This window comes from Rhizobium sp. Nf11,1, assembly GCF_050587665.1.
In the GTDB taxonomy this organism is placed as follows: Bacteria; Pseudomonadota; Alphaproteobacteria; order Rhizobiales; family Rhizobiaceae; genus Rhizobium.
This window is the reverse complement of record NZ_JBOBHU010000032.1, coordinates 1-47,409: the sequence shown is the minus strand read 5'-3', so window position 1 is coordinate 47,409 and position 47,409 is coordinate 1. Positions and strand designations below refer to the sequence as shown.

Sequence of the window (47,409 nt, the reverse complement as noted above, 5' to 3'; positions counted from 1 at the left end):
AATGCAGACCAACTCCTTGACGCCCTACGGAGAATGGCGCCCTTCGCGATCCTCATCACATGGCTCATGGCAACCCGGCTGATCTCGCCCCTGAGCGAATTCCTGCTGCAAACTGGGCGGCTCGAGCCGTTCGTCGGAGCCCCGGCCTGGTCGCCGCTGTTTCATGCGGGCACGTGGTTGGCTTTAGGCGCTGTCATCTGCGCATTCGTCTATGGTCATGTTTCCAGCTTGGGATCGCAAGTCCTCACAGCCTGGAAAACCGGACGGCTCGCAATTCTTGCCATCATCATCTTCTCGATGATGGCAGAGCTGCTATCCAGCTCCGGGATTGCCGCGGCATTGGGAGAGGGGATACATTCCGCAGCCGGCGGAGGCGCGTTGACATGGCTTGCTCTTGTCTCGGCAGTGTTCGGAGCGCTTGCAAACAGTGGTAACGCCGCAAACGGCCTGTTCATGAGTTCGCAGGTCAGTCTTGCGAAGGAAGCGGGCCTCAATGTCGCGGCCGTGATTGCCCTGCAACATACCGCCGCCCTGGCGCTCAACCTGATTTCACCAGTTCGCATGTCTATTGTTTGCAATATGGCAGGTTGTCGTGGACAAGAGCCCACAGTCTACCGGGCCATGTTGCCGTTTGCCGCCGCGATCATAGCCGTTTTGCTGACGGGCTCGCTGATGATCACGTATCGTGTGCTTTAGCCGAACCGGTCCTTGTTGTGGATCAATCCAGCCTCTGTGGAACAAGGCCAGTCAATTTCTCAGTTTCTGAATGAGCCCCATTAAAGGGAGATCGAGCATGTCCGAATTCAAACTGCATTGCTTTGCAATGTCAGGCAACTCCTACAAGGTGGCATTGTTTCTCGCCTTGGCGGAAATGGATTGGACGCCGGTATTCGTCGACTATTTCGGTGGGGAAACGCACCGAGAGCAATGGCGACAGGAGGTTAATGAACAGGGCGAGGTTCCGGTTCTCGAGCACAAGGGGGCAAGGCTCAGCCAGTCGGCGCTCATTCTCGACTATCTGGCTGAGGCGACTGGACAATTCGGTCCCGAAAACGTCCGGGAGAAACAGGAAATCTGGCGGTGGATGTTGTTCGATAATCACAAATTCACCAGCTACTATGCCACCTTGCGCTTCCTGTATGGCATCAAGAAAACCGGCGAGACGGCGGTGACGCAATTCTTGAGGGAACGTGCAATTGCGGCCCACCGCATCGTGGATGATCACCTGCAGCAAACACCATTCCTTGTGGCTGCTCGGCCCACCATCGCGGACCTGTCTCTTGCAGGCTACGTCTACATGCCCGAAGATACGGGCCTGCCTCAGGAGGAGTTTCCTCACATCGCCAAGTGGAAGGACAGGATCCGGAATCTGCCAGGATGGCGACATCCTTACGATCTGATGCCTGGTCCGACATCGCTATAGTGTGATCGCAAACCAGCTTTGAATTTTCTGCTGTCGGCGGGCTTATACGCCGTCCTTTGACCAAGCTAAGGCCCTGCCGATTGTACCTTAGGGTCTATCAGGCTTTTCGAACGACGGAGGAGAGCGCGAATGCCGTGAGAGTGTCGCGTACCCCGGGGAGTTCGGATATTTGCTGCCAGATCTGGCGAATACGATCGGCTTGCGAAGACTCGACCCTCACCACCAGGTCGAAATCGCCGGTCATGACGTCACAGGCGACAACCTCCGGAATTTTGCGTAGGACGTTGATGACGTCACCGCCTCTCATGCGGTCATGGCGATAGACGAACATGAGTGCGGTGGTCACCTGGCGGTCGTTTCCGCCCTCGCCAGTGACGATCGTGTACCCTTTGATGAAACCTTCTCGTTCGAGCCGCTCGATGCGCACCCGCACGGCGTTTCGGGACAGGTTCACCTTTGCCGACAATTCCGCGTGCGAAATGCGGGCATTGTTCTTGAGTTCGGCAAGTACCAGTTCATCTATTCGGTCCAGAAGATATTTCATCCCGTTGCCGCCTCTATTGGTCGAACATATCTGGCGTGACCGAATGATAGGCAACAAGGGCGCACTCAGGGGTTGACGTCCTTCTCGCGCCCAGGGCGGCGCGCTTGGCTGTTGAGGCAAGAACGAACGCAGGCAAAGCTGTTTTTTCTGCTGCCGAGAGCTTTCTGATGGCTTGATATCCGCTCAAGAGCGCATGGGCTTTGCGCCGGTCCAAACCGCCGTCGGGCACGCCTGTCCAGTCAACGAGAACGTCGGCGATCTCAGCGATAAGGGCGTCATCATGGCGAAGCCTGAAGTTGATGACGCCGCTGACTTTATCGCCAAGAAAAAAGACATTCGCGAAGACCAATGCACCATGTACGGGCCCCGATGGTAAGTCAGGCTGGCGGTTGAGCCCACTCTGCAAGCTCATGTGTATCTGGCCCATAACGCGACCCACACTCCCACATTTGGCTGGCGAAGGGTCACTTGTCGATGACCCGGACACGAAGCTTACGATGGCTACAAGCCGACCCGCAGCCTGAAACGTGGCATTGCCGTCGACGGTGCGCCTGGGCTCGGGGCAGGGAACACCCGCCCTGTGCAGCGTTTCCATCGTTGTGAAAGCGCGCTCGAGGTCGAGCGGCTCCGCCCCGTTTTCAAACAGGGTCACGATGAACTCCCCTTCGGCAGACCGGAACAGATAGGTCGTTTCGCGATCGCCGTCGGCGATGCCGATAACGGAGGACAAACCTGTCAAGCCGTAAGCTTCCACGATCGCGTGGCGGTCTTCGTCAGACAGTTCGGTAAATACCGCCATGGCTTCCCCTCATGCGGACGTGCGCTGCGGGGCGTTTGCAAACGCCGCGTAGTCGCTGAAGATTTCCTCGATCTGCCGTTTGGTCAGGCATCCGTCTTCCTCGACGATGGAGCGCAGACTTCTCTTTTCAGATAGTGCTCTCTTCGACAGCCAAGCCGCCTTGGAGTAGCCGATCAGCTTTGCTAGCGGGGTGGCCAGAACGAGAGACTGGTCCAACAAGGCCTTACAACGATCCTTATCGACCTCGATCCCCGCCACACACCGGTTGGCGAAGATTTCCATCCCTCTGGTCAGCATGCGTATTGACAGCAGGATGTTCAGGACAATGACCGGCTCCATCGCATTGAGTTGCAGTTGTCCGGCACTTGCGGCAAGCGTCACCGTCAGGTCATTGCCAATCACCTGAAATCCGATCTGATTCATCATTTCCGGAATGACCGGATTGACCTTGCCGGGCATAATCGAGGAGCCTGCCTGCATCGCCGGCAGCCGAATCTCACCCAGTCCCCCGATCGGGCCACTGCTCAAGAGCCGCAGATCGTTGCAGATCTTCGTCATCTTGACGGCGATTCGTTTGAGAATGCCTGAGAAGGCGACAAACCCGCCTGTATCCGATGTCGCTTCCACCAGGTTACGAGCTGTCATGAGCGGCAGACCGGAGATCTCGGAGAGCTTTCTGCACGCAACGCTCGGAAAGGCCGGCGGCACATTGATCGAGGTTCCGATTGCAGAGCCGCCAAGATTGACCTCCTGAAGAAGTTTCTTGGCAGACTGCACCTGGATGATGTCCTCGTCGATCAGTTCCGCAAAGGCTTCGAACTCCTGGCCGACAGTCATGGGCACGGCGTCCTGGAGCTGCGTGCGTCCAACCTTTATGACATCCGCGAATTCAGCACCTTTCCGACGGAAAGTGTCCCGAAGAATGACCTGCGCGGCGATGAGCGCGTCGCAGGTGCGCAACAGGGTCAACCGGATCGCTGTCGGGTAGACATCGTTAGTCGACTGCGAGAGGTTGACGTCGTCGTTCGGGTGAAGCGTGGAATAGTCTCCGACGCTGGCGCCCAGCTTGAGAAGAGCAAGATTGGCCACGACCTCGTTGACGTTCATGTTGGTGGAGGTGCCCGCTCCGCCTTGCATCATGTCCACTGGAAAATTGTCATCAATCGCTCTTAGTTCGATGAGATCTTCGCACGCCTCTGCGATCGCAAGAGCTTTCTCAGAAGACAGCAGTCCGAGTTCCATATTGGTCAGCGCCGCGGCTTGCTTCACCATCGCCACCGACTGGATGAGCTCGGGAAAGTCTCTCAGGCGGAAGCCTGTGACGTTGAAATTCTCCTCCGCGCGCTGAGTATGCACGCCAAACAGCTTACCCGCGGGAATGGAGAGAGGCCCGATGAGGTCAGTTTCTATACGATCGATCTTCATCGGTGACCTCAACTCAAGATGCCAGCGTGGAGCATCGCCCGATCGATCTGTTCGCGAACCGAGCTGCTTACGGGAACAAGAGGCAATCGCAGGTCCCGACGGATGCGGCCCAGCCGCTCCAGGGCATATTTTGGTCCAGCGGGGTTTGTTTCCAGGAAGAGCGCCCGGTGCAATGGCATCAGACGATCCTGGAGCTCCAAGGCCGAGGTGAAGTCGCCCCCAAGGCAGGCGCGCTGAAATTCAGCGCACAGGCGCGGTGCAATGTTGGCGGTCACAGAAATGCACCCGTGCCCGCCGTGGGCCATATAGCCGAGGGCTGTGCCGTCTTCCCCGGTCAGAAGGTTGAAGTTCTTGCCGCAGGTCATGCGCTCCAGTGAAGGTCGCAGAAGATTGCCGGTGGCGTCTTTGACGCCGCTCACATTTTTGCAGTCGCAAAAGATGCGCGCCAGCGTCTCCACCTGAATGTCGATCACACTGCGACCCGGAATATTGTAGACGATGATCGGGATCTCGGCCTCCGCATCTATGGCTCTGAAATGCTGATAGATGCCCTCCTGCGTCGGCTTGTTGTAATAGGGCGAGACGACCAGCAATCCATCGGCGCCGGCTTCCTGTGCATGGCGAACGAAGTCGATTGCCTCTGCCGTGCTGTTCGAGCCTGCCCCTGCAATGACCGGGACGCGGCCGCCGGCCGTTTCGACCGTAATCTCGACAACTTGCTTGTGCTCGGCATGCGTGAGTGTCGGACTTTCGCCTGTCGTTCCGCATGGGACCAGCCCGGATGATCCCTCCTCGATCTGCCAGTCGATAAGGGCGCGCAGCGCGCCTTCATCAATACGCCCATCAGCAAAGGGTGTAACAAGTGCGGTGATGGAACCTTTGAACAAAATGGTACTCCTGATGTTGCTGATGGGCTTTTTGGCTGGTGATCTATTGCCGTTTCAGCCTGTTGATGCAGACGACCTTTGGCTGGGTCATGTCTTCAAAGGCAAAGCGCACCCCTTCACGGCCCATGCTGCCATACTTGAAGCCGCCGAACGGCATAGCGTCGAACCGGTAGTCGGAAGAGTCGTTGATCATGATCCCTCCGGCATCAATCCCGCTGGCCGCCTCGAGGGCTCCCTCGAGGTCATTTGTGAATATACCGGCGTGCAGACTGTAATCTGGCGCATTCGCAAGGCGGATGGCATCGCAGAGCGCATCGAAGGGTTCGAGGATGACGACCGGGGCGAACACCTCTTCGCTCCATAGGTCGCAACCGAAGGGAACATTTTCCAAGACCGTCGGCGGGTAAAGGTTGCCCGCCGGGCTGTGGCCACAAAGAAGGTTGGCGCCAGAAGCCATGGCGCGGTCGACCATCGCCGTTGCGCGTTGAACGGCCCGTTCCGAAATCATCGGGCCGACATCGGTGTCGGGCTCAAGTGGGTTTCCGGTCTTGAGCATTTTTGTGGCTGCAACGAACTCCGACTTGAACCGCTCATAAATAGAGCGCTGGATCAGGATCCTCTGGGTGCCAATGCAGTTCTGACCGGCCGCCCAGTAGGCTCCAGACACGCAGCCGTCGACCGCAGCGACAAAATTGCAGTCCTCCATGACGATGACTGGTGCATTGCCTCCCAGGTCCATCGCCAGCTTCTTGATGCCTGCAGCCTTGGCGATTGCCTCCCCCGTGGCAAATCCGCCCGTGAACGAAATCATTCGCACATCTCTTGCCAAGACGAGTGCCTTGCCAAGTTCAGCGCCACCAATGACAACCGTCACGATCTCTTCTGGAAGGCCGCTTTCCACCAGAACGTCGACCAATTTGAGCGCCGACAGGGGAGCAAGCTCAGACGGCTTTAAGAGCACGGCGTTTCCACCGGCAATCGCCGGCCCAAGCTTATGGGCGACCAGGTTCAGCGGGTCATTATAAGGGGTGATTGCCGTAATGATCCCGAGCGGCTCCCGGGTGTACCATCCCTGCCGGGCCTCGGACCCAGCATAGGACTCGAACGGAATGACCTCGCCGGCGTTGCGTTTGGCCTCATCGGCCGAGAGTTTTATGGTGTTGACGCATCGGGTCGCCTCTTTGCGGGCTTGGGTTATCGTTTTGCCGGCCTCTTTGACGATCAGAAGCGCGAATTCTTCATGCGCCGCCTCGATGGCGGCGGCTGCCTTTTCGAGGATCGCAGCTCGCTTGTGGCGCGGCAGAGCTTTGGCGGCCTCCGCTCCGCGGCGGGCACGTTCGATAAGGCTGCTCACGCAAGAAGCATCGCTGCTTGGAACGGTTCCGACGACCGATCCGTCGAAAGGGTTGCGCACGACGATCTCATCGCTTGAGAAGGGTGCGTTCAGGGCGAGGCCGTGCATCATGCGGCCTCTTTTGCAAGGGCGGAGGTGCTTTGGGTATGAATTGCCACGACGTCGGACAGAAGAGCATAGGCGGTCTCAATTCGCCCCGCACCGGGTCCGGTAACCGTCACGGAGCCGAGTAGCTTCGTGCTGAACGAAACTGCATTGGTTGGACCGTTGACTGCGGCGAGAGGGTGCTCCAACGGCAGTTGCTTCGGCATGACACTTCCTATGACGCGGCCGTCTTCGCCCCGGGAGGCGGAACCAATGAGTTTCCAGCGCCTGTTGGCCTCGGCTGCATCCCTGATGTCAGAAGGCGAAAGCTGCGAAATGCCCTTGCAGGAGACATCATCCGGTTTGAGTTGTGCGCCAAGCAGCTCATTGGCAAGAATGACAACCTTCAGGCGGACGTCGAAGCCTTCGACATCCGCCGTGGGATCGGCTTCTGCGTAGCCGAGCTCCTGTGCTTGCCTGACGGCGGTATCGAAATCCAGGCCACTTTCCATCCGTCCCAGGACGAAGTTGGAAGTGCCGTTCAGGATCCCCTCGAAACCATCGACCTCGGCGCCTGCGAGTGTCTTCTCGGCCATCCGGATCACCGGCGTCCCGCTCATCACGGAACCCTCGTACTCGAACCGGACGCCATTCGCCTTGGCGAGGGCCTTCAGCTCCGACGCGGCAAGTGCCACCGAACCCTTGTTCGTCGTGACCACATGCTTGCCGCTTGCAAGCGCTGAGCGGCAATGGGAGACTGCGGGCTCGCCATCGGTTGGGTTGGTGAACGTAGCCTCCACGACAATGTCTGCCGGCGCGGTCCTGATGATCGTTTCGTTGTCCGCTCCCGCACTGCCGCCTGAGAGTTGGCCGAACCCACCCTTGGTGAACTTGGCGTCAATCAGCGTCTTCGCGTCGAGCCCGTTTGGCGAGATCACGGAGCCCAGATAAAGATCGCTCACCGCGACAATGTTCAGACGAAACCCGAGCTCCTGTTCCCACAGCGGGTTCCTTGTCGCAATAAGCTCGGCCAAAGCGCGGTTTACGCCGCCAAAGCCGATGAGAGCAATGTTGTAGACGGTCATGACAATCCTCCAATGACACCAATGACGTTTTCTGCTCGCCGAGAATGCGAGGCAGACCGCTCAGTGGGAACGGCGCAAATTGGCCAAAGGAGGAGGCATTTTGCCCAAAATGCCTGCGTCTTGATGCTTGCGCTCATCGCTTCTCTTGCGAGCAATCCGTGGAGCTGCTGGGGGACCTGCAACAACACTGACATCTATGAAATTCCGCCCAGTTTAAGGCTTTGCTGCGCAAGACGAACAATGGCCGCGGTCAGCCCCGCCAGCTGGTGGACTGCCACGCGATGAACCTGCCATTGCAGCGGCAGGTCGATACCTGTCCCTGTAATCAGTTCTCTCAGAGTGCCGGAGCTGAGATGGGCCGCAGCAAGGTGAACCGGGACGATGCCCCATCCGAGGCCCGCGAGGGCTGCATCGAAGATACTTGCGCGCGAGGGCAGCCGATGCACCGGGAACTCGAGACCATCGCCGAGTGCAACTTTGACCCATCGCTTCGCAAAGGGGTCCGTCGGCCCCAGGGCCAGACCAGGTGCTTTGACCATCGCCTCGGGGGTCACCCCTTTCGAAAAGTGGCGGCTGCTATAGCCCGGTGTTGCCACGGCTACGAGGCGCAGGCTGCCCAACGAATGGCTGTCGTGATCCTCAAGCAGTTCCTCGCCTGGGGTGACCGCAGCGACAACCTCGCCGGCCCGCAGCCTGTCGAGCATCGCAATTGTCTCATCCAGAACAAGATCGACGAGAAACGGTGCGGTTTGTACGAAGTCGGAGACAGCATCCAGGATCCAGCTCCCGATCCACTCCGGATTGGCGGCAATCCTGACGGTCGTGCGTTCAGGCAGCGCGCCAGGGCCGGTGAGACCGGGCATGCAGGTGGCCAGTTGGCGCTCGAGCAGTTCAATGCGCTCGAAATGGTGGACGAGCTGCGCACCCGCCGTTGTGGCGGAACACGGACTTCCTCTGACGATCAGCGCGACGCCGAGACGTTGCTCCAACTGCTTGACCCGCTGCGACACCGCTGATGGTGTTACGCTGAGTTCGCGCGCTGCTTTGTCGAAGCTGCCCAATCTGATGACGGAAACGACGGCCTTGACTGCCTGGTAGTCTATCATGGCTCGAGTCCAGTCTGCATTTGGCGGTTGGCGAAGTCTGTTCTTGTCCGGGCTTGGGCGCGTAAAGGCTGGGGCCGCACCGCGCGAACGCCCGTCGCAAGCCTTCTATTCATCCGGCGTTCGACAGCTTCATCATCAGAAGACCGGAGAGTATCATGGCGCCGGCGACAATACGCATCGGGGCAGCGGGCTCGTTCAAGACAAGGACGCCAAGCAGGAACGACCCGACGGCTCCAATTCCAGTCCAGACGGTATAGGCTGTACCGAGCGGAAGAACCCGCATCGAGAATGAGAGCAGCACGCCGCTTGCAATCATCGCGGCGACCGTGATTGCGGACGGAACGAGCAGTGTGAAGCCTTCGGACTTTTTCATATAGAAGGCCCAAACCACTTCGAGCAGCCCGGCGATGAGCAGAATAATCCAATGCATAGTGTGTTTTCCTTGAGAACGTCGCTGATATAGCGGGAAGATCCCAAGGAGAGGGCTTCCCGCTGCAGCTAGCGTCTGAATTCGCGTCTTCAGGACCGGTCGAAGGTCTCGTCGAGAGCGTTCTTGATGTCAGCGATGAGGTCCTCGGGATCCTCCAGGCCGATGGAAAGACGCAGATGGCCATATTTCTGGAAGTTCAGCGGATAGCGTTCGGCGCCTCCGCGGCCGCTCCCCCCGACGTGCACGATCAGGGTCTCGTCGTGACCGAGCGAGACGGCCGAGGTGATCACCTTCAGATTGGAAACGAAGCGGTTCTGGGCGTCCGGGTCCCCCTCGACTGCGAAGGCCATGACGCCGCCATAACCCTTGCCTGCAAATTGAGCCTTTGCCAGTTGGTGCTGGTCGTGGCTTTCGAGCCCGGGATAAGTGACGTAGGCAACCCGCTCGTCCCGGACAAGGTTATCCGCAACGACCTGTGCTGTCGCGAACTGCTGCTTGAGGCGCAATGGAAGCGTGACCGAGCCGCGGGTGATTAGCCAGGCATTGAAGGGGGAGATCGTTCCGCCGAGATCGACAAGGGCGTCTGCCTTGACATGATGGATGAGCTCCTTGGAACCGACCACCACACCGCCCATCGCATCACCATGGCCATTGATGTACTTGGTCAGGGAGTGGATGACGAGATCGGCGCCGAGCGCCAGCGGCCGGAAAAAGGGGGGAGGCGTAAAGGTGGAGTCGACTGACAGAAGCGCGCCAGCTTGTCTGGCGATTAAGACCAGTGTCCCGATATCGGCAACCTTTGTGGTCGGATTGGCGATTGTTTCCGTATGGATCAGCTTCGTGTTGGGCCGGACGGCGGCTCTGACTGCGTCCATGTCGCCCATATCGACGAACGTTGCCTCAATCTTGTAGCGCTGTGGCAAGAGCTCGGCGAAGAGCCGCCAGACGGCTTCATACGTGACATCGCCGACGATCACATGATCGCCGCTTTTCAGGAAGGTGAAGAACACGGCGTGAAGGGCAGCGACACCGGTTGCGAAAACGGCTGCGTCCTCGCCACCTTCCATGGCCGCCAGCTTGCGCTGCAGGCAGATCTGGTTATGACCGGAATTGCGCGTATAGGAAGGCGCCTCCGTATCCGACCAGTCCATGGTCGAGGGGTCGTAGGGCAGAAGATAGGAATTGGCCATGACGATCGGTGTGCGGATCGCGCCGGAGGTCTTGTCGATCTCGTTGCCGCCATGCACCGAAAGCGTGTTGAAGGAGAGCGTCGAAAGCTCGTGTTTGTCTGGTCTGGACATGTCGTGGGCCTCTGATTGTTCTGGGTTTAAGGGCCGCGCTAGCGGCGCGTCGGCACAGCATTTTCGAGCTTCTGGAAGGCCTGGGTGATGAGAAAGGTCAGACCGACATAGAAGAGGGTGACGAGGAGCAGCGGTTCATAGACAAGCAGCGTGTCCTGGCGGATCTTGTAGGCGGCGCCATAGAGGTCCATGACCGTCACCGAAAATACGATCGGTGTGGCCTTGAGCTGAAGGACCACTTCTCCGGCGAAGGTGGGCAAGCCGATGCGGATTGCACGGGGAAGCCAGATCCGGCGCAGGATCATGGCAGGCGACATGCCAACGGCGCGAGCAGCCTCCAGTTCACCCTTCGGAACCGCCAACATGGCGCCTCTGAGGATCTCACCTTGATAGGCTGCAAAATTCAGGGTCAGCGCAAGGGCGGCGAAGAACAGGCCCTCTCTCAATATCGGCCACAGGAAACTTGTCCTCAGTCCCGGCACATAGGGCAGATACGTGCCCAGGCCGTAGTAAATGAGCCAGAGCTGGATCAGAAGCGGTGTGCCGCGGAAGAACGTGCAGTATCCCTTCGCAAGCCAGCGTGCGACGGGGTTCTTGCCCACCTGGGCGATCGCAAGGAGGACCGCCAGGCCAAAGCCGCAGGTCACCGAGATCACAAGCAGCAGGCAGGTGAGGAAAGCACCCTGCAGGATGAGCTCGCGATAAGGGAAAATCCAGCTGAAATCCATGTCCGCTTCCCTTACGCATTCGGTCTTTGTCCGCGACGGAAGTAGGCTTCCAGCGCAGCGAAGAGCATGTTCGAGACTATGGTGATGACGAGGTAGAGCACCGCAGCAGCCAGAAAGAACACCATGTATTCCTTGGTGTTGCTTGCTGCGACACGTGCGGCAAGCGCCAGTTCCTGGTAGCCGACGACGGCGATCAATGCGCTGTCCTTGATGACCGACATCCATAGATTGGCAAAGCCCGGCAGCGCGTTCGGGATGAGGCCTGGCAAAACGATCCTGCGGAAGCGCAACGCCGGACGCATTCCGAACGCTTTCGCGGCTTCCAGTTGCCCGACAGGGATTGCAAGGATTGCACCGCGCAGCACCTCGGTCATGTAGGCGCCCTGCACGAAGCCAAGGACCGCAACAGCCGCGACAAGACCGTTAATTTCGATAGGCCCCAGTCCCGCCCAGGCGAGGATACGGTTCAGGCCATCAGTTCCGGCGTAATAGAGGGCAACGATCAAAATGAGCTCGGGTACGGCACGAATGATCGTGGTATAGGCATTAAGCAGGAATTGGAGCAGCCGAAACCCACTCAGTTTTCCGAGCGCGCCGAACAGTCCGATTAGCATCCCGACCAGATATGCTCCGGACGAGATCAGGACAGTGGCCAGGGCACCCGCAAGGAGCACGCCTCCCCAGCCGGGAGGAGCGATGGACAGAAGATCCAGCGCTGAATGTGTGGGGTTCATGGGAAGCCTTCCAGTCAGGGCAGGGGATCGCCACACAGCTGTGTGGCGATCTGCAACCGCTTCGCTCTCAATAGGGGTCGTAGTCGAAGTACTTCTTGCTGAATTCGGCATACTTGCCGCTGTCCCTGACGGCCTTGATGGCGGCGTTCAGTCTTTCGCGTAGCGCGTCGTCGCCCTTGCGCACACCACCGCCGACCCCCGCCCCGAGGATGGTGTCGTCCGGCTCGACATTGCCCTTGTACTCGCAGCACTCCTCTCCGAGGTTGGTCTTCAGGAACTCCTTGAGCGGGCCGGTGTCGGCAAAGACGTAGTCGATGCGTCCGGAGGCAAGGTCCTGGAAGGACTCATCGACCGTCGCATAGCTCTTCTCGCTCGCGACGTCGGCAAAGTGTTTCTTGAAATAGGCGGATTGGGTGGTCGAGACGGCAATGCCCACCGTCTTGTCCTTCAGCTCCTTGGCCGTGACCCCCATGGCGCCGTCCTTCGGGCCGATCATCCCAGCCAGCGCCGAATAGTACTTGTCGGTGAAGTCGATCCGCTTCTTGCGTTCGTCGGTAATCGACATGGAGGACCAGATCACGTCGATCTTCTTGCTTTCCAGCGCCGGGATGAGGCCATCCCACGCGACGTCAACGATCGTGCAATTTTCCTTCAGCTCCTCACAGACAGCGTCCATCAGGTCGATTTCCCAGCCGATCGCTTTGCCGGAGGCGTCCTTGGTCGTGTAAGGCGGATAGGCCTCATTGACGATGCCAAAGCGGATTTCGGCATGCGCATTTGCCGCCATCATGAACATGCCGATGGCCAGAGCTTTTCCCAGATGCTTCATTTGCATTCCCCTTTTTGCTGTTGAAAAGATTGAGTGGTCAGTGCGAACCGGCTGCAACGAATTCTTTGCAGCGAGCGCTCGTGGGCGCGCCGAAGACCTGTGCGGGGGAACCTTCCTCCTCAACCTGGCCCTGGTGCAGAAACATGACGCGCGCCGAGACATCGCGAGCGAACTTCATCTCGTGGGTGACCATAATCATGGTGCGGCCCTCCTCGGCGAGGCCGCGGATGACCTTCAGCACCTCCCCGACAAGCTCGGGATCAAGGGCGGATGTCGGCTCATCGAACAGCATGACGGCGGGATCAACGCAGAGTGCGCGAGCAATAGAGGCGCGTTGCTGTTGTCCGCCGGACAGGAAGGCCGGGTAGGCGTCCTTCTTGTCGTAAAGGCCGACCTTGGCCAGCAGCGCTTCGGCCTTCTCGATGGCTATAGCCCGCTCGACCCCGAGCACATGCACCGGCGCTTCGATGACGTTCTCAAGGATAGTCATGTGCTGCCAGAGGTTGAAACTCTGGAAGACCATGCCCAGGCCGGTTCTCAGCCTTTCGATCTGACGCCAGTTCGCGGGTTGCGATTTTCCACCGCGCCCGCTTCGGAACGCGACTTCTTCGCCATTGATGCGGAAGGAACCACGATCCGGAATCTCAAGGAAGTTGATGCAGCGCAGGAAGGTGCTCTTGCCCGAACCTGACGATCCAATAATCGAGACGACATCGCCCTTCTCGGCCGAGAGGGAAACGCCCTTAAGGACCTTATGGGCTCCGTAGCTCTTGTGAACTTCACTCACGACCAGAGCGGGCGCGTGTTTCTCAGTGCGCATTGTTCCTCCTTTGCGATGCGACGAGCGCCCGCTCCTCCGGGCAAAGCTTCGCCGCCGCCGCGTCGCCGCGGTGAAAAATTGTTCGATGTGTCAGTGAATGACGCCGGTTGTCAGCTGGCTTCCACCAACGGTCAGCGGCCAAAGGTCAATATACTGACTTTCGTCACTTGCTCTGCAGGCGCCACCTATGCCGGAAGAAGGTTCTGGCGGTAGATTTCGCACCGCGGCGCCAGTTGCCGAAGACCGTTGACCAGCATGTTGGCCGCCTCCTCCAGTGCCTCCTCTGGCATTGTTCCGAGGCTCTCCAGGATGAACCACATTCGACCACCGATGGAATCCAGGCGCGTGCGCGTTCCCTGGCGCCAATTCCACCGGCGGCATGTCACGCCGATATCGTCGCGCCAGATCACCTCACCAACGGACGGATGCTCGATGATCGCCTCGCCATTCGCGACCCTGTCGAAGGCTTCCGTGCCGTCGGCAATCGACAGCCGCGGCTTGCCGACATAGGCATCAAAATTCTCGCCCCCGACGGGCACAGCAAAACGCAGGCTGACGGCATTATAGAGGTCGACCAACGGATTGATGGAGGGTAGGCGACGGTCCTTTTCAACCCGCTTCTTAAGCGCCTGTGCAGAGCATGGCGTCCGGTTGGGCTTGGCCCCGAAACGGCTATAGACGTCTGCCCAACTGGCAAGATGCGCGTCGCCCCATTGTGGTCCACCGGCGCGGACGAAATCACAGGCTTCCCCCAAGACGTCGCGCGCCATTGGCCCGCGGGTCGGATCGCTGGCATCAACCAAGATGCTGATCGCACGGAAATCCGGCGCTATTTCTGCGACAGACCTGTCGATGAGCGGAAAATCCAACATGCCCTCTAGCTCCCATTGACCAATTTAGTTTATAATACCGACCATGGAAGAGAAAGTCAATATATCGACCGAAGCGGTCGCTGATGTCGAGCGCGTCAGCGCAACCGTCTCGCAGAACCTGAAAACCTTCAGGCGCCAAAGCGGGCTGACGCTCGACGAACTGTCCCGCAAGTCCGGCGTGAGCAAGGGCATGCTTGTCGAGATTGAGAAGGGAACAGCCAATCCCAGCATAGCGACGCTCTGCCGGGCCGCCACCGCCTTGGGTGTGTCGGTTGCGGATTTCGTCGGCGTCGCGTCGAGTGTTCCTGTTCGCATCGTCCCACCACAAGACGCATCGACCCTGTGGCACGGTCCGAAGGGCGGAAGCGCGACACTTCTGGTGGGAACCCACGGGCCGGACGAGATCGAGCTGTGGCGCTGGACGCTTTTCCCGGGCGAGATATTTGAATCTCCCGGCCATTCGCCTGGCACACTCGAGCTCCTTAACGTCGAAACGGGTGAGCTCACGCTGAGGCTTGCAGACAGCGAGCACTTGGTTCATGCGGGGTCGTCCGTTCTGGCGCGAACCGAAGACAAGCATGCCTACATGAATTGTGGAAACGATGAACTGCGGTTCGTAATGGCTGTGGCGGAACTGCAGCGACCTCGGGTGAGGACGGGTCTTTAGCGATCGACGATCGGGGCGCAGATGAGCAGCAAAATAACGGCAGATCCGCCAGTTTCGGGCAAGGCCTCGCCTGACGTCAATGATCTCGGCTTTTCGACCCGCTCCATACATGAGCCGTTCCCGTCTACTGCGATTGCCGCTCTTCGTAGTGGATCATCGGCTTCTGTCTGCGGTCGGACCACACTTGTCCACCCAGGCGGCGCGGACGGAGACCGTTCGGCGACATGGCTGCTCGAGCACAAGCTTGCCCGTCTTGAAGGAGCGGAGGCCGGGCTTGTCCTCTCCTCAGGTCTGGTTGCCTTTCGCACCCTTGCCCGGTCATTTCTTGCTGCCGGAGACGAGATGATTGTTCACAGGCCGGTCTGCACCGACACAGCTTACCTGATGCGGGAGATCGTTTCGGCGGTCGGCGCAAGGCTCGTGGCTGTGGATCTTTCGGAGCCGGACGTGATCGGCCGTTCGATCGCCGACCGGACAAGATTGGTGTATTTCGATACGCCCACCAATCCACTGAACAGCGTTCTGGATGTCGCGGCCATTTCTGAACACGCCCACGCGTTTGGCCTCAAGGTGGCAGTTGACAGCACATTTGCGACGCCGGCCCTCCAAAGGCCGCTTGAACATGGGGCTGACATCGTCCTGCACGCACTGTCGAAATACATGAACGGGCACGGTGATACGGTTGGCGGAGCATTGCTTGGGACGGCGGCGGATATTCGAAAGTTGCGCGACGAAAGCCAGCGCGAGCGCCTTGACGCCGCCATCTCACCGCAAGCTGGGTTCCTGATCCTGCGCGGGCTGAGCACTCTGGCGCTCAGAATGTATCAGCATTGCAATACCGCGCACGCCCTTGCTCTGACGCTCGAGGCCCATCCTTCGGTTGCCTGGGTGAGATATCCTTTCCTCGCATCCCATCCCGATCATGAAATCACACGCCGTCAGATGTCGGGCGGCTCGGGGATGCTTGCCTTTGCGCTTGAGACGGGCCCGGAGGGCGCCACGGCAATGATCAAGAGACTGAGCCTGATCAAGTCAGGCGGAGATCTGGCGGAGGTCGGTAGCTTCATTTGCAGTTCAGCTCGGCTCACCAGTGCCCGTCATCTGTCTCTTGTCGGCAGCCAATTCTGCATCAACCTCGGCGAGGACGTAATTCGATGCTCGGTCGGCCTCGAGGACGCCGAAGATCTCGTTGAAGATCTTCTGACCGCGCTCGAATTTGCATAACCTGATTCGGACCAACCGCTCCTCAGGCGCAAGGCGGCTTAAGCCTTGCGCGACGAAAGGGCTCCTTGCTAGGCTGCGCCTTGCTCTTTCAACAGCCGATAGAGTTGCGCCCGGCTGATGCCGAGTATCTCGGCTGCACGTTGCTTGTTGCCTCCGGCCTGCTGGAGGGCGGCGCGCAGGGCTGCATGGGCTTCGGATTTCATGCGACTCTTCAAGTCGCTCTTCGCATTCGCGGAGGGTGACGGGTGACGACTATCGAGCGATGCAGTGGATAGATGCCCCGTCACGATCATGCGCGTGAGGGCATTCTCCAGTTCCCGGACGTTACCCGGCCACGTATGAGCGACAAGCCGGTCATGATCCTCAGCTGTCAATACTGGCGCCGGGACGGACAGTCGCGTGGCGATGCGTGCAAGGAGGTGTTCGGCAAGATGAGCCAGATCGCCCCTTTCTCTCAGGACCGGGACCTCGATCGGCAGAACGTTGAGCCGGTGATAGAGGTCCTCGCGAAAACGCCCCGTCTGCACCAGTTCGACGAGTGGCTTGTTGGTAGCGCAGATGATGCGAAGATCGATGCCGACCGGGTTGGTGCCGCCGACGCGGACGATCTCCCCGGTCTGGAGCACGCGCAGAAGACTGCCCTGCAGGGCGAGCGGCATGTCGCCAATCTCGTCAAGGAAGAGCACGCCGCCAGTCGCCAGTTCGAACTTGCCAGGTTTACCTTGGCTGCGCGCACCCGTGAAAGCCCCGCCCTCATAGCCGAAAAGCTCTGCTTCGATAAGTTCGCTGGGAATGGATGCGCAGTTGACCCACACGAATGGCCCGGTAGAGCGGTCCGACAAGGAATGGATTGCCTGCGCGGCCAGTTCCTTGCCGGTGCCTGTCTCACCGCAGATGAGAACCGGCAGATCATACGCGGCCGCCAGTTTAAGTGCGTCGCGATGCGCTTCCATCAACGGACCAGTCCCGATGACATCGTCGAGACCGAACTTCGACTGCCAAGCTTTCGGCTTCGAAGGGATGGCGAGTTCCGCCTTCGAAATCCGGCCGTAGGTTTTTTTTAGGGCATCGTAGTCGGAGAACAGCGCCAGACCCACGGCGCCGATGATCCTTCCGTCCTTGTGCACAGGGACCTGCTTCGTCACCAGCTTATGGCCGCGCACTTCGAGCGGATAACCAATATGAGTGCCAATACCCCGCGCGACGAAATGAAGTCTGGTTTGCGGCCCTACCACATCGGTGATGTGCCGTCCGAGAAATTCCTCGGCCTCACCGCCAAGGAGGCGGCAATAGGGGTCGTTGATCAGGACGATCGTTCCTTCCGTGTCGACGGCGACAAGACAATCGGAAACGTGATCGAGGACAAGCCGGAGGAATCCGGCTTCCTCGGAAGAACCTGCTAGCCATTCGGGAAGGGTCATAACTGCTGCCTGACTGTTCTTGGGATATCGCAAATCGAATGTTAGCGGATTTTGTCTCAGATGCGAGAATTTTTGTACCGCAATCGAGACAAAGAGACGGAGTTACAACGCCAGCAAGACAGTGGCCGTCCACCTTGCTTTCCTAATAACCGTTTGTCTTGAAAGCGTTAGATCGATCAACACTGGCATACGCGGAACTGGCCCATGGCTTGCGATGCTCCTTGGCGTAAAAACCGAAAGGGGAGCAGATATCATGCATATAGAAACACTTGAGATAGGCGATACGATCGTCCGGGTGTCGGGCGCGGGCCAACCGCTCGTCTTCGTGCACGGATTTACGACGACCGCGGAATTCTGGCGCGGGCAAGTCGAAGCCTTCTCATCCCGCTACAAAGTCATCCGTATCAACCTGCCGGGGCACGGCGTGTCGCCAAGACCTGCCGGTCGCAGCTATACCATCGACGCCTTCGCAAACGACGTGCTCCAAGTCTTCCGCAAGCTCGACATCCGCCAGGCCGTCCTTGTCGGCCTCTCGATGGGCGGAACCATCGCACAAAGCTTTACGCTGGCGCATCCGGAGCGCGTACAGGCGTTGGTGCTCGTCGGAGCGACGCCGCATGGACTTGGAGAGGACGTCAATGTCGATAATGTTCTGAAGGCGATTGACGACCTCGGCGTTGTCCAGGCCAGCCAGAACGTCATTGATCGGTCGTTCGGCAGCGCGGCCAGTCAGGAACTCCTGAACTTTGCCAGGCAGGAGGTCGCACAGACCCCCGATTTCGTGGCGCGCGAAGCGATCGCGTCACTGAATGCATCCGACAGTCGTTCGCGTCTTGGTGACATCAGGGTCCCGACCCTGGTGGTCGTCGGAAACGAGGATATCATCACGCCGCCGGCGGAGTCGGTGATCCTGGCTGAGGGCATACCGGACAGCAGGCTGGAGGTGGTCGAGAATGCGGGGCACTTCCCGATGCTCGAGCAGCCTCACAAATTCAATGAAATGCTGGCAGCATTTCTGCGGGCCTGTGAAGATCCGGTTTCTCAGGCGAGCGGCCAAGGCCTCTCGCAACATGCCATCTAGGGGAGGGCTCGAAATGTCTGTTCATGAACTTTCGTCTGGAACCGTAGCAAAGGCCGAGGGCCTCGACCGGAACACAAAACGCACGGTCTTCGCCGCTGCGCTCGGGACCGTTTTCGAGTGGTACGACTTCTTCATCTATGGGTCGCTTGCCGCATTCTTCAGTACGCTGTTCTTCCCCAAGGGTAACGAGACCGCGGCACTTCTTGCGGCACTTGCGACCTTTGGCGCCGGCTTTGTCCTTCGGCCCTTCGGCGCGGTCGTCTTTGGACGGCTAGGCGACCTCGTCGGCCGGAAAAAGACCTTCCTCGTCACCATGCTGGTCATGGGCCTTGCAACGGCTGCCATTGGTCTCTTGCCGACCTACGAATCGATAGGCTGGGCTGCCCCTGCATTGCTGGTGGCCTTGCGTCTTCTCCAGGGATTGGCTGTGGGTGGCGAGTTCGGCGGCGCCGTGACCTATGTTGCCGAGCACGCCGATCACAATCAACGTGGTTTAACGACCAGCTGGATCCAGATCACGGCGACGCTCGGTCTCTTCCTGTCGTTGCTCGTGATTGTGCTGTGCCGCAGCTCGATGTCGCCCGAAGCCTTTGCAAGCTGGGGCTGGCGCTTGCCTTTCGTCGGCTCGATCGTGCTTCTGGTTCTTTCGCTCTACATCCGACTGAAGCTGCATGAGTCGCCTGTGTTCCAGGAGATGAAGGCACAGGGTAAGGGCTCGAAGAATCCGATCGCCGAAACCCTCGGTGATAGTCGGAATCTTCGGCTGATTATGGTTGCGATCTTTGGTGTCGTCGCAGGCCAGGCTGTTATCTGGTACACAGGCCATTTCTACAGCCTCTACTTCATGACGACGACACTGAAGATGACGCATGATCAGGCCAACTTTTACCTCCTGATCGCGCTGACGCTCGGCACGCCCTTTTTCCTGTTCTTCGGCTGGCTTTCCGATCGGATCGGACGCAAATGGATTGTCGTGACAGGTTGCGCACTGTCGGCGTTCCTGATCATGCCACTCTTCCAGGCGCTGGGGACCTACGGCAACCCCACCCTTGCAGAGTTCCGCGCTAAGACCTCGGTCACGCTCGCTGGAAACGACTGCGACCACGACCAATCCTTCGTCGGGCAATTGTTCAGTCCCCAGGCGACGACTGATTGCCAGAAGGCGAAGGCGCTTCTGACAGCCCGGGCGGTCCCCTACACGGTCAAGACCGACGCAGAACCCCTGCGGGTTCAAGTGAACGGCGGCGAGGCGAAGCCGTATAACGAAGCCGAACTGCTCGCGGCTTTGACTGCAACTGGCTTGCCTGATCCGAAAGCACCCGTTCAACCGAACGGACCCGCAGTGATCGGCATCTTGTTCTGCCTCGTGTTCCTGGCCACGATGGTGTACGGCCCTCTCGGAGCGCTTCTTGTCGAGCTCTTCCCTGTCCGTATCCGCTATAGTGGTGTTTCCGTCGCCTTGCAGCTCGGGAACGGCTGGATCGGGGGATTCGCTCCCTTTGTCGCGACGGCGGTGGTGATCGCCACCGGCAACATCTTCGGTGGACTTTGGTACACCGTAGCGTTTGCCGGACTGACGGCCGTGATCGGTGCGCTTCTCCTGCCTGAAACGCGAGGCCGCGATCTGAACAGCTGACGCGGCGAAGTGGTTCACTCGGCAAGTCGCCTGGTTTCCTGAGCCACCAACAGATCGACGTAGACGAAGTCCGGGCAACTCGCCCGGACTTCTCTTAGGGGCCCGCCGAACGCCCCGTCAAAAGAGTCTCATCAACTCACAAACAAGGCGGACCACGAGTTGAGCTCTGGCCGGTGCAGCCGCGGGCCCTCGAATGCTTGAACATCTGCGAGGACATCCTGCAGCGGTCTCGTGCAGCGACCACAAAGCAAGCTGCAGGGGGCTCCTGAGATCCACCCTCCAATGAAGTGCCTGATGCTTCAGCAAAATTGCCAATCTATGAGGAGGAGTTCATGTCAGCCAAAACCTATCCGGTGCTGAAGTCCGCAAAAGTTCGCGCTCTGATCGATGATGAGAAGTACCAGAAGTGGTATCAGGAGAGCATCGAGGATCCCGAGAAGTTCTGGGGCAAGCACGGCAAGCGGATCGACTGGTTCAAGCCCTATACGAAGGTCAAGAACACCTCCTTCAAGGGCAAGGTCCCGATCAAGTGGTTCCAGGACGGTCTGACCAACGTCTCCTACAACTGCATCGACCGTCACCTGAAGACGCATGGCGAACGCACCGCCATCATCTGGGAAGGCGACAATCCCTATATCGACAAGAAGATCACCTATAACGAGCTCTACGAGCACGTCTGCCGCATGGCGAACGTCCTCAAGAAGCACGGCGTGAAGAAGGGTGACCGCGTCACCATCTACATGCCGATGATCCCCGAAGCGGCTTATGCGATGCTCGCCTGCGCCCGTATCGGCGCTGTCCATTCGGTGGTCTTCGGTGGCTTCTCGCCTGAGGCGCTCGCAGATCGCATCGTCGACTGTGAATCGACCTTCGTCATCACCTGCGACGAAGGCGTTCGCGGCGGCAAGCCGGTTCCGCTCAAGGAAAATACCGATATCGCGATCGACATCGCTGCCAAGCAGTATGTGATCGTCAACAAGGTGCTCGTCGTGCGCCGCACGGGCAGCAAGATCGGCTGGGCGCCGGGCCGCGACATCTGGCACCACCAGGAAGTGCACACGGTCAAGGCGGAATGCCCGCCGGTGAAGATGAAGGCGGAAGATCCGCTGTTCATCCTCTACACCTCGGGTTCGACGGGCAAGCCGAAGGGCGTCATGCACACGACCGGCGGCTATCTCGTCTATGCGTCGATGACGCATGAATATGTCTTCGATTATCATGAGGGTGACATCTACTGGTGCACGGCCGATGTCGGCTGGGTCACCGGTCACTCCTACATCGTCTATGGACCGCTTTCGAACTGCGCCACGACGCTGATGTTCGAGGGCATTCCGACCTTCCCGGATCAGGGCCGCTTCTGGGAGGTGATCGAGAAGCACAAGGTCAACATCTTCTATACCGCACCGACGGCCATCCGCTCGCTGATGGGTGCGGGCGACGAGTTCGTGAAGCGCTCGGATCGTTCGTCGCTCCGTCTTCTCGGCTCGGTGGGCGAACCGATCAATCCGGAAGCCTGGGAGTGGTATTACAACGTCGTTGGCGAGCAGAAGTCGCCCGTCGTCGATACCTGGTGGCAGACGGAAACCGGCGGCATTATGATCACGCCGCTGCCGGGTGCGACCGCGCTGAAACCCGGTTCGGCCACGCGACCCTTCTTCGGGGTCAAGCCGGAGCTTGTGGACAATGAGGGTGTCGTGCTGGAAGGCGCGACCGACGGTAACCTCTGCATCACCGACAGCTGGCCGGGCCAGGCCCGCTCCGTCTACGGCGATCACGATCGCTTCGCGCAGACCTACTTCTCGACCTACAAGGGCAAGTATTTCACGGGTGACGGCTGCCGGCGCGACGAAGACGGCTACTACTGGATCACGGGTCGTGTGGACGACGTTCTGAACGTCTCCGGTCACCGTCTGGGAACGGCCGAAGTCGAATCGGCGCTCGTCTCGCACCACCTCGTTTCCGAAGCGGCCGTCGTGGGTTACCCGCACAATATCAAGGGCCAGGGCATCTATTGCTATGTCACCCTGATGTCGGGTCACGAGGGCAATGGCGCGCTGCGAGCCGATCTGGTGAAACATGTCCGTACGGAAATCGGTCCGATCGCGACGCCGGATAAAATCCAATTCGCGCCCGGTCTGCCGAAGACGCGTTCCGGCAAGATCATGCGCCGTATCCTGCGCAAGATCGCCGAGGATGATTTCGGCGCGCTGGGTGATACCTCGACGCTCGCCGATCCGGCTGTCGTCGACGACCTGATCGCAAACCGTCAGAACAAGGTGCCACAGTGAACTCAACGTCACTGGTACGTATAGGGAGAGGGCCGGTCACCATTGGCTCTTTTCATCCGACAAATTCCAAGACCCAATTGCCCCTCCCGTGGTTTCGCAGAACATAGCCTCGCAGTTTGAGCGCTGTTTTGCCCCGTCGGTGGTCCAGCGCCCTCCGGCGGCACGAAGCCGCCGGAGGCAGTGAAGTCTCATTTGCGGTAAAAGCAGTTCATTCACCGAACGCGCTCGCGCCTTACGCAGCCTCATAAAGGAGAGTGTCACGATTGCTGGCTTCGGTTTTGAAGTTGGCAATCAAGCTGAGCAGGCCTTCGGTATCAGTTGCCAAAGCCGCCGCAATTTCGGTCGATGCCTGCGCCATGGCAGCATTTTTCTGGGTTGCCACGTCAAGTTCATTGATCGAGCTCGCCACGCTGGAGAGCGTCGTGTCCTGTTCTTTGGCGCTACGGGCAATACTTGTTACGAATTCATCGGCTTCTTCTATCTGTCTCGATATTCGCTGGAGCGCCTGACCGGCATTGCCGACAAGGCTCACACCTTCGGTAACCTGTAGCGTCGACTTGGAGATTTGATCCTTGATCTCTTTCGCAGCAGAGGCTGAACGCTGTGCTAGCTCGCGCACTTCCTGGGCAACAACTGCGAAGCCCTTACCGCTTTCGCCCGCTCGAGCGGCTTCGACGCCAGCGTTTAGTGCAAGGAGGTTGGTCTGGAACGCAATCTCATCGATGACACTGATGATATTGGAGATCTCTCTCGCAGAATGTTCGATTCCAGCCATCGCGCTGATTGCTTTCACGACAATTGCTTCGCTTTGGGTAGCTTCCTGGCTGATGGCGCTAACCTTGGCTGCTGCGCTATGCGCTCCCTGCGCTGTTTCCCGGACGGTAACCGCCAGTTCGTCAATCGCAGCTGAAGCCTCCTCAAGGTTCGCTGCCTGAAGCTCGCTGCGGCGTGCAAGATCGGCTGACGCGCGATAAATTTCATCCTTACTCATCGAAATGACCTGGCCTTTTTGGTTGACGACAGCCAGGGCCAGTTCGAGTTTCTCCATCGCAGTATTGAAGTTCAAGCGCAGGGCAGCATATTTCTCGCCTAGATCACCGCACCTTACGGTAAGATCGCCGCGGGATAATGCTTCCAGTGCCCCACTGATTGTGGATACGACATGCGATTGGACCGACCGCTCGGCCTCTTCGAGCTGCAATCGCTGCTCCCGTTCGGCTTCTAGGGCGAGTTTGTTCTCCGCATCGCGACGCTCCAACTCCAGCCGCCTTCTCACTCTGTCTTGAAGGGTCTTGATCGAAGTGGCCATCATGCCGATCTCACTTGGCTGATCAGTGTAGGGGATTTGATAGGAGATGTCCTGCGCGGCTATTGCGCCCAGTGCCTTGCGGATCTCCGAAAATGGCACCGTGATGCTTCTCAGCAAAGCGACCGCAATAGCCACGCTGACAGCAAGCACTGATAGGCCGATAATCGCAGCATTCTTGTAAATCTGGTAGTTCTTGCCGTCGATATCGTCCATGTAGGTACCTGTCCCCAGTACGATCTGCCATGGCGCAAAATCCCGCGCATAAGCCGTTTTCACGACTTGTTCCTCGGCAGGAAGTCCCGGCTTTGGCCAGTAGTACTGCAATAATCCACCACCATTGCGAGCAAGCTCTATCAATGTTTTGACGACGGGGACCCCGTTTTTGTCCTTGATGCCAATAAAGTTCGTCCCGACGTCCTTCTTGTCCGGCATCAATACGCGCACACCATTGTAATCGTACCCGAATATGTAGCCGGTTGGTTCAAAGCGGATCGCTTCAATTGCGTTGGCAGCCGAGGACAGTGCCGCTTCATGACTTAACGTTCCCGATTTCTCGGCTTCATAGAAGTGATTCATGATCGAGTAGGCAATATCCACCTGGCTCTTCAACGCCTCGATCCGCTCACGAGAGACATTGTCCATGGCGGTCTTGACCAAGCCGGCCGCCGTTAAGGACAACGCGAATGCCAGGCCACAGATGAACAGAACCAGCTTATTCTGCATTGAAATATTACGCATCCTTCTCTCCGGGTATTGAACGGGTTTTAAGACTCTCGGGGCCTGATGATTATTGTTTGCCGCGCACTCCCTACTTGGATGCGATGTCAACAGATCGAGCCCGACATGTTGTGGATTTGAGTCGCAGAGTATTAACAGTGTTATAGAGACGAGATCGACGTGAATGGTTCGCGGCGTTATCTGGACAATGTTCGCAATATGGACACAGATGGCTGTCGCCAGGTCGTATTCTTCCTCGAGCGGAATGCGTGGCGAGCTCCCCCGCCGGCTCGAACCGGCGGAGTTTCACTTGGCGCTCCCGTTCGACCGCGGTCGCCCGGCTGCATACTTCAGGATCGGTTTGTAGGGACTCCGCCTCCGGCAGCTCGCCTGACTGTTTCAGCAATGATACTGCGCGTCTCAAATGTGGGACATGCTGTCAGGAAACTCGATCCCGGAGAGGCGCTTTCCGAGATCATTACGCAATTATTTCAAGGTAGTAACAAACGGCTCCGAGTTGGCCTGAGGATTGCTGGAAGATCTTCGATTGGTTGATAGTTGCGGGCGGGAGACTGTGCGTCGCCTGCCTCCGCGACTATTTGCTTGGCGGAGGGCGATTGTGCGGCTTGTTGAGATTACTGCTACCGGATGTGGGCAGCCTGGGTTTCATGGCCGATCGGGTCTCAATCAGGGCACAGTCCAGCTGGGAGGCCAGGAACACGAGATCGCGATCACGGGGAACAGATTCTTGATTGGCCGAACCGGTTCGGCCGGCGAAGACTGTGTTTCAGAAATCATAAACATTCTGAGTAAGGCGTCCGGTCTTTGTATCCTTTGCTTGCCAATAATCGACGCGGATAAAGCAGCCGGCGACCTCGCATCCGCTACGATGACGCAAGCCCGCGGTTTCTTTTCAAGTAGCTGGAGCGCCACCAGAGAGCGCCTGCTGGTCGATGGGGTCAACCACTTGGTTTTTGCATTCGAGGCGGCCACGCTAAAGAAGGCCTTGGGTGCGCTCCTCGGGAAATCTGCACTTTCAGGTTCCGAATTGGATGGAGAGATCGACCTGAGCTTGCCGACCGGAACACACTTGGCAGGGCTTGTCGATCTCATCTGGAATTGTATCGATGCCCCGGAAGCACATCAGCTTGGGTGCGAGGCTATCGACTGCCTCGCCCAATCCGTTATCACCGCCCTCTGTTGGGTTATCGTTGCAAGTCCTCTTCGACGAGAGGGGCGACCTGCGTCGCCCGCAATGCCTTGGCACGTAAAGCGCGCTATCGGATATATTCGCGCCAATCTCGGGCACTCCATGACAGTGGCATCCATTGCGCGCGAGGCTGGGATAAGCGTCAGGGCCTTGCAGCTCGCGTTCAGGCGGTTCAAAGGCACTACACCTCTCAGCTATCTCCAAGCGATGCGGCTCGCGGCTGCACGCGAGGAGTTGCTAAACAGCACGTCCCCTCCATCGATTTCTGCCGTGGCGCGGAAGGCTGGATTCACGCACATGGGACGGTTTGCTGCAGCCTACAGTGAAGCGTATGGGGAGACTCCATCGGAAACGTTTGCTGCGCCAGGGCGCATCGTCACGAAAGGCGATCGACAAGCTCGCGAATATCCACCTCAATGAATGCCAGCTCCCCAGAATGGGCTGATACCGATGCTTCAAGTCAGATGGTGCGAGACTCCGCCGTCCGTCGACGTTCTTTGAGGGCCGCCTCCGTGAACTGGTTTTGGGCAGAGCGGCGACCGACGCGTAAGCGGGTTGATCTCGCAATCCACGTACTCCCAGAGTTATTCGGCATGCTACAGCGCATTGGCAATCGGGTAACAGTATCTCAGCCAACCAACGCTCACATTTTGCTCATGTGCTCAAATATTAGCCGTGTGTATATTTTGGGCACAGATTGGCGTATTCTGCATGTGATTTGGCTGAAACTGCATCCATGGGCCCGTTGTAAGCCGGGCAGCTTCGTATTGTAATCATCGCCAACACTGCAATCCCGACAGGCTTATTGACCCTACCATCTGAAGCCATTCTCCGGATCTCACGGGATCGGGCTGGTCGAGTGTTGTCTTGAGCTGGAGACTAACGTGAGAAAAATCAACGCGACCATTCTGACCGGCTTTCTGGGTGCGGGCAAAACAACGCTGCTCAACCGTCTTCTGACCGAACGCTCTGAGGAGCGTATCGCAGTCGTCATCAACGAGTTTGGTCAGGTCGGCATCGACGGCAAGCTCGTCATCGAAACAACGGAGGACGTCGTCGAACTGAATAACGGCTGCATTTGCTGCACGGTGCGCGACGACCTGATCAGCGCCCTTCGCAATCTTCTGGCGTCAGATCGCGCCTTCGATCGCATCGTCATCGAAACGTCGGGTCTCGCCGATCCGGCGCCCGTCATCCAATCCGTCGTTCTGGACGAGGTCTTGTCCAGCCATGTTCAACTGGACGCGATCGTCACGGTTGTCGATGCCTGCCACGTCGATCGGCAGCTCGGTCAGGATGAAGCCGTGGAGCAGATCAGCTTTGCCGATCTCATCCTGCTCAACAAAACCGATCTGGTGTACTTGGATGAGTTGGCCGTGGTGGAGAGACGTATCAGGCAGCTCAATCCGCTGGCTCGGCTCGTTCACACCAAAGACTGCGCTATTCCGATGAGCTCGGTTCTCGACCTTGGTGCCTTCGACCTCAAGAACATCTTGTCGATCGATCCGGCCATCCTCGAAGATCATGAACATGAACATGACCAGTCCATTTCCTGCGTCGCATTGCAGCGTGCAGAACCTCTGGACCCGGCCGCCTTCAATAGCTGGCTGAACCGCCTCGTACAGGCGAGCGGCGCCGATATCCTACGGATGAAGGGGGTGGTGAACTTCGCCGGCGAAGCGCGCCGCTATGTATTCCACGGCGTTCATATGACGCTCGAGGGCCGCCCGGGAAAGCCATGGATGGGCGATCCCCGCCTGAGCGAGATCGTCTTCATCGGCCGCAATCTCGACGAGGCAGAGCTTCGCCGCGGCCTCGAAAATTGTGTTCCTTGCGCCCTGGCCGTGGCGCCTTAAGAAGTCCCTCACCAGAACAAGGAGAAGCCTCATGCCACCTCTTGTCGCTGCAATGATCAGTCTCGGTGTTCTTGGTGCACTCGACACCTACATCACGGCGACCGTGTTTCCGGTTCCGGTCTGGGTCACCTTTATTGCCTGGGCATCGTTCTTCGCTTGTGGAGGCGGCCAAGCAGGACTGATCAAATCGCTCGCCTCTAACTGGGTGGGTGTCGCGATTGCCTCAATCACCCTGCTGATCGTCGAGTTTGGCCCCGCCCATCCCGTGTTCGGAGCCATCCTCGTCGGTGCTGGAACGTCCCTCATGGTTCTCGCCTCCGCGGTGCCTATCTTGAATTTCACGCCTGCTGTTGTGTTTGGCTTTGCCTCCCTCGTCGGCACGTCGGCGGCAACCGACACCACCATCGTCACGTCCGGACTGTCCCATCCAACGCTGGTGACCATGGCCGCCATGCTCCTTGGAGCGATCTTCGGTTTCGTCTCAGAGCTCGGCACGCGTCTGCTCGCCGGTCCAAAGGCGATAACGGCCTGACTCATCGTCCTCTCTAACTAGGATAAGATCATCATGAAACTCCAACATTATCTTGGCGGACTGGAAGGACTCGGTCCGGTCAACACTGAAACAAGGGTCTTTGTTGAACCTTGGGAAACGCGAATTTTCGGGATCCACACAGCGATGATGGCTCTGTCGGCTCAATTGCCGCTTCCCCAAACGCCATCAGCCTTCCATACGATTTGGACCTGGGCCGATCTGCGCAAGGGGGCCGAAAGCCTCAATCCCTTCGACTATTTCAAGTATCGCTATTACGAGAAGTGGCTGGGCGGAATTTCGGGCTACTTTATTCAGCATGGCTACATCACTGAGGAGGAACTCGACGCTCTGACGGAGGAGTATTACGCCGACCCCTCGAAGCCCCTGCCAAGCGCAGGCCACGCTGCCATCGATGACCGTGTCGTCCAGTATCTGGTCGAAGGCGATAGTCCAGCACGCGACGTGCCGGTGGCAGCCGAGTTCTCGGTCGGCGATGTGGTCCGGATCGCGAATGTCCCGAGCGTCGAGCATACCCGTCTGCCTGGCTTCCTGAGGAGTGGGACGGGAGTCGTCGAAACCGTGTACCCCGGCGCTTACACCTATCTCTGCGACACTGGCCCCGATGGTATCGGCGAAGCGATGACCGTTTACTGCGTGCGCTTCGATCCGAACGAACTGTGGCCGGGCAATGCTGAACCGAACTTCAGCCTCTATGCCGACCTTTACGCGCGCTACGTCGCTCCGGTCGATGTTCCGCTATCGGTCAAGGCCGCCTAATCAATCCATCAGGGAGAAACAAATGTCTGAACGTTTCAAGTATCGCGATGACCGCGAAGCTTACAGTGCGGCGCGCGTGCGGGCTCTCGAAGCCTTACTCATCAAGAAGGGCATTATCACCGACCGGACCGTCGATACGGTGCTCGAGTTCTTCGAGACCAAGATGGGGCCTTTCAATGGCGCAAAGATCGTCGCCCGCGCCTGGGTGGATCCAGCCTTCAAGGAACGGCTTGTCGCAGATACGCCAAAGGCGATCGCTGAACTCGACCTGCCGGACGGCATGGCCGGCGCGGAAGGCGAGCACATGCGTGCCGTCGCAAATGCTCCGGGCGTCCATAATCTGATCATCTGCACGCTTTGCTCCTGCTACCCTTGGCCAGTTCTTGGGCTGCCGCCCTACTGGTACAAGGATCCTACCTTCCGTAGTCGTGCTGCCCGCGAACCGCGCGCGGTGCTTTCCGAGTTCGGCTTGCCGATCTCGGAGGATGTTGAGGTCAAGGTATGGGACTCGAGTGCTCAGATCCGTTGGTTTGTCGTGCCTGAGCGGCCAGCAGGAACCGAAGGTTTGTCGGAGACAGAACTTGAAGCTCTCGTCACACCGGAAGCCATGATGGGCGTTGCCGTAGCCAAGGCGGCCTGAGGTCCCGATGCTGACGCAGTTTGAACACTTTGCCGTCACCGAAATGCTGGGCCAGCCCGACAGTCCACCTCGGGCGAATGGCACTCTTTGTTTTGGGTCCGACTGGGAGCGCACGTCCTTCGGGATTGCGCTCGCGCTCGCAAAGGAAGGCTATTTCGAATGGGACGATTTTCGCGATGAACTGATTGCCTCGATCAAGAGGTGGGAAGATGAACATCCCGCGGATTATTCATCGTGGAATTATTACGATCAATTCCTGACGGCGCTTGAGAGCGCCGTCGTCAAGACCAACCTTCTGACCGCCTCGGAACTGCGTGAGTTCTTCTCTCTCGGCGATCAAGTCAACCAGTAACAGCTTTCACGGAGACACCAACATGCATATCGAACCTGGTATCGTGGACGGCGCCAAGATCGTCCTGAGTTATGCCACCGCCTCCGGCGCTGCGCTCTTTATCCTAAAATCTGCGCGCGCCGAGCTCCGGCGTCGGGGGCCGTCCTCACTTATGGCGCGAAGCGCCATCGCAACGGCGCTTGTCTTTTCCTTCTTCGAGATCCTTCCGCATTATCCGGTCGGCGTGTCGGAGGTGCATCTGATCCTTGGATCGACGCTCTTCCTGCTGTTCGGCGCAGCGCCGGCCGCAATCGGCCTTGCTGCCGGATTGCTGCTCCAGGGAATGTTCTTCGCGCCGTTCGACCTGCCCCAATATGGTATGAACGTCACGATCCTGCTCGTGCCGCTGTTCGCGCTGCAGGTCATTGCAAGCAAGGTCATCACGCCGAATACCCCTTATGTCGACTTGAAATATCGACAGGCGCTGACACTGTCGGCAGCCTATCAGGGCGGTATCGTTTCCTGGGTGGCGTTCTGGGCGCTTTACGGTCACGGTTTCACGATCGAGAACCTGCTGTCCATCGGGAGTTTCGGTCTTGCTTACATGACAGTGATCCTGATCGAGCCGCTTGTCGATGTCATGGTGCTTGCGGCCGCCAAGTCCGCCAGGGACATGTCGCGCAGCGGCTTTTTCGACGCCCGACTGACCTCGGCCAAGTGATTTCTGAAGGTGACCATCGCCCGAGCCCGGGCGGTGGTCTTTTGTTGGCAGGAATTTTGCTTCGGAATTCAGATAGACAAACGTGTTCAAGGGTACGCCAATGCGGATCGTTATTCTCGCGCCACCGGGCGTCCAATCCTTGGATGTTGTGGGTCCTGCAGAGGTCTTCTGGGAGGCCGCGCGGCGCTGCGGCGACGTGGGCAGATACGACATCCAGATCATGTCCACCGGCCAACCTTCGATCGGAGGCACCGGCCGGTTGCGGTTCCTTGCAGATCGTACGATCTTTGACAGCGATGAACCAATCCATACCTTGCTGGTCGCAGGCGACCCGTCGTTTCAGGCGATCGATCCGAAGGTTATTTCCTGGCTGCGCCGACGCGTGCCCACCGTCAGGCGATATGGATCAATCTGTACCGGCGTCTTCCTGCTTGCTGCGGCAGGACTGCTGGAAGGAAAGCGGGTCACGACCCACTGGGAATGCACGCCACGCTTCCGCAAGGAATACCCCCACATCCATCTTGAACCGGATTCCATCTATATCCGCGACGGCAAACTCATCACTGCCGCCGGCGTCACCGCCGGCATCGACCTTGCTCTCGCGCTTGTGGAGGAGGATCTTGGGCGCGAGGTCGCACTGGCCGTGGCCAGATACATGGTTATGTTCGTGAAGAGGCCCGGCGGTCAATCGCAGTTCAGCACGCACCTTGTCGGCCAGATGTCAGAAACGAGCTTCATTCAGAAGGCGCAAGACTTCATACTGGCCAATCTCGAAAGGGAGCTGCATGTCGATGCAATCGCCAGGAATGTCGGAATGAGCACGCGCAACTTTGGCCGCGTATTTAGACATGAGCTCGGAATGACCCCGCTCGACTTCATCATCGCTGCGCGGACCGATGCTGCTCGCCGGCTCCTTGAGGATACAGAGCGCCCGCTTCAGGCAATCGCCAAGGCATGCGGTTTCGCTGATGTCGCAGCCATGCGGCGGGCTTTCGCCAAGACTATCGGCGTTACTCCGAACGAATACCGCGCCAGATTTCAGATTCTGCGCGACCACAGGTCTGCCTTCCGGACATCTGACAATGCTCTTGCGGCGCAACTTCTTGGCGCCGACAACCTGTCGAAAGCTGCCATTGTGAGCTGAGCTGCCTTAAAGATCACGTCGTCAATCGCGGCAAAAAGCCTGAGCATACAAAAGACGTCCACGATGTCGTGACAGAGGTGACCATCAAGACTTGGCGAGAACGCGTGCGACATCGAACAGGAGGTTGGCACCCGCAATCAGATCAATGTCACGAGTAAGTTCGGCTGGGTTGTGACTGATACCGTCGACGCTTGGTACGAAGATCATGGCGGTTGGGGCAATCGTCGCAATCATCTGCGCGTCGTGTCCAGCTCCCGACGTCATCCGCCGATAGGATAGACCGCGCTTGTTCGCCGCGCCCTCTATGACGGCGACAATCTCCTGATCGAACGCGACGGGAGTTGAGCGCGCCAGTCGCTCGGTGCTGATCGACAGTCCCTCGTCGGCGGCCAGCCGCCCCAGGAACTCCGACAGCGCTCGTTCTTCTTCCAGCAGCCGATCTTCGACGGGGTGGCGAAGATCGATGGTCAGGGTCGCTCGAGACGGGATGACGTTGATTGCGCTGGGCTCGAATTCAATACATCCCACAGTCGCGACCATCGGCGAGTTGGAGGCCAGAGCCCGCTCCCTCAAGTAGGTGACGACGCGCGCAGCGCCGTATCCCGCGTCGCTGCGCATGGTGATTGGCGTGGTTCCGGCATGATTGGCGGTACCGTTGATTTTGACCCTCTGCCAGGAGATGCCTTGCAGGTTTTCGACAGCACCGATGTCGATACCCTCACGTTCAAGGACTGGCCCCTGTTCGACATGAAGTTCCACATAAGCAGCGGGTTTAAGAAACCCCGGCTCCTTTGCTCCGGCGAAACCAATCCGGCGTAGTTCATTGCCGAGAAGGGCCCCGTCGGTTCCGACCGTAGCCAAGGCTGCGTCGGTGTCCATCCCTCCGGCATAGACGAGGGAGCCCATCATGTCGGGTGCGAAGCGAACGCCTTCCTCATTGGTGAACGCGGCCACGACAACTGGACGAGACGGAACGAAGCCCTTGTCCTGCATGGCTTCGATCACTTCCAGCGCCGCAATGACACCGTAGCATCCGTCATAGATGCAAGCGTTAATGACGGTGTCGATATGGGAGCCCATCATCAATGGAATTTTGCCTTCGCAACCGCGAGGCTCCCAGATGCCGAAGATGTTGCCAATGCGGTCCACCGCCACATCGAGGCCCGCCGTCCGCAGCCAGGAAACGAAGAGGTCTCTTCCGAGCTTGTCGGCGTCGCTGGCGGCGAGGCGCGCCAGGCGGCCGTCACCGTCTTGGCCAAGATTTCCGAGTTCCCGGATCCGGCCGATCAACCGCGCGCCGTCTGTCGAAATGTCGGTCATGTTCATTCCTTCCGATCAAGTCGGTCATTTTTAAGCGGTGGCTAATCAGGCATTGCCGTGGATCAAATCCGGACAAACTCTGCGATACGGCCATCTTGCTTTCTGCGTTCCTCCAGCAGTGCTGGAGAGCCGTCGAACACGACTTTGCCTTTTTCCATGAAGATCACCCGGTCAGAGACTTCCATCGCGAACTTCATTTCGTGGGTGACGATCACCATGGTCCGGCCGGACTTGGCGAGGGCAGCCATGATGCGGAGCACTTCGCCAACGGTCTCGGGATCGAGTGCCGAAGTCGGCTCGTCGAAAAGTAGAATGGAGGGATGCATGGCCAGCGCCCTGGCGATAGCAACGCGTTGCTGCTGTCCGCCGGAGAGCTGGTGCGGGTACTTGTTCTCGTGGACGAGCATGCCGACCTGGGCGAGAAGCGACCGTGCGTCTTTCCGAATGTCCGAAAGGCTGCCGCGATGATGGTAGAGCGGCCCCATCATGACGTTTTCAAGAGCCGTCTTATGGGGGAACAGGTTGAAGTTCTGGAACACCATCCCGATCCGCAATGCGTCACTGCTGTTATGTCGAATGGTTTTAGCAAGCTTCTCGCGCGTCCCCGCGAGGAACGGCTTCTCTTCGAGATAGACGACGCCATGCTCCAGCGTTTCGAGACCGTTGAGCGAGCGGATTAGCGTCGTCTTGCCGGAGCCGGACGGCCCGAAGATTGAGACGACTTCACCAGGTTTGACCGACAGATCGAGGTCCTTGAACACCTCATGGATGCCGTAGGACTTTCCCGCCCTTCTCGAGGCGGATCGCTGGTTCGGCGGCCGAGGTGCGGACGTCGTCCTCGATCTGCTTGGTAATCGAGCCGCTGGGTTCGGCCTCCTCCGTCGTCAGTTCCGCGAGACGGCGCGAGAAGTCGAGGCGGCGTTCGAATGCCTTGAGCGCCGTGTCGAAGACGGTCACGATCAGGACGTAGTAGCAGGCGACTGCGACCATGGTCTCAATTACCTTGAAGTTCTGCGTGTAGTAGCGTTGCCCCACGAGCAGGATTTCGGCAAGCGAGATCACCGACACGAGCGACGTCAGCTTCACGATGGAGACGAATTCGTTTCCGAGCGAGGGCAGGGCGATGCGTAGCGCCTGCGGGATCACGATGAGCCGCTGGACGCCCGTGCGCGAAAGCCCAAGGACCTTTCCCGCCTCATATTGACCCTTGCCGACCGCCACGAGCGCGCCGCGGTGGATTTCGGCGATGTAGGCCGTCTCGCTCAACACCATCGCCAGTAGTCCGGCGACGAAAGGAATGGACAGAACACCAGCGGTCGACGGGAAAGCCTGCGGGAGATTATAGACGAAGATGAGTAGAACGAGCAGCGGAAGGCTTCTGAAGAACCAGACGTAAAGTCCGGCGGCCCGCCGAACCACCATCAGGCTGGAGCGGTCCGCGAGCGCGACAAAGAAGCCGAGGACCACCGCCAGGACCCATGTCGCCACGCTGAGTTCGACCACCAGCAGGGTCGCATTCCAGAAGTCGCGGCTCCAGAAGAGCCCGATCGTATAAGACCAATCGAAAGCCATTGTCATTTTCCCGTGAAGTCGACCGGGCCGCGGGTAGCGGCCTCGTGGCCTTCATCCTGTGGGGCCGCGGCAAGAGAGCGCCCGTCGCGACGCGCGGATAAGTGACTATGCCTGAACGGAAACATTCTCGTGCTCGATGCCATCAGCGCAACTATTATTTCGCGTTTCCCCCGGCGTTTGCTCGCTTGCCTCGCATATTGTCCTTCGCGAAGCCGGACTAGCCTTTACGCCCGTGCGTGTTGATTTGCAGCTCAACACATTCGATGGCGTCGACTGCTACCCCGTAATAGGCGTGGCTATATTCCCCTGCTCGACTCGGCGACGGCGAACGTCTGACCGAGGTCGGCGATCATGCAGCGTGTGGCCGATCGGGATCAGGCCGTTTCCAGTGGATGACAGTGGATGCAGAGGTGCCTGGACCTCATCAGCGAGCTGCAGGTCTGGGAGATCACGGGGGTGTGATCGAGCGACCAGAGGTGAAGAGCGCCTGTACCCAGAATTGAGCGTATGAGAATGGAGTGTTCCCAAGCGCGCCGTTAGCATATCAAACGCGAGAGCGGCAGCCTTGATGTCTCGCGGGCGCTGTCGCAGCTGCAACGCCGTGACCCGCGGACGCGCGCCCTGGCGCAGTTCCAAGAAGCCTTCAGCGGCGAGTTGTTCATAGACGACCGTGACCGTTGTCCGCGACACATGCAGTTCATTCGCCAGCCTGCGTAAGGATGGCAGCTGGCTTCCCGCTTCGTAGACGCGACGGAGAATCTGATGCTTGAGCGCTTCAAAAATCCGGCGCGCACCCGTCTTGGGCGCGCGCCCGGTCGCCACTTGCTTTTCCGACTGGACTATCTCCTTTCTGCCAAACTGGATGTTTCTTACCGGCCAGTATGATGCCAATCTGGGCCAAAGCAGAGAGGATACGATCGACGTATGGCTGGGGGCCGGCATCCACCATGCCTTTGTAGCGGGAGCCGTGGTCGTCGCATCGCTTGTTTCGACCGTGTTCGGAGCGCTTGCCAACAGCGGCTGCTGTCAATGGCATCTCCATGAAATTGGTAGCCGAAAAAGATCCACAGCATGGATGGTTTCAAACGTGCGATTCAAAGGCCTTGATCTAAATCTTCTCGTCGCACTCGACGCGCTGATGACCGAACGGAATCTTACGGTGGCGGCACGCAACATCAATCTGAGTCAGCCCGCCATGAGCGCGGCCGTCGGCCGGCTAAGAGAATATTTTCGCGATGACCTGTTCACGATGAACGGTCGTGAACTTTGCCTCACACCCCGAGCCGAAGGACTCGCCCCGGCGGTGCGCGACGTTCTCCTGAAAATTCGATGCTCAATTATTTCTTGGGAGCCATTCAACCCAGCTCAATCCGACCGTCGGTTCAGGATCCTTCTTTCGGATTTCATGACGCTTGTTTTTCTTGATAGGGTCATCGCCCGTGTTGCGCGGGAAGCACCTGCCGTCAGTTTCGAGCTTCTGTCTCTCGATAGTGACCCGAACGAGCTCCTCCGGCGCGGTGAAGTTGATTTTCTCCTGCTACCGGATCTGTTTATGGCGAACTCGCATCCCACCGCGAAGCTCTTCGACGAGAAACTCGTATGCGTGAGTTGTCCAACCAACAACGCGGCACCGCGGGAGCTCACATTCGAGCAATACATGTCGATGGGACACGTCGCAGTTATGTTCGGGCGTTCGTTGAGGCCTTCGATCGAAGAATGGTACTTGCTCGAACATGGGATCAAGAGACGCGTCGAAGTCGTCATGCAAGGTTTTAGCTTGATACCACAGGTGCTGAGCGGCACAAACCGCATCGCCACTATGCCCTTACGATTGGTCAAGTATTTTGAGAAAACGATACCCTTGCGAGTCATGAATCTTCCGCTGCCGCTTCCTGCTTTCACGGAAGCAGTTCAGTGGCCCGCACTTCATAACGGTGATCCGGCCAGTATCTGGATGCGCCAGATATTGATCGAGGAGGCGTCACGCATGGCGGTTCCGGATAATGCATAGGAGAGCCTGCCTTCACATGCTGGCCATCAAGATCTGTACTTTTTCGTCGGTACTGATGCGGTGAGACCGCCACATAGGGCATTCAAGTTTCGATATGGCTACACGAACTGAAACACATCATTTCCGAATGGATATCGAGGGGCTGCGTGCCCTTGCCGTTTCGGGAGTAATCGCATTTCACTTTGGCATGACCAGTGTGCCCGGCGGCTTTGTCGGTGTCGATATCTTCTTCGTCATATCTGGCTATCTCATCACCAGGCACATCCAGCTGGAAATCGAGCGAACCGGCTCGCTCGACCTCCTGCGGTTTTACGCGCGACGAGCTCGCCGGCTTCTTCCTGCATCCTGTTTGGTCATCCTGGCGACGCTCTTCTTCGGCTACTTCATTCTTTCGCCGCCCGAGCAGCAGCTCTATTCCAAGGAGTCGTTCTACGCGTCCGCCTATATGATTAATATGTGGCTTATCAGCTGGGCCGCCGACTATTTCGCTCCGGACGCGTTTAACAATCCGTTCATCCATTTCTGGTCGCTCTCGATCGAGGAGCAATTCTATCTCGTCTGGCCGGCCCTGCTGCTGCTTTTCGCTCGGCTCCGCCGCGGCAGATACGGGCTTTGCCTCCCAATGGCGCTAGTGGGCGTCATCTCCTTCGCCTTCTGCTGGCGCTATACCGCCATATCCCAACCATGGGCATTTTACTTTTCACCGTTCCGGGCGTGGGAGTTCGCCTGCGGAGGACTCGCCTTGATGATCTCCCAGGAAGCGGCCAAGCGCTTTCGGCTGACGCCCGTCTTTGGCTGGACCGGAATCGGCCTGATCGTGACGGCCTATCTCGGCATGTCAGAGGACGTGCCCTTTCCAGGACTGACTGCTCTGGTTCCGGTGGCCGGCACAGTGATGGTGCTTCTCAGCGGCACGCGGCCCGGCCCGGCGGGACCGCAAGTCCTTCTTTCGCTACCGCCGCTGCAGTGGCTCGGACGGATATCCTATTCGCTTTACCTCTGGCATTGGCCGGTGATCGTCTATTCCAGCATCTTGAAACCCGAGCTCACTATCTTCGAACGATTCCTGTGCCTCGCGCTGATCCTAGGTCTCTCAGTCTTCAGCTACCGCTTCGTCGAAAACCCGATGCGGAGGAACCCCTGGCTGTTGGCAAGGACGAGCCGCTCTCTCGGTTTTGCCGCGCTTCTGACCGCGTGTGGCGCAGCGGCAGCCTATGGAAGCGCGCGGTTGGCCAATCACAACATCGATCCCCAGCAGAATCTTATCCTCCGAAGCGCTGAGCGCGATTCGTCCGCCCGGCAGTTCGACGATGGCTGTCTTCTCAACGCCCAACAGGTGCAGCCCAAACCCTGTGAATTCGGCGCCAAATACCCCAGTAAGACGATCGTTCTCTTCGGGGATTCACATGCCGACCACTGGTCGACGCCGCTGATCAGCATCGCCAAAAGCAACCAGTGGCAGTTGGTCACCTATCTGAAATCTTCCTGCCCGGCGGCGGACATCACGATCTGGAATTCGATGCTCATGCGGAATTACGAGGAATGCGATCGATGGCGGCAGCTCGCGATGCGCGAGATTGCCACACGCAAGCCCGACATGGTGATCATTTCGGAATATTCCTCGGCCTACGTCAAGAATGACGTCAACGTCATATCTGCCCACCAGATCGACGCCGCCACATGGGCTCGGGGGCTCCGCAGGACCGTGGACGCCCTGGGAAGCGTTGTCACAAAGATCGCCGTGCTCCGGGATGGGCCCGTGCACAAGACCTATCTCGACAAATGCGTCGCGCGCGCGCTCTGGCAAAAAAGGGCGCCCGAGACCTGTGACACGCCGCGCAGCGGGGCGATGGAAGAGACGATCCCGGACGCGGAAAGGAAGGCCATTTCGGATATCGGGAATGCCTCTTACGTCGACATCACCGACCTGTTCTGCAACAGAACGACCTGCCCCGCCATGATTGGCGGCAAGCTGACTTTCCGCGACCGCCACCACATCGCAACCCCTTTTGCGGCGACGCTTGCCACCCCGCTTCAGCGGGCGCTTTTTGGAACGATGAATGCCGGCACACCGACCAACTGAGGCAGGGGACACGCAGCCTGCGGTCGAGAATTTTTGCCGCGGGTGCTGGCGCCGTAGTTGGGCTGTTCCTCCTCCCGGTGCGGATGAGGCGGTCGTAAATCGGGCAACATCGGGCTCCGGCTAGTCTGCACACCCTTCCCGCCGGGTCGCTGTGCTTTGAGAGTGAAGTGGAGGTATCCATTGGATCGTTAGAGCCTGACCGAAAATTAAAGTGAGTGATTTCGGCTGGTGAAAATTCGCTGCGGTTAGCAAAGACTGCGGAGAATCGGATGCCCTGGACCGGAACCACTCTGCCTCATAAGACAAACCCGAACTATGTCGTGCAAGTGATTGCACCCACGGGGCATGGCGATTGTCGCGCCTTTTCTGGCGCGCTGCTGCAAGGTCGGACGTCTATGTATGCGACGATTTGCTATGGAATGCAATTCAGTGTCTTGCCGCGTCGGGCTGTCAATGGCGGCTTCTGCCCAGGGATTTTCCGCCGTTTACGACGGTGCAGCGCCGTTTCTACCGCTGGCCGCGACTGCGGTCTGCTTGCGTTAGTCAGCGAGTCACCGGTTGTCGCTAGCCGCTTGCTTGAGGGCTGGGCCACTCGGTGAAGGCGACTGGCGGCGGCACGCGCGGCCTTGATGCAGGCAAGAAGATCAAGGGGCGCAAGCGCCACTCGTCACCGATACGGCGGCCAACATGCTCGAGGGGGATCGTGCACGAGGCGAGCGTTCAGGACCCCGACGGCGCACCCGGCCCGATCGAGATTGCCACAACGAGCTTTCCACGGCGGAAAAGCTCTTTGCCGACAGCGCTATGCAGCGAGAATCCGGAAAACCGCGCTGCCCCATCGAAGGCTTGGTCCTTGAAAATCGTGAAGCGCTCGGACAAGGCCAAGGAGTTCGCCGTTTTGCCCAAGCGCTGGATCCTGGAGCGGACTTTCGCATGGCTGGGCCATGCCTGCAGCTCGATAAGGACTGGGAAGCGTCAATCGCCTCATCCGAGGCTTGGCTCTGATCGCATCAATCCGGCAAACGGCAAGAGCAAATCGCGCGAGCCGAGAAAGGATAACCATTGATTGAGCAAACTCTTAGAACTTCCGGCCCCGCTGGCCTGGTTGCCGAACTGATCAATCCGAAGATCCGCCAGATCAAGTAGTCCAGTGGTTTCGGTCGCTGGCCATTTTCGCTTCCTTCAACTGCTAGTTCCGTGCTGAAAACAATTCGCTTGTATCCATAGTGAGAATGCCAACCATCCAAACAATCAATTTTCCTGATCCTGTTCAATCTTGCATAGCAGAAGCTTCTAATGTGGTGAGGCCGCCCCGTCGAACCAGTTGGTCTCATCGCAACCAGGCAGATACTGAGTTCGGATCGGCCTTCCGACTGGACCATTTTTATGGTGCTCAACTGGATATTTTTTGCAAGCCAGCTTGATGCCATTTTGGCTCAAAGTGAGAGGATACTATGAGTGGCGGCAGCAAAGACGAGAAGGCTCATGTACACCCGAGTCCAGGTGACACTGGGACCATCGGGTTCGAGCCCCGCATCACCCACCACGCATTTGACTCCACGGTATTCAAGAGAACAGTTCGGCCGCGGGTGTTTACCGTCGCGCCCTATGGTTTTGAGCACGCCCGGGCAAATGATGTTGCCGCAACGCTCGACGGTAAGTCTGATGCCTGCGATGGGTTCGCCGATACCCATTGCGGGGGTGGCCAGACAGTGTCGGAAACGCCTATAGCTGAAGCGAGGTCCCTCAAGCACTACGTCAATGCATTTCGGCCGCACCAATGGCTGAAGAATGTGTTGGTGTTCTTGCCGACCCTCGCTGCACATAAACTCGATTGGCCGACGCTCCTCTTATCACTGGAAGCGTTCGTCTGCTTCAGCTTGGTGGCTTCTAGCGTTTATGTCATGAACGATCTCCTTGATGTCTGCGCAGATCGGGCGCATCCGCGCAAGCGGTACCGCCCGTTTGCCTCACACAGCATCCCCACCGCACACGGAACCTGGATGGCAGCGGGGCTCATTCTTCCAGGCGGACTGATAGCAATGTTCATCGGCTGGGGCTTTTTCCTGGTGGTGGCGGGATATTTCCTTGTGACCACGGCCTATTCCCTGCATTTGAAACGACGCATTGTCATCGATATCTGTATTCTCGCAGGTCTCTACACCATTCGCATCGTTGCCGGTGGAATCGCGACATCAACTCCGTTATCGGTCTTGCTCATTGCCTTTTCAGTGTTCTTTTTTCTGTCGTTAGCGGCGGTGAAGCGACAAAGTGAATTGGTTGACGGCGCCGAGCGTGGCAGTCTGCAGGCTACGGGTCGAGGTTACCACGTCAACGACCTGCCAATCATCTCCATGATCGCGGTTGGGGCAGGATACGTATCTGTGCTGGTGATGACATATTATCTGAATTCGCCTGTCGTAATGGAGCTCTATCCCCATCCTCAAATGCTGTGGGGCGTCTGCGCAATCCTGCTCTATTGGATCACCCGCACAGTGATGGTGTCGCACCGCGGCAACATGCATGACGACCCGGTGATCTACGCCGCGAAGGATCGGACCAGCCAAGTATGCCTAGCGATCATTCTGGTCTTCGTTGCAGGCGGAGTGCTGAGGTGAAACGGCAGGGTCTAGCGTTACGCTATGCGGCATTCGCCGCCATCGCAATGGTGGTCAATGTCACCATGCAACATTCCGTCCTTCAGTTCGGGAATACGAGCGCCATTTTTGTGCTTGCCATGAGCGTGGGCACCATTGCCGGGCTGATGATCAAATACCTGCTCGACAAGTTTTGGATTTTCGACGATCAGGAAATCGGCCTCAAAAACGATGGGTGGAAGTTCTTACTCTATACGGCAGTGGGCGCCCTCACCACAATCATTTTCTGGAGTGCTGAGGCGGCCTCCTGGTGGATCTGGAGAACTGAGCTGATGCGTGACTTGGGTGCTGCCATCGGTCTGACAATCGGCTATCTGGTCAAGTACCAGCTAGATACACGCTTCGTGTTTGCAGGTCACCGATTGAGGATTGCTCCATGAAGCTCTCGGGTTGGGGAAGGTCTCCGCTCGTGGACGCGCAAGTCTATGTGCCCCGTGACCTCGAAGCTCTCCAGAAGCTGCTAGCTTCAAAGCCGAGTGTGATCGCGCGCGGCTGCGGTAGGGCCTACGGGGACAGCGCCATCAATTCATCTGCAACAATTGATATGCGGCGTTTGAACCGAATGTTGGCCTTTGATCCGAAAACGGGACAGTTGATCGCGGAAGCTGGAGTTGTTCTTTGCGACATCATCGCGGCTTTCCTGCCCCGAGGTTGGTTCCCGATGGTCACGCCGGGCACGAAGTTCGTGACGTTGGGCGGCATGATAGCCGCCGACGTTCATGGCAAGAACCACCGCAAGCATGGAAGTTTTCGTGGATGCGTGGACTGGATCGATGTAATTGGGGCCGATGGCTCAATCCAGCGCTGCTCAAGCAAGAGCCACGTAGAGCTCTTTGAGCACACTCTCGGCGGCATGGGGCTGACCGGAATCATTTTGCGGGCGGCGGTCCGATTGCGCGCAGTCGAAACCGGATGGATCCGCCAGACAACAATACCCGCGCCGAACCTCAAATCAGCGATGACAGCTCTAGAACGGGCTCAAGATTCGACCTATTCGGTGGCGTGGATTGACTGCCTTGGGACGGGGAAAAACCTGGGGCGCTCCCTTGTCTTCCTGGGAGATCACGCGAACGCCTCTGATCTTCCAACATATCGGTCTCTGCACCCTTTCGCTACTCCGGCAAGACGCAAACTTTCGGTTCCGTTCAATTTTCCATGCTTTGCTATCAATCGGTTTAGTCTCCGGGCCTTCAACGCGCTATACTATCGAATTGGCGTTTGGAATCGAGGTCAGCAACTCGTTGATTGGGATAGCTACTTCTATCCCCTCGACGCAGTTGCCGACTGGAATCGGGTCTACGGGCGCAAGGGGTTCGCCCAGTTCCAGTGCGCCATTCCCATAAAGCGCTCGGAAGAAGGGCTCTCGGCCTTGCTGCAGACAGTCGCCAAGGCAGGCGCTGGATCGTTCTTGGCCGTTCTCAAGCGGTTCGGTCCGCAGGAGAGCCGCTTTTCATTCCCAATGGAAGGCTACTCCCTTGCTCTTGATTTTCCCATCACGACCAAAACCTCCCATCTATTGGCAAACCTTGACCGAATTACAATCGAGCACGGCGGGCGCTTTTATCTCGCAAAGGACAGCCGCATGTCTGCTGAAACGCTACGTGCCTCCGATGGCCGGGTTGCAAGCTTCGTTCGAGTGAGGGCGAAAAGCGGCTGGAAAAGCTCGTTCCAATCAGCGCAAGCGGAAAGACTTGTGCTGTGATGAAGCCGTCCGTTCTTATCTTGGGTGCACGTTCCGATGTGGGCAATGCCGTGGCGCACAAGTTTGCAGCGCTGGGCCACCCGATCCAATTAGCCGCGCGCCAATCAGAAACACTCGATGCTGAAAAGACCAATTTGCAGCTACGATATGGAATCCCAGTAACCCTACACGAATTTGATGCACTTCTGACGGAAACTCACGCCCAGTTCCTGGCCATGTTGCCCGAGTTGCCCGAGGTCGCCGTAAGCGTCGTCGGCTTCATGGGGAGCCAGGAACGAAGCGAGCGCGATCAGCTCCTCGCCAGTTGCATCATGCGTAGCAACTACGAAGGGCCTGCCAATATCCTGGCATTGTTAGCCAACCGGTTCGAAGAACGCGGATCCGGCACTCTGGTTGGCCTCAGTTCGGTCGCTGGAGCGCGCGGACGCGCGACCAACTACGTCTACGGCTCCGCGAAGGCGGGCTTCACTGCCTTTCTGTCCGGGCTTCGTAGTCGTTTGGCGAAACGCGGCGTACATGTTGTGACTGTGCTACCTGGTTATGTCGCGACCAAGATGACTGAAGGCATGAATCTACCAGCAAGGCTCACGGCGCAACCGAGTGAGGTTGCCGAAAGTATCGTCGTCGCCGTCGAGCGAAAGAAGAACGTTATCTACGTTCGTCCAGTCTGGCGTATGATCATGCTGATCATCAGACTTATCCCGGAGGGGCTTTTCAAAAGGGTAAGGATGTGATCCGCTTCGTTCCAACAAAAAAGCAAATAGAATACTTTATTGCTGGATCTTTCATCATTGCTGGAATGTTCGGCGTGATATGGATTTTCATTGCTCAAGAACCGTTCCGGATATCGAATGGCTTGGAGTGGGATGCAGTACATTATGACAGACTTCTTCGGTTCTTAGCTGCTGGGGGTAGCTCGCGGTTGCGCATCGCCTTTCCATATTGTGCTCGCGTTGGGACACCTTGGATCCTCGTGAACATTTTTCATAATCGCTTCGGCTTTTATGAGTTCAACTTGGTTGCCTCGGGGTTGTTCTCCGCCACTTTGCTTCTTGCAACACGCTCACTATGGCATGAGAGCATAAAAGGCTTGACGGCAGTGATTGCGGCGTCGTCCTTCCTGTATTTTGCGCCGGTAAAATTTACAAACTTCTATCCGGCTTACATGGACCCCCCGTTTCTCCTTGTCCTTTCGTTTTGTCTGATTTTCATCAGAAAGAAGAACTATCTTCTCGCAAGTATTATATGCTTGGCAGGAATTCCATTCAGGGAAGCTAGTTTTTATCTTCTGCCACTGCTGGTAGGTTTCTATATCAAAACTGCACAAAGAAGCAGCGCCGCTTGGGTGACATCTATATCTATTATCATCTCTGGGTATGCTCTAAAAGAACTGATGCTTTTAGTATCTGATTGCGAATCCCAATCGCAACTCATTACCGCACTCTTTTGGTTCTATCGCTTTCTATCTGAGCCCGCGCATGTCTTAGGCTCGTTCGCTGCTATATCGCTTACTCTCGGTCCGCTGTACGTTGTTTTGGATAAGCGGACATTTAACCACATTAAATCGGACGACACCGTGATATTTTCCATCGTCGCATCAGTATACTCCGGGTTTTTGTCAATAGGTGGCGGATCGGACGTGACCAGGATATTTTATAGTTTTCTCCCCTTTTATGTACCTTTGTTGATAAAGTGCTTCAGGGTGTCAAGCCTGACGTCGTTTGCCCTTGCCTGTTTTGGCTGGCTGCTCACGAATCATATGCTCCACAAGTATGAACAGCCGATCTCCGAAGGGCTGAATAATGACATCTCAGGCTTCTTTGCTCAGTTTCCCGACTATGGACATCCCACTATAGCCTTGGTTGTCTTGGGAATATGGATCGTTCTGGCGACGTCGAGGAGACTAATTGAGCCACTAGAAGTTCATTTGGAGTGACTTGTGGCTTTGACGCCTCGGTGTTGATGAGTTGGGCCATCTTCCGTCGGGAGACCCCAACTTGCCGTATGTCGCCGTCTATCGCCATGACCCGTTGGCATGCGCGCATCCGCCTCAAAAAGGGCTCCGCCATCCAGGGCATGGATGGCTGAAATCTAAACAATAGATTTTCCTGATCCTAATCAATCCTGCATAACAACAGCAACTAACGCTCAGGTCGATGGCAACTTTCCATGGTTCCCGATGCTAAAAGATCCGGCCGGCGCTCATCTATCCATAATCGGCTTGATCGGCGGCACAAGCTTGCTGAGGCGCAATTCAGCACCGGGGTTCAGGATGAGGCGGCGTCTTAAGTTCAAACTCATGATGAAAGGAACAATATGTCTGATCAACTTACTAGGGAGGTTATTGCGATAATCAACAATCGAGCGCTAGCGGAGCAAGGCGCGTCGACAACCGCGACTCCGAGCGCCGAATTGACCATGGCAACGGAGTTGACTTCGCTCGGCCTCGATTCTCTTGCGTTCGCTGATATCCTCTGGGACCTTGAGCAAGCCCACAACATCAAGATCGAGATGAATACGGCGGATGCTTGGTCGAACCTACAGACGGTCGGCGATGTGGTTGTGGCTGTCCGAAGCTTGTTAGCCAAGGAGGCTTGAATGGATGGGCGCGTCGTTATCACTGGAATTGGCGGCTTATGCGGGCTTGGTACCGATGCCGCATCTATCTGGCGTAGGATGTGTACAGGCGTTTCCGCCATCGGGCCGATCGCCAATCCTCAGCTCCGTGAGCTGGCGGGTGTCATTGGCTCTGAGATCAAGACGTTGCCGAAGCACGACATCAGTCGAAGGCAGCTCGCGACCATGGACCGCTTCAGTCTTCTTGCCGTGCTTGCCGCGCGCGAAGCAATGCAACAGGCCGGGCTCTCCGGTGAAGAAGGAAATCCGCACCGCTTTGGTGCCGCCGTTGGCGTCGGTGTCTGCGGCTGGGAGGCGATTGAGGAGAATTACCGCGCACTCCTTTTGAGTGGCGCGAAACGGGCTGAAGTCCTTACGGCGCCAAAGGTGATGCCTTGCGCAGCTGCCGGTCAGGTCAGCATGCAATTCGGTCTGCGCGGACCAGTTTTTGGCGCCACGTCGGCCTGCGCTTCGGCTAATCACGCGATTGCTTTGGCGGCGGATCAGATCAGGCTTGGACGGGCCGACATCATGCTCGCCGGCGGCAGCGATGCGCCGCTTGTGTGGGGCGTGCTGAAATCATGGGAGGCGCTGCGCATACTTGCCCCGGACACTTGTCGCCCCTTCTCCGCGGACCGCAAGGGGGTGGTGCTTGGAGAGGGCGCAGGCATGGCCGTTTTGGAAAGCTATGAGCACGCTTCACGACGTGGCGCATCTATCCTCGCTGAGATCGCCGGGATCGGCCTTTCGGCGGATGCCTTCGACATTGTGGCGCCGGCGGCTGGGGGACCCGAAGCAGCGATGCGCGCCTGTCTCAAAGATGCGAGGTTGAATGTTGACGACGTCGATTATCTTAATGCGCACGGCACTGGCACCAAAGCGAATGACGAAGTCGAGACGGCAGCGATCAAGCACGTCTTCAGTAAGCGCGCATATTCAATGGCGATCTCGTCTACCAAGTCCATGCACGCACATTGCCTGGGTGCGGCGAGCGCCCTCGAAATGATTGCGTGTGTGATGGCGATCCGCGAAGGGATCGTTCCGCCCACGGCAAATTATAATGAACGCGACCCCAATTGCGATCTCGACGTCACGCCAAATGTGGCGCGTGAAAGGAAGATTCGAATAGCGCTAAGCAACGCCTTTGCCATGGGGGGCCTGAACGCAGTTCTAGCGTTCAGGGAAGTATAGCAACGACCGCGGGTTTACCATCTCGGCTTTACCGCAGCTAGGCTCAGGACTCGTTAGAGCCAGAAAATGACGGCTGCAGCGATGCAGATGGCTGAGAAGAAGGTGTGGGCGCATCGGTCGTAGCGAATTGCGATGCGGCGCCAGTCCTTGAGTTTTGCGAACAGGTTCTCGACCTTGTGACGCTGACGATAAAGGGCCGTGTCGTAAGCGTATGGGACTTTGCGGCTTCGGCTCGACGGGATGCACGGCTCGATGCCTCGTGCTTCCAGTTCCTCGCGGAAC

The 47,409-nt window shown here is 58.0% G+C and carries 47 protein-coding genes and 1 pseudogene; 26 read left to right on the top strand and 22 right to left on the bottom strand.

The features are described 5' to 3' along the window. A partial coding sequence (locus ACQ7C1_RS29700) for an L-lactate permease (RefSeq protein ID WP_430960894.1) occupies nt 1-696 on the top strand: 696 nt, incomplete at its 5' end. A gap of 97 nt (nt 697-793) precedes the next feature. Then, nucleotides 794-1,423 (top strand): glutathione S-transferase family protein, encoded by a 630-nt coding sequence (locus tag ACQ7C1_RS29695; RefSeq protein WP_430960893.1) that lies wholly within the window; start codon nt 794-796, stop codon nt 1,421-1,423. Between the two features lie 97 nt (nt 1,424-1,520). Here the strand turns inward: ACQ7C1_RS29695 and ACQ7C1_RS29690 are convergent, their stop codons facing one another. The 14 genes from ACQ7C1_RS29690 to ACQ7C1_RS29625 form a co-directional block, all read right to left on the bottom strand. Further along, on the bottom strand, nt 1,521-1,967 hold the full coding sequence (locus tag ACQ7C1_RS29690) for an Lrp/AsnC family transcriptional regulator (RefSeq protein WP_416068740.1): 447 nt from the start codon (nt 1,965-1,967) through the stop codon (nt 1,521-1,523). A 13-nt stretch (nt 1,968-1,980) separates the two neighbouring features. After that, nucleotides 1,981-2,766 carry a homoserine kinase gene (locus ACQ7C1_RS29685; protein WP_430960892.1) on the bottom strand — a complete coding sequence of 262 codons (786 nt, stop codon included), beginning with the start codon at nt 2,764-2,766 and terminating at the stop codon, nt 1,981-1,983. Between the two features lie 9 nt (nt 2,767-2,775). Beyond that, complete coding sequence (locus ACQ7C1_RS29680; RefSeq protein WP_430960891.1) at nt 2,776-4,191, bottom strand: aspartate ammonia-lyase; 1,416 nt, start codon at nt 4,189-4,191, stop codon at nt 2,776-2,778. Between the two features lie 8 nt (nt 4,192-4,199). Then, nucleotides 4,200-5,078, bottom strand: a complete 879-nt coding sequence (gene dapA / locus ACQ7C1_RS29675; RefSeq protein WP_430960890.1) for a 4-hydroxy-tetrahydrodipicolinate synthase — start codon at nt 5,076-5,078, stop codon at nt 4,200-4,202. Between the two features lie 43 nt (nt 5,079-5,121). Further along, nucleotides 5,122-6,543 (bottom strand): aldehyde dehydrogenase family protein, encoded by a 1,422-nt coding sequence (locus tag ACQ7C1_RS29670; RefSeq protein ID WP_430960889.1) that lies wholly within the window; start codon nt 6,541-6,543, stop codon nt 5,122-5,124. Continuing rightward, the gene (locus ACQ7C1_RS29665) at nt 6,540-7,601 is read right to left on the bottom strand and encodes a homoserine dehydrogenase (protein WP_430960888.1); all 1,062 of its coding nucleotides are present in this window, start codon (nt 7,599-7,601) and stop codon (nt 6,540-6,542) included. Before ACQ7C1_RS29665 ends, ACQ7C1_RS29670 begins: the two co-directional genes overlap by 4 nt. Nucleotides 7,602-7,795: 194 nt before the next feature. Continuing rightward, nucleotides 7,796-8,707, bottom strand: a complete 912-nt coding sequence (locus ACQ7C1_RS29660; protein ID WP_430960887.1) for an ArgP/LysG family DNA-binding transcriptional regulator — start codon at nt 8,705-8,707, stop codon at nt 7,796-7,798. 109 nt (nt 8,708-8,816) lie between these two features. Then, entirely contained in the window at nt 8,817-9,137 is a 321-nt protein-coding gene (locus ACQ7C1_RS29655) for a DMT family transporter (protein ID WP_430960886.1), read from the bottom strand. Between the two features lie 89 nt (nt 9,138-9,226). Next, nucleotides 9,227-10,438: a trans-sulfuration enzyme family protein gene (locus ACQ7C1_RS29650; protein WP_430960885.1), complete on the bottom strand. Its 1,212-nt coding sequence runs from the start codon at nt 10,436-10,438 to the stop codon at nt 9,227-9,229. A 38-nt stretch (nt 10,439-10,476) separates the two neighbouring features. Continuing rightward, nucleotides 10,477-11,166 (bottom strand): ABC transporter permease, encoded by a 690-nt coding sequence (locus tag ACQ7C1_RS29645; RefSeq protein ID WP_430960884.1) that lies wholly within the window; start codon nt 11,164-11,166, stop codon nt 10,477-10,479. 11 nt (nt 11,167-11,177) lie between these two features. Beyond that, entirely contained in the window at nt 11,178-11,900 is a 723-nt protein-coding gene (locus tag ACQ7C1_RS29640) for an ABC transporter permease (RefSeq protein WP_430960883.1), read from the bottom strand. Nucleotides 11,901-11,967: 67 nt separating this feature from the next. Further along, on the bottom strand, nt 11,968-12,729 hold the full coding sequence (locus ACQ7C1_RS29635) for a transporter substrate-binding domain-containing protein (protein ID WP_430960882.1): 762 nt from the start codon (nt 12,727-12,729) through the stop codon (nt 11,968-11,970). Between the two features lie 37 nt (nt 12,730-12,766). Continuing rightward, nucleotides 12,767-13,549: an ABC transporter ATP-binding protein gene (locus ACQ7C1_RS29630; protein WP_430960881.1), complete on the bottom strand. Its 783-nt coding sequence runs from the start codon at nt 13,547-13,549 to the stop codon at nt 12,767-12,769. 185 nt (nt 13,550-13,734) lie between these two features. Next, complete coding sequence (locus ACQ7C1_RS29625; protein ID WP_430960880.1) at nt 13,735-14,421, bottom strand: B3/B4 domain-containing protein; 687 nt, start codon at nt 14,419-14,421, stop codon at nt 13,735-13,737. Between the two features lie 43 nt (nt 14,422-14,464). Here ACQ7C1_RS29625 and ACQ7C1_RS29620 point away from each other — a divergent pair, with 43 nt between their 5' ends. Then, nucleotides 14,465-15,088, top strand: a complete 624-nt coding sequence (locus tag ACQ7C1_RS29620; protein ID WP_430960879.1) for a helix-turn-helix domain-containing protein — start codon at nt 14,465-14,467, stop codon at nt 15,086-15,088. A 21-nt stretch (nt 15,089-15,109) separates the two neighbouring features. Beyond that, nucleotides 15,110-16,312, top strand: a complete 1,203-nt coding sequence (locus ACQ7C1_RS29615) for a PLP-dependent transferase (protein WP_430960878.1) — start codon at nt 15,110-15,112, stop codon at nt 16,310-16,312. A gap of 68 nt (nt 16,313-16,380) precedes the next feature. Here the strand turns inward: ACQ7C1_RS29615 and ACQ7C1_RS29610 are convergent, their stop codons facing one another. Together ACQ7C1_RS29610 and ACQ7C1_RS29605 are read right to left on the bottom strand one after the other, a co-directional pair. Further along, complete coding sequence (locus ACQ7C1_RS29610; RefSeq protein WP_430960896.1) at nt 16,381-17,439, bottom strand: sigma-54 interaction domain-containing protein; 1,059 nt, start codon at nt 17,437-17,439, stop codon at nt 16,381-16,383. 108 nt (nt 17,440-17,547) lie between these two features. Continuing rightward, nucleotides 17,548-17,733 (bottom strand): annotated as a pseudogene (locus tag ACQ7C1_RS29605) (PAS domain S-box protein); the annotation flags it as partial. 253 nt (nt 17,734-17,986) lie between these two features. On the opposite strand from ACQ7C1_RS29605, the gene ACQ7C1_RS29600 reads away from it, so the two are divergent. From ACQ7C1_RS29600 to acs, 3 genes are all read left to right on the top strand, one after another. Next, nucleotides 17,987-18,814 carry an alpha/beta fold hydrolase gene (locus ACQ7C1_RS29600; RefSeq protein WP_430960877.1) on the top strand — a complete coding sequence of 276 codons (828 nt, stop codon included), beginning with the start codon at nt 17,987-17,989 and terminating at the stop codon, nt 18,812-18,814. A gap of 13 nt (nt 18,815-18,827) precedes the next feature. Beyond that, nucleotides 18,828-20,450, top strand: coding sequence for an MFS transporter (locus ACQ7C1_RS29595; protein WP_430960876.1), 1,623 nt, complete (start codon nt 18,828-18,830; stop codon nt 20,448-20,450). Nucleotides 20,451-20,782: 332 nt separating this feature from the next. Beyond that, nucleotides 20,783-22,738: an acetate--CoA ligase gene (gene acs, locus ACQ7C1_RS29590; RefSeq protein WP_430960875.1), complete on the top strand. Its 1,956-nt coding sequence runs from the start codon at nt 20,783-20,785 to the stop codon at nt 22,736-22,738. A 232-nt stretch (nt 22,739-22,970) separates the two neighbouring features. On the opposite strand, the gene ACQ7C1_RS29585 is transcribed toward acs, so the two are convergent. Further along, complete coding sequence (locus ACQ7C1_RS29585; RefSeq protein ID WP_430960874.1) at nt 22,971-24,785, bottom strand: methyl-accepting chemotaxis protein; 1,815 nt, start codon at nt 24,783-24,785, stop codon at nt 22,971-22,973. 727 nt (nt 24,786-25,512) lie between these two features. Between ACQ7C1_RS29585 and ACQ7C1_RS29580 the strand changes: the two genes are divergently transcribed. The 8 genes from ACQ7C1_RS29580 to ACQ7C1_RS29545 all read left to right on the top strand — a co-directional run bounded on the left by ACQ7C1_RS29580 (nt 25,513) and on the right by ACQ7C1_RS29545 (nt 31,975). Then, nucleotides 25,513-26,394, top strand: a complete 882-nt coding sequence (locus ACQ7C1_RS29580) for a helix-turn-helix transcriptional regulator (RefSeq protein WP_430960873.1) — start codon at nt 25,513-25,515, stop codon at nt 26,392-26,394. A gap of 464 nt (nt 26,395-26,858) precedes the next feature. Further along, nucleotides 26,859-27,830 (top strand): CobW family GTP-binding protein, encoded by a 972-nt coding sequence (locus tag ACQ7C1_RS29575; RefSeq protein ID WP_430960872.1) that lies wholly within the window; start codon nt 26,859-26,861, stop codon nt 27,828-27,830. A 31-nt stretch (nt 27,831-27,861) separates the two neighbouring features. Then, nucleotides 27,862-28,362, top strand: a complete 501-nt coding sequence (locus ACQ7C1_RS29570; RefSeq protein WP_430960871.1) for a DUF1097 domain-containing protein — start codon at nt 27,862-27,864, stop codon at nt 28,360-28,362. Nucleotides 28,363-28,395: 33 nt separating this feature from the next. After that, complete coding sequence (gene nthB, locus ACQ7C1_RS29565) at nt 28,396-29,139, top strand: nitrile hydratase subunit beta (protein WP_430960870.1); 744 nt, start codon at nt 28,396-28,398, stop codon at nt 29,137-29,139. 22 nt (nt 29,140-29,161) lie between these two features. Continuing rightward, entirely contained in the window at nt 29,162-29,779 is a 618-nt protein-coding gene (gene nthA, locus ACQ7C1_RS29560) for a nitrile hydratase subunit alpha (protein ID WP_430960869.1), read from the top strand. A 7-nt stretch (nt 29,780-29,786) separates the two neighbouring features. Next, the gene (locus tag ACQ7C1_RS29555; protein WP_430960868.1) at nt 29,787-30,131 is read left to right on the top strand and encodes a nitrile hydratase accessory protein; all 345 of its coding nucleotides are present in this window, start codon (nt 29,787-29,789) and stop codon (nt 30,129-30,131) included. Nucleotides 30,132-30,153: 22 nt separating this feature from the next. Beyond that, the gene (locus tag ACQ7C1_RS29550) at nt 30,154-30,831 is read left to right on the top strand and encodes an energy-coupling factor ABC transporter permease (protein ID WP_430960867.1); all 678 of its coding nucleotides are present in this window, start codon (nt 30,154-30,156) and stop codon (nt 30,829-30,831) included. A 100-nt stretch (nt 30,832-30,931) separates the two neighbouring features. After that, complete coding sequence (locus ACQ7C1_RS29545; RefSeq protein WP_430960866.1) at nt 30,932-31,975, top strand: GlxA family transcriptional regulator; 1,044 nt, start codon at nt 30,932-30,934, stop codon at nt 31,973-31,975. Nucleotides 31,976-32,059: 84 nt separating this feature from the next. Here ACQ7C1_RS29545 and ACQ7C1_RS29540 read toward each other — a convergent pair whose 3' ends face one another. The 4 genes from ACQ7C1_RS29540 to ACQ7C1_RS29525 all read right to left on the bottom strand — a co-directional run bounded on the left by ACQ7C1_RS29540 (nt 32,060) and on the right by ACQ7C1_RS29525 (nt 35,809). Continuing rightward, entirely contained in the window at nt 32,060-33,295 is a 1,236-nt protein-coding gene (locus ACQ7C1_RS29540) for a Zn-dependent hydrolase (RefSeq protein WP_430960865.1), read from the bottom strand. 62 nt (nt 33,296-33,357) lie between these two features. After that, nucleotides 33,358-34,056 carry an amino acid ABC transporter ATP-binding protein gene (locus ACQ7C1_RS29535; RefSeq protein WP_430960864.1) on the bottom strand — a complete coding sequence of 233 codons (699 nt, stop codon included), beginning with the start codon at nt 34,054-34,056 and terminating at the stop codon, nt 33,358-33,360. Between the two features lies 1 nt (nt 34,057). Continuing rightward, nucleotides 34,058-34,867: an amino acid ABC transporter permease gene (locus tag ACQ7C1_RS29530; protein ID WP_430960863.1), complete on the bottom strand. Its 810-nt coding sequence runs from the start codon at nt 34,865-34,867 to the stop codon at nt 34,058-34,060. Nucleotides 34,868-35,143: 276 nt separating this feature from the next. After that, nucleotides 35,144-35,809: a GntR family transcriptional regulator gene (locus tag ACQ7C1_RS29525; protein ID WP_430960862.1), complete on the bottom strand. Its 666-nt coding sequence runs from the start codon at nt 35,807-35,809 to the stop codon at nt 35,144-35,146. A gap of 145 nt (nt 35,810-35,954) precedes the next feature. On the opposite strand from ACQ7C1_RS29525, the gene ACQ7C1_RS29520 reads away from it, so the two are divergent. The 11 genes from ACQ7C1_RS29520 (at nt 35,955) to ACQ7C1_RS29470 (ending at nt 47,127) form a co-directional block, all read left to right on the top strand. Beyond that, nucleotides 35,955-36,878, top strand: a complete 924-nt coding sequence (locus ACQ7C1_RS29520) for a LysR family transcriptional regulator (RefSeq protein ID WP_430960895.1) — start codon at nt 35,955-35,957, stop codon at nt 36,876-36,878. Between the two features lie 94 nt (nt 36,879-36,972). Continuing rightward, nucleotides 36,973-38,961, top strand: coding sequence for an acyltransferase family protein (locus ACQ7C1_RS29515; protein ID WP_430960861.1), 1,989 nt, complete (start codon nt 36,973-36,975; stop codon nt 38,959-38,961). 352 nt (nt 38,962-39,313) lie between these two features. Beyond that, complete coding sequence (locus ACQ7C1_RS29510) at nt 39,314-39,529, top strand: transposase (RefSeq protein ID WP_430960860.1); 216 nt, start codon at nt 39,314-39,316, stop codon at nt 39,527-39,529. Between the two features lie 135 nt (nt 39,530-39,664). Beyond that, entirely contained in the window at nt 39,665-40,027 is a 363-nt protein-coding gene (locus ACQ7C1_RS29505) for a transposase (protein ID WP_430960859.1), read from the top strand. 388 nt (nt 40,028-40,415) lie between these two features. Next, a complete protein-coding gene (locus tag ACQ7C1_RS29500) occupies nt 40,416-41,579 on the top strand; it encodes a UbiA family prenyltransferase (protein ID WP_430960858.1) in 1,164 nt (387 codons plus the stop codon). Beyond that, nucleotides 41,576-41,998 carry a GtrA family protein gene (locus ACQ7C1_RS29495; protein ID WP_430960857.1) on the top strand — a complete coding sequence of 141 codons (423 nt, stop codon included), beginning with the start codon at nt 41,576-41,578 and terminating at the stop codon, nt 41,996-41,998. Before ACQ7C1_RS29500 ends, ACQ7C1_RS29495 begins: the two co-directional genes overlap by 4 nt. Next, entirely contained in the window at nt 41,995-43,320 is a 1,326-nt protein-coding gene (locus ACQ7C1_RS29490) for an FAD-binding oxidoreductase (RefSeq protein ID WP_430960856.1), read from the top strand. The genes ACQ7C1_RS29495 and ACQ7C1_RS29490 overlap by 4 nt, the downstream gene beginning before the upstream one ends. Beyond that, nucleotides 43,320-44,054, top strand: coding sequence for an SDR family oxidoreductase (locus tag ACQ7C1_RS29485; protein WP_430960855.1), 735 nt, complete (start codon nt 43,320-43,322; stop codon nt 44,052-44,054). The genes ACQ7C1_RS29490 and ACQ7C1_RS29485 overlap by 1 nt, the downstream gene beginning before the upstream one ends. Continuing rightward, a complete protein-coding gene (locus ACQ7C1_RS29480) occupies nt 44,051-45,256 on the top strand; it encodes a hypothetical protein (RefSeq protein ID WP_430960854.1) in 1,206 nt (401 codons plus the stop codon). Before ACQ7C1_RS29485 ends, ACQ7C1_RS29480 begins: the two co-directional genes overlap by 4 nt. 380 nt (nt 45,257-45,636) lie before the next feature. Then, on the top strand, nt 45,637-45,918 hold the full coding sequence (locus tag ACQ7C1_RS29475; RefSeq protein ID WP_430960853.1) for an acyl carrier protein: 282 nt from the start codon (nt 45,637-45,639) through the stop codon (nt 45,916-45,918). Then, the gene (locus ACQ7C1_RS29470; protein ID WP_430960852.1) at nt 45,919-47,127 is read left to right on the top strand and encodes a beta-ketoacyl-[acyl-carrier-protein] synthase family protein; all 1,209 of its coding nucleotides are present in this window, start codon (nt 45,919-45,921) and stop codon (nt 47,125-47,127) included. A gap of 53 nt (nt 47,128-47,180) precedes the next feature. On the opposite strand, the gene ACQ7C1_RS29465 is transcribed toward ACQ7C1_RS29470, so the two are convergent. Next, a partial coding sequence (locus tag ACQ7C1_RS29465; protein WP_430960851.1) for a transposase occupies nt 47,181-47,409 on the bottom strand: 229 nt, incomplete at its 5' end.

Bases quoted from the DNA above. Each gene is read 5' to 3' on its own strand.
- ACQ7C1_RS29695 (WP_430960893.1), top strand. From the start codon at position 794: ATGTCCGAATTCAAACTGCATTGCTTTGCAATGTCAGGCAACTCCTAC.
- ACQ7C1_RS29690 (WP_416068740.1), bottom strand. From the start codon at position 1,967: ATGAAATATCTTCTGGACCGAATAGATGAACTGGTACTTGCCGAACTC.
- ACQ7C1_RS29685 (WP_430960892.1), bottom strand. From the start codon at position 2,766: ATGGCGGTATTTACCGAACTGTCTGACGAAGACCGCCACGCGATCGTG.
- ACQ7C1_RS29680 (WP_430960891.1), bottom strand. From the start codon at position 4,191: ATGAAGATCGATCGTATAGAAACTGACCTCATCGGGCCTCTCTCCATT.
- ACQ7C1_RS29670 (WP_430960889.1), bottom strand. From the start codon at position 6,543: ATGATGCACGGCCTCGCCCTGAACGCACCCTTCTCAAGCGATGAGATC.
- ACQ7C1_RS29665 (WP_430960888.1), bottom strand. From the start codon at position 7,601: ATGACCGTCTACAACATTGCTCTCATCGGCTTTGGCGGCGTAAACCGC.
- ACQ7C1_RS29660 (WP_430960887.1), bottom strand. From the start codon at position 8,707: ATGATAGACTACCAGGCAGTCAAGGCCGTCGTTTCCGTCATCAGATTG.
- ACQ7C1_RS29655 (WP_430960886.1), bottom strand. From the start codon at position 9,137: ATGCATTGGATTATTCTGCTCATCGCCGGGCTGCTCGAAGTGGTTTGG.
- ACQ7C1_RS29650 (WP_430960885.1), bottom strand. From the start codon at position 10,438: ATGTCCAGACCAGACAAACACGAGCTTTCGACGCTCTCCTTCAACACG.
- ACQ7C1_RS29645 (WP_430960884.1), bottom strand. From the start codon at position 11,166: ATGGATTTCAGCTGGATTTTCCCTTATCGCGAGCTCATCCTGCAGGGT.
- ACQ7C1_RS29640 (WP_430960883.1), bottom strand. From the start codon at position 11,900: ATGAACCCCACACATTCAGCGCTGGATCTTCTGTCCATCGCTCCTCCC.
- ACQ7C1_RS29635 (WP_430960882.1), bottom strand. From the start codon at position 12,729: ATGAAGCATCTGGGAAAAGCTCTGGCCATCGGCATGTTCATGATGGCG.
- ACQ7C1_RS29630 (WP_430960881.1), bottom strand. From the start codon at position 13,549: ATGCGCACTGAGAAACACGCGCCCGCTCTGGTCGTGAGTGAAGTTCAC.
- ACQ7C1_RS29625 (WP_430960880.1), bottom strand. From the start codon at position 14,421: ATGTTGGATTTTCCGCTCATCGACAGGTCTGTCGCAGAAATAGCGCCG.
- ACQ7C1_RS29620 (WP_430960879.1), top strand. From the start codon at position 14,465: ATGGAAGAGAAAGTCAATATATCGACCGAAGCGGTCGCTGATGTCGAG.
- ACQ7C1_RS29615 (WP_430960878.1), top strand. From the start codon at position 15,110: ATGAGCAGCAAAATAACGGCAGATCCGCCAGTTTCGGGCAAGGCCTCG.
- ACQ7C1_RS29600 (WP_430960877.1), top strand. From the start codon at position 17,987: ATGCATATAGAAACACTTGAGATAGGCGATACGATCGTCCGGGTGTCG.
- ACQ7C1_RS29595 (WP_430960876.1), top strand. From the start codon at position 18,828: ATGTCTGTTCATGAACTTTCGTCTGGAACCGTAGCAAAGGCCGAGGGC.
- acs (WP_430960875.1), top strand. From the start codon at position 20,783: ATGTCAGCCAAAACCTATCCGGTGCTGAAGTCCGCAAAAGTTCGCGCT.
- ACQ7C1_RS29585 (WP_430960874.1), bottom strand. From the start codon at position 24,785: ATGCGTAATATTTCAATGCAGAATAAGCTGGTTCTGTTCATCTGTGGC.
- ACQ7C1_RS29570 (WP_430960871.1), top strand. From the start codon at position 27,862: ATGCCACCTCTTGTCGCTGCAATGATCAGTCTCGGTGTTCTTGGTGCA.
- nthB (WP_430960870.1), top strand. From the start codon at position 28,396: ATGAAACTCCAACATTATCTTGGCGGACTGGAAGGACTCGGTCCGGTC.
- nthA (WP_430960869.1), top strand. From the start codon at position 29,162: ATGTCTGAACGTTTCAAGTATCGCGATGACCGCGAAGCTTACAGTGCG.
- ACQ7C1_RS29555 (WP_430960868.1), top strand. From the start codon at position 29,787: ATGCTGACGCAGTTTGAACACTTTGCCGTCACCGAAATGCTGGGCCAG.
- ACQ7C1_RS29550 (WP_430960867.1), top strand. From the start codon at position 30,154: ATGCATATCGAACCTGGTATCGTGGACGGCGCCAAGATCGTCCTGAGT.
- ACQ7C1_RS29545 (WP_430960866.1), top strand. From the start codon at position 30,932: ATGCGGATCGTTATTCTCGCGCCACCGGGCGTCCAATCCTTGGATGTT.
- ACQ7C1_RS29540 (WP_430960865.1), bottom strand. From the start codon at position 33,295: ATGACCGACATTTCGACAGACGGCGCGCGGTTGATCGGCCGGATCCGG.
- ACQ7C1_RS29530 (WP_430960863.1), bottom strand. From the start codon at position 34,867: ATGGCTTTCGATTGGTCTTATACGATCGGGCTCTTCTGGAGCCGCGAC.
- ACQ7C1_RS29525 (WP_430960862.1), bottom strand. From the start codon at position 35,809: ATGCCGGCCCCCAGCCATACGTCGATCGTATCCTCTCTGCTTTGGCCC.
- ACQ7C1_RS29515 (WP_430960861.1), top strand. From the start codon at position 36,973: ATGGCTACACGAACTGAAACACATCATTTCCGAATGGATATCGAGGGG.
- ACQ7C1_RS29500 (WP_430960858.1), top strand. From the start codon at position 40,416: ATGAGTGGCGGCAGCAAAGACGAGAAGGCTCATGTACACCCGAGTCCA.
- ACQ7C1_RS29490 (WP_430960856.1), top strand. From the start codon at position 41,995: ATGAAGCTCTCGGGTTGGGGAAGGTCTCCGCTCGTGGACGCGCAAGTC.
- ACQ7C1_RS29485 (WP_430960855.1), top strand. From the start codon at position 43,320: ATGAAGCCGTCCGTTCTTATCTTGGGTGCACGTTCCGATGTGGGCAAT.
- ACQ7C1_RS29475 (WP_430960853.1), top strand. From the start codon at position 45,637: ATGTCTGATCAACTTACTAGGGAGGTTATTGCGATAATCAACAATCGA.
- ACQ7C1_RS29470 (WP_430960852.1), top strand. From the start codon at position 45,919: ATGGATGGGCGCGTCGTTATCACTGGAATTGGCGGCTTATGCGGGCTT.